This is a genomic window from Mesorhizobium sp. M1399, from assembly GCF_040317735.1.
In the GTDB taxonomy this organism is placed as follows: Bacteria; Pseudomonadota; Alphaproteobacteria; order Rhizobiales; family Rhizobiaceae; genus Mesorhizobium.
Genome location: NZ_JAMYKZ010000028.1, coordinates 1 through 57,671 on the forward strand (window position 1 = coordinate 1; position 57,671 = coordinate 57,671).

Genomic DNA, 57,671 nt, shown 5'->3' on the forward strand with positions numbered 1-57,671 from the left:
CCAATTCGCGGGCAACCCGCATGCCCGAGAGAGATGTATCAACGATGAGTGCCAGGCACTCTCTCGTGCAGTCGTCGACGACGGCCATGATGCGGAAGCGGCGCCCGTCGGTGAGCTGGTCCGATACGAAGTCGAGCGACCAGCGCTCGTCGGGCCTCAGCGGCACCAGCATCGGCGCCCTGGTCCCGATCGCCCGCTTGCGGCCGCCACGGCGGCGAACGGCGAGCTTCTCCTCCCGATAAAGCCGGAACAGCTTCTTGTGGTTCACGACCAGGCCCTCCCGCCTCAGCATCACGAGAAGACGCCGGTAGCCGAACCGACGACGCTCCTGCGCGATCGCCTTCATCCGTTCGCGAACCTCGCGGTCGTCCGGCCTGCTGGTCTCGTAGCGAACCGTCATGCGGCAACAGCCGATGGCTTTACACGCCCGCCGTTCGCTCATCCCGAAGCCTTCCTTCAGGCGAGCGACAGCTTTCCGCTTCGCCGCGGGCGTCACCATTTCTTTCCCACAAGATCCTTCAACGCGGCATTGTCGAGCATGGCGTCGGCCAGAAGCCGCTTCAGCCGCGTGTTCTCGTCCTCCAGCGCCTTCAGCCGCCGAGCCTCGGACACATCCATCCCGCCGAAGCGGGCCTTCCAGTTGTAGATCGAGGCGTCGCTGACCCCGTGCTTGCGGCACAGATCGGCAACCGATACCCCGGCCTCGTGTTCCTTCAAAATTCCGATGATCTGCTCTTCAGAGAAGCGGCTGAGTTTCATGTCCTGGTCCTCTCGATGGGCCAGAACGAACTTCAAACCGGATTAGATCAGAGGGGCAAGGTCAACCGCCTTCTGCTTCCATGGTCGTCCTGGGCGCTTCGCTGTGGGTTCGGTTGTCGGCGCCGCCACAACCGCCGGCACAAAGGCAGGAGAATCTTGCTGCACCGAAGCGGCCTGTTTGCGCGCTTCCCGACGCCAGGCGAATACCTGCTGCGGACTCAGGCCATAACGGCGGGCGACCTCGGAAATGATTGCGTTCGGCTCCAGCGTCTCCGCGATGATCAGCGCTTTGTCATCCACCGACCACTGACGCCGGCCGCCAGCACCGTTGATCACCTCGAAACGTCGAGGCTGCCGCTCCGGGTCAAGCGTAAGGTCAAGTCCAGACACAAGTCGATCTCCGATCCCATTACAGAACCGGCAACCTCACAGATCCAGACCACTCCTGAAAGGTGGTCCGGAAACACCGCTTACCCTCGAGCTGCAATTCCATCTAGTCAAGAAGCCTGGCCTTGCGCTCCGAGCGACTGCCATGGGTGTCGCGCTTCAACTTCTCGATCTCCAATCGCCGTCGCGCGATCAGCGCAGGCGTGATCACCAACGTGCCGTCAGCCGCAGGGGCTAAATAAAGCGCGCGCTCGAGCTTCTTCGTTGGCACCTTGGCCCCCATGCCAGATCACCTTGATCGGCTCCCTCCCTGGCGCCCGCAGAACAGGGCAAGTGACCGCTATGTGGATCGTGCTTCAAGATCTCCTGCACCATCAATGCGAGGGCGGGAAGCCCTTGCGCTCATCGGGCATGACCTGGACGAAAGCGACACGCGAAGCATCGCCGATGAAGACATGGACGAACTCTCAGCCAATGCCGAGGTGCGATGCGGTGTCCCACCGAGCAAATCCGGCCGAGCTGCTTGATATCGAAATGGATGAGTTCGCCCGGATGCTCCCGTTCATAGCGGCGCAGGGGTTCCGGCTCCAAGGCCCGCAGCTTGTTCAAGCGCAACCGGCGCAGAACACAAGCTGACAGACTCTGGCGAGACACCGGGTTCGCCGGCGACCTGTTTGCCCGTCCAGCGCTGACGGCGCACCGTTCGATCGTCTCGATAACCGCCGCAGGCGTCGGTCGGCCGATGCGGGCTGGATGAGCGATTTCGCAATCCGCTGATTCTTCGTGGCGATATCGGTCGACCCACTGCAGACCGTCCGCGGGCAGACGGCTTCGGCGACGGCCTCCGGCGTTTCCCCGCTCTCTCTTACCGGCCTTACAATTCGCTCTCGACCGCGCGGCGTCAGTCGGGCATTCCTGCGGACGTTCATCCGTTCCTCCGAGAACCACTGAAGCATCGACAACCTCAGCTTTTCCCGGTCCGGATCGGATGGACAACCGGCTGAAAGCTCCCAGCTAGGAGATGCCTCTTTCGCTTGGAGATAACCGAATGTGGTAAACTTGTCATTGCCGATGCCCGCCTGGCTGTTTTTGATGAATACAATTTGATAGAGCGTAGCTGCCTACTGCCGAGCTGGGCAATCTTAGTCGCGGAGGGAATTTTGTCAGTCAGGAGATTGGGCCTGCTTACGACGATCGCATTGGCATTCGCCGTAGCGTTTCTTAGTATTATCATCGCACAGCGGGGCAATCCAAACGTGCCAACACCTAACCCACCCTCAGCACTTCAATCGGTTGAGGGCAAGCTTTCAATACAATCGATCGACGATCTCATAGTCGGAGCTCATAGAATTATACTGTGCGGCGTGGCGTTTGAAAAACCGCAATCTATGCGTGCTATGGTCACAGAAGCAGCACGTCGAGATTATCAAGGGCTCGCGCTGATATGCAAGCGCGTAGGGACGGGAACGCCTTGTGATGGTAATGTGGCGTCGAAATTCGGCGCGGCTATTGTAGTTCAATGTTTCATGCCCGGTGGCTTAGATCTTGCGACCAAGCTTGTGCAGGACGGAATTTTGTGCGGAAAACCGGCGCAGGCAGGTACAACCTACAAGCCTTGCCAACTCTCAGATTGAAGCTGGTCGATGTCGTTGCGGCACGAAAGAACGATCCACCGCCAAGGCATGGGCTGGGATCGGTGGCGCTAGTGGCACGAAGCGAACTTCGGCACTCCCTACTCTGCTCCGATCATCCTAGCAGACTGTTGAAGAAGTCCTTTTTCAGGACAGGACTTGAGCTAACTCTATCCTTCGAAAGGAAGATTCTGAGATTCTGAGGATTAAAGGCGCGGGATAAACGAACGGCAAGGTTGGTTGCCCTCGCATGTAGACTTTGAGGCGCGGGTTCCGCGACAGATCATCCGCTGAGGGCAATTCGGGCGATCGCCAACACGCTGCTGAACCGCAGCAACACTGATCCCAAGGCACCGCTTTACAACAGAAGCGCGACGACAGCTGGCCAAGCTCTGCTAAATGGGCCACGCGCTCATGTCATGGCTCGGTGCTGGGTGATGCGGTCACGCTGGGAACCGGCTCGTCCGAGCGAGTGACGGCGCCCTGCTCTGTCAGCCCGCCAGTCCGGTCGCCGGCAAATCACGGCCGACGCCTTAGAAGCCCGCGATATAGGCCAGCTCGAGTAAGTGCCCCGCGCCGTCGCTGCACCATTGCGCTGATCGCCATCGACGGACATGTGGCCAAATCCGGCAAGCGGCATACGATCGAAGTCCATGGCCAGTATCCGCCATAGCGGCTATCAGGTCAAGCAGCGCTGTCGCAAGCGTGTTGAGTAGGATGTTCGGCTCGGTCAAGAGCACTAAGCGGCCTACAATCTGATCCGCCTGCGATGTTGCTGGCGCAGCCGGGCGTGAGTCCCCCGGAGAGGGCGCGCCAGGCAGGCCACCTTGAGGTGTAGTCGTCGAGGACAACGTGGATGCCTTTAAAGGCCGATGGTGGCATTCCATGTGCCGCTTGCGATGGTGTCGTCGAGCACGTTGAAGGCGGCAAACAGGGCGGTCGTGCCATTCCGCTTGAACTTCGTGGGTCATGTCAGTTGAAGCCGCAACTGAAAACCTGTACTTTCAAGCCTGCCAAAGGTGTGTTCAACCAACCACACCGAAATCAAAAATTATCTCGCATTTGCGAAATGGGTTGGAATCGGCGCAAAAAGCTGTTACGCGCTCTTTTCAATGCGTTAGTGGCTGGGGCGCCTCAGGTGACGTAGGACAGAAGGATTGATGCGGATGAACCTAGTGTTGAAAAGTGCGTTGGCCGGAGTTGTTGTGTTGGCCGGCTTCGCCCCGGTGTCCTCTTTCGCACAGGATGGATCGTGCACCTGTGCAACCGCTTATAACGGCGTAAATCCGATTGGATCGATCGGGAGCGTCAATGGCGATGTGATGATCTCGCAGGCAGCTGGCTATGGCCCGGCACAAGCGGGGGGCGCGCTTGATTTCGGCAGCCGCGTCGTGGTTGGCGGCAAGGGATCGGCTTCGGTTAATGTTGGCAGCTGCAATTTGAGCGTGCCGGCCAATTCGACCCTCGATATCTCCCGTGTCGAAAATAAGATTTGCCTCAATGTCTTGGGTTCCGAAAAGACCGCCCAAACGGATAATTCAAACAACGAAAATAAGACGCCGCTCATCATTTTTGGCGGTATGGCTGCCGGCGCTCTTGTTCTGGGACTAACGCAGGACGATGACCACGGCCGACCCGTTAGCGACTAAGTTCACTGTAAATAAGGATAGCGGCAGCAGGGGCGCGTGGCGCTTCTGCTGCTCGTCTGTTGGCGACAGAGTGGCTTTGGTCTATGTGCTGGTCTTGTACCGGTATGTTAGTCGGATGGCTTAAGCCAAGGCGACGTGCGGATGTCTGAGGCTTGCGGCCGGGAGGGGAAGGGCGGGGTGCCGGTCTATCTAGGCATCGTGGTCGAATCGCCATCCTTCGCTTCGTCGCTGCGTGTCGGTGCAAGTTTCGAATACGACGTCCGACAAGCGCGGCGATCAAAGTCAATCCTGTGGAGGGCGGCATGTGTGTAGCGCTCGATACATGAGGCGCAGCTATTGCCGCCGATGCGGCGCTGATCATCGGCCTGCATGATGACAACTCCATCCGCCAGTAGCCGGGGCCTGGCATCCATCGTATCGCATGAACTCGACAAATGCGTCATTCGCTGTCCTGCGTGTGGCGCATTTATAGTTTTTGGGGATGACGTCCCTACGTTGCTTCGTTGCAGTGACAAACGCCCATGATCGATCTGCATTCCCATATCTTGCCCGGCCTCGACGACGGCTCGCCTAGTCTTGCCGAATCGCTGGAAATGGCTCGACTGGCGGTGGCCGACGGAACGACCCACATGGCGTGCACGCCGCACGTGACCCCGGGCGTATACGAAAACGGAACATCGAACATAGTCCGGGCGGTTCAAGAATTGCAACAGGCGCTGCGGAGCGCCGCCATACCGCTTGCTCTCTACGTCGGCGCCGATGTTCACATAGCGCCGGATCTTCCGGACCAATTGGCGGCCGGCAGTGTGCCGACCTTAAACAGGTCCCGCTATTTTCTGTTCGAGCCGCCGCGTCATGTTCTACCTCCACGAATGGAGGATCTTGCTCTACGCCTGATAAATGCCGGCTTTATTCCGATTCTTACTCATCCTGAGCGTTTGACCTGGATCAAAACGAATTATGACGTTATCGAGAGGTTGAATGCGGTGGGTTGTCTTATCCAGCTTACCGCAGACTCGATTGTTGGTGCTTTTGGACGCACGGCGCTTTATTATTCGGAAAAGCTGATTGACGAGGGCAGGGTGGACATCATCGCATCGGACACGCATAGCGCTACACGCCGGCGTCCTGGGCTTTCACAGGCGGTTGCTGCTGCTGCGAAGCGATGTGGGGAAGACGAGGCCCGCAACATGGTGTTGAAACGTCCAGGCGAAATATTAGCGAACAGGCCCATCGAGCCGGTCGGGAAAGCACGTCCGAAAAGACCAAACGGCGGCAACGCCGGCCGTTTTGGAGGATTGGGCCGCCTATTCAAGGGCGGGACAGCATGATGGGCATTTTTCATTTCGCAAAAAGCCACATAGGCACGACACTCGTCTTGCTAGCTTCGCTTGCAATGTCGGCATGCACGAGCACATCGTCGACGACACCGTCATCGGCGAGTTCGGTCGATGCTTTGCAATTGACGTCATCGTCGACTCCACTTGCGGGCGGTGGCGCTCTGCAAGTGGTAAAAGACCTGCCTGCGCCTCAAAACACCCAGAACGGCAGCGAGCAGCCTTTGTCTCCGAACGATGTACTCGAGGTGAATGTGTTCCAGGTCGATAATTTGAACAGAACCGTTCAAGTCGACGCCGGCGGGCAAATTTCGCTTCCGCTTATCGGGACGGTCACCGCGGCAGGAAAAACCGTGCGCCAGCTGGAGCAGGAAATCGAAACTGCCTACGGCTCCAATTATCTGCAGTCGCCTGATGTGACGGTTTTCGTAAAGGAATCGGTCGGACAACGCATTACCGTTGACGGAGAGGTCAACAAGGCCGGCATATATCCGGTGTCGAGCAATTCCTCGCTTCTGGACGCAATCGCTCTGGCGGGAAATTTCAGTCCGATAGGGGACGCAAGGAAGGTCTTCATCTACCGCAACATTGGCACGAATACGTTGGTCGCCAATTACAATGTGGAGGCAATTCGAGCCGGCAAGGCCCGCAATCCACGCATTTACGGAGGCGACAAGATTGTCGTCTTTGCCTCAAGCTCGAAAATAGCGGTGAACAATCTCAAGGATGCGCTCGGCATAGCCTCCAGTGCCGCCCGAATTGCCGTGATCCCAGGGATATAGCTCGCAGCCGGTCAGAATGTAGTCGAATCTAGGATCACCTCGCACCATGCTTGATCGCAACAGACAGCACCAGATTGCAGGTCCAGGACATGGCCAGGCCTTGTCCGCCGACCTCTATTATGACGGTGGGCAAAACTATACCCCTTATGGTCGCGACTATTCGGAGCAGGAACAGGGCTTCAACCCGCTCAAGCTGCTCTTCTACGTCGTCCACTATCGTTGGCTGTTCGTCATGATGGTGGCAGCCGGGCTTGTCGCCGGCGTCGTCATTACGATGATGCAGACCCCCAAATATCAAGCGACAACACAGTTGGAAGTGCTGGTTCCTTCGGCAAAGGTCTTTCAGGACATTGAGGTAGTTTCTGAAAATAGTGACGTGCGCGCCTTTTTGACGGCTCGTGAAAAGCTCAAAAGCCGTGCATTGGCCCAACGCGTTGTGTTTCAATTAGGGCTCAGTGAAAAGCCTGACTTCCTGTTTCCAACGCCAGACTTCTCCGTCGGCAATCTCTTTTACCGGGCATTCGGCATTTCTAATACGCCTTCTATTGGAGAGAAAACCCCAGAGCAACGAGAGGCGATTGCGATCGATCGCGTTCTTAAGGATCTTACCGTCAATCTGGTGACCAACACGAGCCTGCTATCGATTACGTTTTCAGATCAGAATCCGAAATATGCAAGCGATATTGCAAATCAAATTGCACAGAGTTTCATTGACCAACGTCTCGACCAAACCAGCGAAACTTCCGACCTGGCACGGCAATTCATCCAAGAGCAAGTCTTGCAGGTGAAGCAAAAGCTTCAGAAATCGGAAGAGGAATTGGTCGCCTATGCGAAAGATGCAGGCATCACGATAACCGGTGACGACAAGTCGCTGATAGGATCAAACATCGAGGCGCTAAACACCGCGCTTGCGACGTCTATCCAGGACCGTCTCGATGCAGGGCGGGTGGTGGACCAGATCGACAAAGGCCGCGGTTCGAGCCTCGCGCCGGTCCTGGAAAGCGAAGGTCTGCAGAAGCTTAGCGAAAAGTTGGCGGATCTGACGAGCCAGTACCAACAAAAGCTGGGTGTTTTGAAGCCCGGTTTTCCGGAAATGCAGCAACTTCAGTCGCAGATTAAGGAGTTGCAGCGGCTCTACAACAACGGCGTCCTGGCCATTACAGATTCACTGCGTTTGAAATATCAGGAGGCGCAAAATAAGGAAGCTGATCTCAGGAGCAAACTTTCTGAGATGGAAAAGCAGCAGGTCGTGTTCAATGATAAGAACATAAAATACACGATCTTGAAACGAGAGGTTGATTCGAATCGGTCGCAATATGATAGTCTCATTGCTAAACTGAACGAGGTCGGTGTCAGCTCGGAATTGAAGACGCAGAGCGCAGCTATTGTTGATTTTGCAGCGCTGCCTGATCGCCCTTATTCTCCACGTCTCACCATCAACCTTGCTGTCGCGCTGTCTCTTTTCCTCATGCTGACTGCATCGATTATTTACATCATAGAGTTGTTGAACAACACCTTCACCAATCCTGAGCAGATCGAAAAGGAACTCGGGCTGCCGATGCTCGGCATCTTGCCGCTCGTCGATGATCGAGAACTCATAGCCAGCATCACCGATCAAAAATCCGGGCTCTCGGAAGCCTACCGCTCGCTTCGAACATCGTTGCAATTCTCGGGCGCCGAAGGAGCACCGCGGTCACTACTGGTTACGAGTTCTGAACCCTCGGAGGGCAAGTCGACAACGTCGTTCAAGCTTGGGCAGGACTTTGCAGCACTTGGTGCAAGAGTCCTCATTGTCGACGGGGATCTCCGGAAACCCAATCTTCATCGCCTGTTTGGTCTCGACAACACGATCGGCCTGAGTAATCTCTTGACGAACACAGTCCGCAAAGAGGACCTGGCGAGCATTTTCAGGGGGACGAAATATCCCAACGTCACTGTTTTGACTTCCGGAACGATTCCTCCAAATCCGGCGGATCTGCTCTCGTCACCGAAGATGGCTCTGATCATAACCAATCTCGGCAAGCGCTTCGATCTTGTTATCATCGACGCGCCGCCGATCGTCGGCCTCTCGGACGCGCCCATCCTCAGCCGGCTTGCCGAAGGTACATTGATGGTCATCTCTACCAATCAGGTGACGCGCAAGTCGGCGAAGGCGGCGTTGAAGCGCATGCGAGCTGCTGGTGCCAATGTTGTTGGAGCCGCGATGTCCAAATTTGCGGTGAACAAATTCGATTACAATTACGCCTACAAGTATATGAACTACCAATACTATAACTACGGAACGGCCGCGAGTACTCCGAAGATTGAAGGTAAGGTCGATGATGGAGCAAGCCAGCCCGCTCATGCAAAATCTCCGGCGTTCAGTCGTTTGGTCCATCGCGTCCGTTCTAGTGTTTCTGGCTTCCTCGATCGGGCTAAGTCGATTTCTTGAAACAGAAAAGCCAGCCGTTTCTGTTGCGTTGGATCCGTTCAACGTGGATGCGGTGATAAGTGAAATCACTAGCGACCTGAACGATGCGAACAATGCTCCCGATCTTGATGCATTGCTTGCCAGGGCCAGAGGCGCGCTCGCCTTCAATCTGGCGGATGCGCGTCTCTACAGTCTGATAGGTGAGATCAAATACCGGCAAGGCGAAAAAGTCCAAGCTTACCAACTCTTCGATCAAGCCCGAAAGCTGTCCAAAACAGAAATCCACGCACTGCAAAGGTCCATCGGCCGCGATGCCGAATCGGGCGATCTGTCAAAGGCAGTTAGCGAGATCGACATATTGCTACGGCGTTGGCCAGACCAATTTTCGGCAATCGCCGAGGGCATGCCGAGAATTCTCTCAAGTCCCGAAGGGTACCAGGCTGTGTTGACAGCCATCAGCGCAGAGGCGCCGTGGAGAGCAAGTCTGTTCGCCGCTCTTGGCAAAACCACCGAGGGACTCAAACTGGCAAATCGGCTGCTGCTCGACTTGACCGGATCCCCCGCACCGCCGAATTCGAGCGAACTGACCCGAGTGATCAATGACTATATTCGTCAGAGGCAATATGAACCGGCTTACCGGCTGTTTCTTTTCAGCTTGTCTGATCAAGAGCGGAGATTGAACGGATACATTTTCAACAGCACGTTCGAGCCGGTTTCCAGCGGCAAGCCGTTCGATTGGCAGATCCGCGATCAATCGGGTTTGGAAGTTGCATTTGCAACATCCCAGGATGGGGTGGAAGGTGAGGGTGGGGCGACGATCCGGTTCTTGAACACACCGGTCAAGAACACAGCTCTTCAGCAATACATTGCGCTGCCTCCAGGCTCGTACAAGATTTCCCTGACTGCGTCTGCGCGAAACCTGAAACTTCCAAAGGAATTGTTCTGGTCGATCAGGTGCGTGGATCCAGCCGGCGAGATTACACGGTTCAATATTCAGGAAGGCACATACAACCGTCAAAATCTTAGCCACGATTTTTCGATCGGACCAGATGCCTGCCCTGTGCAACTGTTAACTCTGCAGACCGCCGCCATTGCCGAGAGCTGGCGATTTCGGTATGTCGGTACGTTGGTAATGCACAAATTGAGCATTGAGAGACTTCCACATTGAGCGACCGCCCGTCGGAATGGGATAAATATCTCCTAGGGTCGGTTTTGTTTGTATCCCTGCTGATCGGCGGTGGTACTACGAGCGGCCTCTATACGGACACCCTGATCGAGGTCGCGGCAATTGTCTCGTCGGCGGCCATATTTTCGCAAACCTCTGGCCAAAGGATCTCCCATTCTGCTTTATGGCTGCTGATCTTCGCCGTGGCATTAGTGGTTTTGCAAATTGTTCCACTGCCAACGGCGATGTTCAATGGGTTGCGACCGGAACTGCTGCTCGGAAATCCTTGGGCGGACGAGACTCAATTTCGCTTCATCAGCGTTGGGGTCGGCCGCACGATTGAATGTCTGCTTTATCTGTTGGCCACGGCGGCGTTTTTTTTGGCCGTTTTGCGTTTGCGTGCTGAGCAGGTCAGCGCGCTTCTTCCATTCTTTTTTATGGGTGTTATCTGCAACGGCTTGGCAGGTGCGATTCAATATTCGCTCTCTGACAACATCGCTATCGTGGGTCTATTGCCTTTTACGATCAATGCCGGGCTTTTCGCCAACGTGAATCATTTTTCTGCGTTGCTTTTTGTGTCTATTCCGTTTGTCGTCTACTATGGTCTGTTCCGCGGGCATCTTTTGTCGGGATCGGTTGGCTTGATCGCGCTTTTGCTGCTGCTTTTGGCCGCCGGTTCACGCGCCGGTGTTTTGATTGGCTTGGCCACAACCATATTATCCGTCGTCTTTCTTTCCGCCCGTTCTAGGGCGAGTGGACTTACCATCCTGATGATTTTCATAGGGCTGTCGGTCTACACGATCGGCGCGTGGACGAAGATCGATGCGGACGTAATCGATCCGACTTTCGGACGGGGGGAGTTTGCCCGAACTACAATCGAAGGAATCAAGGAGAATTGGGCGACGGGCGTCGGATTCGGTAATTTTCAAAACGCTTATCAAATATATGAAAAGGAAAGCATGATTTTCAAGCAATACGTTAATCACACTCATAATGAATATCTTGAAATAGCTTTCGAAGGTGGCGTTCTTGCTATCCTGCTGATGGTAGGTTATTTTGTATTGCTTTTTGCTGCATTAGCCAGGGTTCGTCGCGACCCGCTTCAGAAAGCGGCATTTCTCTCCGTATCATTTCTTCTCATTCATTCGCTGGTTGATTATCCGCTGCGGACCGGGGCACTGGCAATGACCTTTGCCTATATGAACGCCATCATCTTCCACAAAGGATTTGCGGAACGCTTGAGCCGCAAGAGCGAGATGATCGAGGTCGACCACAACGGTGACAAGCTACTTGTTTCAATCGGAACTACGTCCTAGCGAGCTCGTCGCCACAGCTGGCCGTCGGCTGAATAGGCGGACGACTGTCAGACAAGAGCCTGACCGCCGGCGCCCAGGCAATATTTTTCTGCCCTCCCAAGCGCAATGGTCGCTGAGCAGAAATTTCCCGATTTCGCCGGCTGCATGGAAAATTCATTCCCGAACCATTCGGCCGCTGGCTTGTCTTGCATTGTTCTGGGCAGGAACGATCTGCTAGAACGCCCCCACGAGAAATAGATTGTCCAGAAGTGCAGCTTGAACCGGGCGGCTGAAGATCGCGCCCGTTGATGATACAGGCCCTTCTATGGATGGGTACGAAAGAACGCTCACAGTCCATGAACATCGCGCTTACCCACCTTCAGCGGCTTGAGGCTGAATCCATCCATATTTTTCGCGAGGTGGCCGCGGCTTTCGCCAAGCCGGTGATGCTCTATTCGGTCGGCAAGGATTCATCCGTGCTCATGCACCTGGCGATGAAGGCGTTTTATCCGGCCAAGCCGCCCTTTCCCTTTCTTCATGTCGATACGACCTGGAAATTCCGCGAAATGATCGCCTTTCGCGACCAGATGCAGCAAAAGCTCGGCTTCGATCTCCTGGTCCATGTCAATGAAGACGGCGTGCGCGACAACATCAATCCGTTCGACCACGGCTCCAACACCCACACGCATGTGATGAAGACGGTTGCCCTGCGGCAGGCGCTCGACAAATATGGGTTTGACGCAGCCTTCGGCGGCGCCCGTCGCGACGAGGAGAAGTCGCGCGCCAAGGAGCGGATCTTTTCGTTCCGCAACGCTCAGCACGTCTGGGATCCGAAGAACCAGCGGCCGGAGATGTGGAAGATTTTCAACACCCGTATCGCTGCCGGCGAATCGATCAGGGTGTTTCCACTGTCGAACTGGACCGAGCTCGACATCTGGCAATACATTCTCCAGGAGGACATCCCGATCGTGCCGCTGTATCTGGCCAAGGAGCGGCCGGTCGTCGAGCGCGACGGCATGCTCATCCTGAGGGACGACGAGCGCATGCAGCTGCGGCCCGGCGAGACGGTGGAGAACCGGATGGTGCGGTTCCGCACGCTGGGCTGCTATCCGCTGACCGGCGCGATCGACTCGGAAGCCGACACTCTGGAGGCGATAGTCGGCGAAATGCTCACGGCGCGCACTTCCGAGCGGCAAGGTCGCCTGATCGACCGTGATGAAGCCGGCTCGATGGAAAAGAAGAAGCGCGAGGGGTATTTCTAAGCATGCGCCACATCATGGCCAAGAGCCTCGCCCCGACCGATGGCGTCCGCGACTATCTGGCGGCGCAGGAACGAAAGTCGCTGCTGCGCTTCCTGACCTGCGGCTCGGTCGACGACGGCAAGTCGACGCTGATCGGGCGTCTCCTTTCCGATACCAAGCAGATTTTCGAGGACCAGCTGGCCGCGCTCGAGCGCGATTCACGCAAGCACGGCACCACCGGGGACGACGTCGACTTCGCGCTGCTGGTCGACGGCCTCGAGGCCGAACGCGAGCAGGGCATCACCATCGATGTCGCCTATCGCTTCTTCGCAACGCCAAAGCGCAAGTTCATCGTCGCCGACACGCCCGGCCACGAACAATACACGCGCAACATGGCGACAGGTGCATCGACCGCCGATCTCGCCATCGTGCTGATCGATGCTCGCCAGGGCGTACTGCGCCAGACAAGGCGGCATTCGATCATTGCCTCGCTTCTGGGCATTCGCCACATCGTGCTCGCCGTCAACAAGATCGATCTTGTCGGCTTCGACGAGGCGGTTTTTAATCGGATCGTCGCGGACTACGCGCAGTTCTCACGTGAGCTCGGCTTCCAGACGATCGTGCCCATTCCAATGTCGGCCCGTTACGGCGACAACGTTACTGGCCGTTCCGATAGGATGGACTGGTATTCCGGCCCGACGCTGATCGAACATCTCGAAACCGTCTCGGTCGACGAGGCCGCGGTCGAATTGCCGTTCCGGTTTCCCGTCCAGTATGTGAACCGTCCCAACCTCGATTTTCGCGGTTTCGCCGGCACCATCGCCTCTGGCTCGGTTGCGCCGGGCGACGAGGTGGTCGTGGCGAAATCGGGCAAGTCCTCCCGTGTCAGGCGCATCGTTTCGCATGGCGGAGACCTTCAGCGGGCTGTCGCCGGCCAGGCCATCACCCTCGTCCTCGACGACGAGGTCGAGGTCTCGCGCGGCAACATGCTGGTGTCGCCGGCAGCGCGGCCGCAGGTCGCCGACCAGTTCGCCGCCAACATCGTGTGGTTCGACGAACATGCATTGCTGCCCGGCCGCTCCTACATCCTGCGCACCGAGACCGACCAGACCAGCGCCACCGTCACCGACCTGAAATACCGGGTCAACGTCAACGACTTTGCCCATGAGGCGGCCAAGTCGCTTGAAATGAACGAAGTCGGTATCTGCAACATCTCGACGCGGTCGCCGATCGCCTTCGATCCGTTTGCCGAGAACCGCACCACCGGCGCCTTCATCCTGATCGACCGCATCACCAATGCGACGGTCGGCGCCGGCATGATCCTGCATTCGCTGCGCCGCGCCGAAAACATCCACTGGCAGTCGCTTGATGTCGGCAAACGCGCCCGCGCCGATATGAAAAACCAGCGGCCGGCCGTGTTCTGGTTCACCGGGCTTTCGGGGTCGGGCAAGTCGACCATCGCCAATCTGTTTGAAAAGAAGCTCTTTGCCACCGGGCGCCATACCTACATTCTGGATGGCGACAACGTCCGTCACGGCCTCAACCGCGATCTCGGCTTCACCGACGCTGATCGTGTCGAAAACATTCGCCGCGTCGCCGAAGTGGCGCGCCTGATGGCCGACGCCGGGCTGATCGTCATCGTGTCGTTCATTTCGCCGTTCAGCGCCGAGCGGCGCATGGCGCGCGAATTGATGGCCGACGGCGAATTCGTCGAGGTGTTTGTCGACACACCCTTCGAGGAATGCGCCAGGCGCGATCCGAAGGGGCTTTATGCGCGGGCCTTGAATGGCGAAATCAAGAATTTCACCGGCGTCGATTCACCGTATGAGGTGCCTGAAAAACCCGAAATCCATCTCAAGACCCTCGGCAAATCGGCCGAGGAGATGGTGGACGCCCTGGAACACTGGCTGAACGAGCGGGACATTGCCGAAGACCAATATGATAGCGGCGGCGGTATCTGACGACGAGGCGATGCTCGCCGTCTTCGAGCACCTTGCCTTGGCGGCAGGGCGCGAGGTGATGCGTGTCTTTCGTGTCGGCTGTGCGGTCGACAGCAAGTCGGACAATTCGCCGGTGACCGAAGCCGATCGCGAGAGCGAGAAGATCATCCTTGCCGGGCTGCGCGCCGCTTTTCCAGAGATTCCATGCGTGGCAGAGGAGGAAGCCTCTGCCGGCATCATGGCGCCGGATCTCGGCGACGCCTTCTTCCTGATCGATCCGCTCGACGGCACCAAGGAGTTCGTCAATCGGCGGACCGATTTCACTGTCAACATCGCGCTGGTTCGCCATGGCGTGCCCGAGATCGGCGTCGTCTTCGCGCCTTGCACCGGCCGCTTCTTTTCCGGCCGGCCGGGCAAAGCGGAAACGATCGAGATCAATGACGACTACGAGATCGTCGATCGCCAGCCGATTTCGGCAAGGGCCGGCATGGTGCCGCTGACCGTCGTTGCCAGCCGCTCCCACAACACGCCGGAAACCGACGCCTATATCCGCGCGCTGGGCGCTGCCGAGATCGTCTCGGTCGGCTCGTCGCTGAAATTCTGTCTCGTCGCCGGCGCCGAGGCAGACGTATACCCACGCTTCGGCCGCACTATGGAATGGGACACTGCCGCGGGTGACGCGGTGCTACGCGCTGCCGGCGGCATGACGCGCACGCTGGATGGTGCGCCGCTCGCCTACGGCAAGCGCAACCAGAGCGATGACGAGGATTTCGCCAATCCGCATTTCATCGCCAGCGGCAAGGCTGCTGGATCTGGCTAGGCGATGATTGCGCAGTTCCAGACCCGTACGAAAGTGCGGGTGTTGCAAGTGACTTACGGAAGCGACCTCAGATACTGCTCGAGATCTGTAAACACAACGGTACGATCCCCATCCGGCCTACAGTAGGGTCGGCGTGGCGATTCTCTTCGTGTCCGGCCGATGCTGCGGGGCCTTCACACGGTGTATCCAAATTGCTGTATACCGATACACTTGAACGGCTATACGAGCGAGTGATGGCGTTCCACATCAAAAATCCCGAGACCGACGCACTGGCCCGCCGGGTCGCCGCACTTAAGAGAACTGGTCTGACAGAGGCCGTCCATGCCGCGCTCAAGCATGAGCTTGAGCGCGAACAGGCTAGACCGTCCCTCGTAGAGATCGGCGTCAGGTTCTGCCGTGATCTGCGAGCCCGGGGCAAGCCTGATCACGGCAGGCCCGCCGACAAGGCGTTTCGCGACAGCCTGTACGAGAATGATGATGTTCATCGACGCCTCGGCCCTGACGGCGCTGATGACCAACGAGGATGATGCGCGCGAACTCCTGGTCGGGACCCGGCGCGGCTGAACGGTGTTGAACCGGACTTTACTTGGCTGGCCACGGTCCAGATTGGATCACGTTCAAGAACCTAAAATGCGGCGGGCTTGCTTCGGATGGTTAAGGCCAGGAGCGCCTCCGAAAGTCGTTTCTTCGCCCGCTCCACCCCGTTCTCGTCGATTGCCTCAACATCGAGGAACAAGTCGAGACCAGTCGTATGCTCGCTGATGACCTGAGGGCGCTGGGCGAGTTCACCCAAGAGGCCCTCGACTTCGTAGGGGACAACCTCCCGGCTGATCCCCTTCATGGCAATCGGTGCTAATGGACGCGCCCGGACAAGGTCGCGCACGAGCGCGTAAGTCTCATAGCTGAGGCAGATGCCGCCGGGCTCGGCAATCGACTGCAGCCGGGCCGCCAAGTTCGCCTCGGCTCCAATGATCGTGTAGTCCATCCGATCATCGGAACCGAAGTTCCCAACATTGCAATAGCCCGTGTTGATGCCCATGCGAGCTCGGAAGGGCCGTTCAACTCCGCGGTCATGCCACACCCTGTTCAACTGCTCCAGCCGACGCTGCATGTCGACAGCCATGCGCAAGCAGGCTCTCGCGTCTTCCTCGACGCCCTGCGTCTCGGGGTCTCCGAAGAACACAAGAAGCGCGTCGCCGATGAACTTGTCGACGGTGCCGCCGTGTTTGAGCGCGATCGTCGACATCTCGGTGAAGTACTCGTTGAGGAGAAGCGTCAGGTCCTCGGGCTGGAGCCGTTCCACGATCGCGGTGAAATCCTTGACGTCGGAGAAAAAGATCGTGAGCTTCTTGCGCTCGGTTGCGATGGTGACGTCCTTCTGGCCGCTGAAGATGCTTTTGTAGATTTGAGGCGAAAGGTATTTGGCGATCTTCAATGAAATCGCGGCCAGAAAGTCGTTTGCCTCGGAAAGCTCCTTGTTGATGCCCTGAATCAACGCGGACTGCCGACGCTGCAGGAGAATGAACGTCAGGCCCGCCGCCGCCGCGAAACCGAAATATAGGAGCAGATACTTGAAGGTCAGCACGTTCGCAGCAATAGGCTGATTGACTGATATCTCCTGGATCCCTCGGACATCCCCTACCTTCCAGTCCGTCTTGGGGCTGTCCGGGTGTGAGTTATGGCAGGTCACGCACACTTGTCCCATTATGACAGGGGCCGCGGCGCGGACCTGCCGGTCAAACAGTGAGCCCGAGACTTCGATGATCGGCTCCTTCGGGTTGGCGCGCAAAGCCAAGATTGCATTCCGCTCGAAAACATCGAGCTGGTGGGGCGCGCGACCTTTGAAAGGCAGATCCGAGACGAACCGATATTTGACCGACCCGTCATGAGCGCTGATGCGCTTGCCGAGTTCGATCGAGAGGGTTGCTGGAATAGGGATCGCACCTGGCACGTCCCGATAGTTGTGCGTCGCGGTCACGGCGCCGTTAGCTTGCAGCACGCGTCCCACGACGTCGCTGCCGTAGAATCCGCGCATTTCGTCGATGATCCGGCTGATTTCGCTGGCTTGCCCGCGCAGCATCCGTTCCGATAGGTCTCGGAGGTCGAGCCAGGCTGCGACGGGCAGACCGACAAGGCCGATGACCACTGCCGTCACCAGGAGCGGTCCCATGGTGCGCTGCTGACGCGCAATCTGTTCACCCAGTCCAGCCATTGTGCAAGCCCCCGGCCGTCACAGTATCTGAACTATAGCTCATTCCCGGCACGGTACTAGAGTCAGTCTTGGCTCGATGAAAACACGTCAGCCCTGCAACGTCGGACCGACCTTGAACGGTTGTTGCTACCCGACCCTCACAGCGGATTTCGCATGGTGCGGCTTGGCAATGTCGATCCCGTGGATCGAGCTGGGTTTCAGCTTGGATATCTCATAGGCGACAACACCCATATTGCAGCCAACATCGAGAATGGATTTCCCGGCGTAGTCGACCTTTGCGGAGAATAGCCCGTCCAGTCTGTCGTCCCACGTTCCGGCAAAACCGCTTTTGAATCTTGACCACCACAAATCATCAGCTTCTTTGGGAAGAGCCCCCTTGAGCGCCTCCTACCACGAGAGAATTAATGGTCGATACCCATTCAACTGGAATCGATCACATTGACGAACCAAGGCAGGGACGTGTGCGGCCGCGTCACAACCCCATCACCCTGAGTGCCGCGGGAACCGAATAGCGGCTGCCGTCATAGCGCAGCCGGTAGGTCCGCTTCACAGGCTTGCCGGGATGGGACTGGCACTCGCCATCCTTGTCGGGGGAGGGATTGTCGGTGTCCGTCCGCTCGACCGCAATGATGTCATGATAGCCGTGATGGCTCGCCGGGCTCATCGCCAGGCTGACCTGGCTGGAATGAAACGATCCGGCGCAACTGGCATCGCCTTCGCCGCCATGGCCGGCAACCACGAGGCCGTCGAGCACCAAGCGCAGCGCATCGCTGGCGACGGCATAGAGCCGCAGGTCGGTTTCAGTGAAGGGAGTAGCCTGCGAATGGTTTGCCATTTCGACGCGCAGGCCGAAGGCGGTGACCTCAGGGGCCAGTGCATAGCGGCCGGTGTCGAATTCCACCTTACGGATCGCGATGGCATCATCGGTCATCAGTCCAGGCTGGAGCAGGCGCTGGCGCACCCGCAGGCTCTTTCTATCGACGACCAGTAGCTCGATGTCGCCGACATGCAGGTGGTCGCTGTTAGCGCTGTCGATCAGCGGTACCGCGACCAAAAGCAGGTCGTCATGAGCCGGCCAGATCTTGCAGGCCAGGCCGAATGGCGCATCGCTCTCCGGGAGCGTTGAGGCGATGCTCGTATGGGGTACAAGCGTGAACGAGGCGCCGTCGGCGCTCTTTCGGGCCGTGGGATAGGCCTGCTGCACCAGGGCGGCGGCATCGCCGCAATCGCCGGCCGCTGCCCGGGCGGGCGACAGGCTGGCGAGGGCCGCGCCGAGCAACAGGACAGGCAACACTATTCGCATGGAGTTCTCGCGTCGCAGTGCCGGGTTCGGCCAGGGCCCTTCTACGCGAGATTGGTGGCGGCGCACAGGGTGTAGGGAAGTGACGGCTAGCTCCACCCGCTGCGTCAGGACCATAGGTATCCTGGAAAGTCGTAAAGTCCGAGCTCGCTTAGGAACGGTGATCATGAGAACGCCGCCCGAGCGGCCAATTTTTGCCAATGCTGTTCGAGCTACCTGAAACAGATACTGACAATGTGATCTCGGTTGCCTTGTCGCGCTCCGATTAGATAAAGAAGCGCCTGGACAAGAAACCTCTACAAAACCGGACCTCGCCGATCCGTCGGGCGCACCTTCTAGGGTGTACATTCCAAAATTAGTGCGCCGGGAGACCGGCAAGGAGTAGGTGGTGGAAGTCCACTGCGATGAAGGAATAGCGATCCACATCGGCCCCGAGCCGTGCGCAGACATCCGCGAGGATGCCGGCGAAGCGTCGGTAGGGGAGTGCATAGGCCAGCCATTGAGCCACGAAAGGGAATTTGTTCCGGATGCCGACGCCGTTAATTTAGCGGAAGGCGAAATGGACGGGCGCGTTTTCGCGAGCGCCTGTTCGATCCGGCGTGGTCTGAGACCCTGGCATGTGCGGAAGCTCCTTGTGCGGGAACCGGGAGATCTCTGGATTGGCCATACGCCCCAGGAGTACGGGGGGATGGTCCGCAACGGGAAGGCGAGGAGCCGTAGCCGTTGATGCACGATCCAGAGAAGTCTGACTCCGGCATAGTAGCTGCGAAGCCGACGAACAAAGCCGGACAACCGGCGGCGGAGCTGGTGGAGCCAAGGCCGGGGACCAAGGGGAACGCGGAACAGCAACACATGCACCGGACACAGAGCCGGGCTCGCATGTCCCAGTCGCTGGATCGCGTACGGCAAGCCGCAAGGCTGAGGAAGAAGGAGAAGTTCACCGCGCTCTTCCACCACATCAATGTCGATACACTGCGGACGGCGTTCTACGTGCTCAAGCGCAAGGCCGCTCCCGGGGTGGATGGCATGACGTGGCAGGATTACGAGACAGACCTTGAGCCTCGGCTCAGGGACCTGCACGAACGGGTTCATCGGGGAGCGTACCGCCCGCAACCGTCTCGCCGGACGTTTATACCGAAGGCAGATGGAAAGCAGCGGCCGCTGGCGATTGCCGCTCTGGAAGACAAAATCGTCCAAGGGGCAACCGTCATGGTGCTCAATGCCATCTATGAAGGCGACTTCTGCGGCTTCTCATACGGGTTTCGGCCCGGTAGAGGGTCGCACGATGCATTGGATGCACTGTGCGTAGCGATCAACACGCGGAGGGTGAACTGGATTGTAGACGCCGATATCCAGAACTTTTTCGGGAGCGTCAGCCAGGATTGGCTCGTTCGCTTCGTGGAACACAGGATCAGCGACAAGCGCATCATCCGCCTGATCCGGAAATGGCTGAAGGCGGGCATTCTCGAAGACGGGATCGTGACGGTAGATGACAGGGGCACGGGTCAAGGCTCGGTGATTTCGCCGCTTCTGGCCAATATTTACCTGCACTATGTCTTCGACCTGTGGGTCAACCGCTGGCGACGGCGCGAGGCCACCGGCGACATGATCATCGTGCGCTATGCCGATGATGTAATCGTCGGCTTCGAGCGCGAGGGCGACGCCCGTCGTTTCCTCGATGCGATGCGCGCGAGGCTTGAGGAGTTCATGCTGTCGCTGCATCCGGAAAAGACCCGCCTGATTGAGTTCGGCCGCTTCGCGGCGGTCGACCGCAAGCAGCGCGGGCTCGGCAAATCGGAGACCTTCGCATTCCTGGGCTTTACCTTCATCTGCGGTAAATCGCGAAAGGGGCGCTTCCTGCTTAAGCGGAAGACCCGAGGCGACCGCATGCGGGTGAAGCTCAAGGACATCAAGGCGGAGCTGCGGCGTCGGATGCATTGGCCCATCCCCGAACAGGGGAAGTGGCTGAGGCAGGTCGTGACAGGTCATTTCGCCTATTATGCGGTCCCGACGAATGGCGGGGCGCTCGCGGCGTTCCGGCACCATGTGACCGATCTCTGGCGGCGGACGCTTCGGCGGCGCAGCCAACGAGACGGCTTCACCTGGGCCCGCATGACGAAGCTGACCGACGACTGGCTCCCCAAACCACGCATCCTTCACCCGTGGCCCAATGCGCGCTTCGCCGTCAGCCACCCAAGGTAGGAGCCGAGTGCTCGAATCGGGCTCGCTCGGATCTGAGCGGGGGGCGCCCAGTAATGGGCGTCCCTACCGCGATACTCGGCATGACCTCCGATTCTGACCCCCTGAGCCGGGCGCGTTCGCTGTCGGCGCGGTATCGAAGCAGAACCAATGCGGCGCCTGCTTCGGCTTTCCGAGACCCCGCCTTGTCTTTCCTTGAGACTTGGCAGCACGGCGCGTTCAATCGGAACCCTGCTCCCTTCAATGTACAGCCAGTCCCATCAGCCGGCGAGCTTGTAAACGCCGGCAGCCTTTTGGCAGCTGCAAGCACCGCCTTCATGTCGAGTTCTTCGAGGACAACGAGGTCGTTTACCCAGCCGCTTGCCCGCACCGCCAGTGCTAGGTCCATCCCATCGGCCTGGTCCGGAACCTCAGCATTGACGACAATATCATAGGCGCCGCGAGTAAACATCATACCGGACACCTTGCCACCAACGCTTTCCAAAATCGCCTTGATTGCAGCTTCTCGGTCTGAGCCTTGTATCAATCCCTTATAGGCATGGGGCGGATAGTTTCCCAGGATTGTCACTTTCATGGGGTATTCCTCCCTATCTTGTCCTAGTTTCGTTATTGATCGTTTGACCAACACGGAGCTACGCGGACAGTTGGGTCAGCCGTAACCCTGCATCGCAACGCTCTTGCTCGTATCCAAAGCTGGCAGCGGGAAAGGTTCGACCTGCCCTCCGGTCTTGTCCAAATACTGCATCAAGGCCGTCACGAGGTGGTAGAAAATGCTCGCGGGGACCTCCGTTGCCAGTGACCTTCCGCGCTCGTCAATCCTGTCGATCCACAACCCAAGCGGTGCGGGATCGATGTGCCATTTGAAGAGGCGGGCGACACGAGCTTCGATCTCAGGTTTCAGATCAGGCCCGCCGATGCCGTCCAGGGCGACGGCGGCCTTGACGGCTTCGCATTGCGGCCAGCTGCGGGAGAGCCGGTCGAAGGGAATTCCCTGCCGCGACACGGCTGCATAAGCCAGGCCCGTGGCCCGGTTCAATCCGCTGGCGATCGCCGACGAATAGAGCTTCCTGGCGTAGGCTGCCAAGTCTTTCTGCCCGCTTGCCCGCGCGAACTCGACAAGGAGCGAAGCCCATTCGAAATGGTGCCCTGGTTCGGTCCACTGTCCCTCGTCTCCCGGCAACGGTAGCCAATCGACGTCGAAATGTTCCCCAAGCGTCCAACTCTCCTGGTCGAAGAAATGGCACCGGAAGAGATCGACGACGCGTGCCGCCCGACGGAGATATGCACGCTCGCCGGTGACGCCATGCCAGGCAAGGAAGGATTCCAGCATGTGCATGTGCGGGTTCGAGAACCGCACCCCCTTCCAGCCGGGGGTCTCGAGGAAGCCGTTCAAGCTGACGTCCTCGAGATGGGTGTCGATGAAATGGAACGTCTCTTGTGCCAGCTGCATGGCATCCTGATGGCCGCATCGGTGAGCATGGGCAAGCGCCAGGAGCACGCAGGAATGGTCGTAGGCGTCCTCCGTCGGGTCAGCCACGCTGCCGTCGCAATTGAGGGTGCGCACCCAGCCACCGCGATCGGTGCGGCCGTGTCTGGCGATGAACTCGATGCCGTGGTCGATGAGCTTGTCGGCCGGTCCAGCCCAGCCGCGTTCTTTGGCCACCGCGAAGGCGTAAATCTGGCGAGCCATCGTCCGCATGCGCTTGGGTTTGCCCAACGGCCTTGCATCGAAACCGAGCGCCTCGTGGAAGCCGCCATACGCATCGTCGACACCTGCAGTGGACCACAGCGGCAGGGTTTCGTTGAAGAGCCAGTGCTCGACGCGCTTGCGCCATGACCCGCTGATGATAACCCGGTCGTCCGACCCCGTGAACTTCGTTTCAAGGCGTCCGCTCTTCTCGAGTTGTTCGACGACTTTCTTCACGTTCTGGCTGTGGCTGACAGGAGCGACGAATACCGCGTCCGGTGTCGTCACCACCGCCACATGCTTCATCCCAATGACTGTCAGCAGTCTGCCCTGGCTTCTGAGATAGGAGTTGCCGCAATTCATGGCGACAACGTCGCCCATTACGACATTGCCGTCGCGGTCCGTCGGGCTGGCTTCCAGCAGCGATTGCCACGATCCAAGGTCGTTCCAGCGGAAGGAAGCCGTAACCATCGCAATACCGCGTGCATGCTCCATGACTGCGTAGTCGATCGACGTCGACGGGACAGCCGAATAGAAGCCCTGGGGCAGGTAGATGCCCAAGACGTCGGTCCGTGCAGCCTTATAGGCCCGTTCCGCGGTGTCCCAGATGTCTGGCCGGAACTGGAGAAATGCCTTCCGCATCGTGTCGGCACGAAACAGGAAGATGCCGGCGTTCCAGTAGAATCTTCCCGAAGCCACATATTTGCGAGCCGTCTCGGCATTGGGCTTTTCGACAAAGTGCGAAACGGCGGCCACTCCGTCACCAGTTGCCGCAACCTCGATGTAACCGTACCCGGTTTCGGGATGCGTCGGCTTGATGCCGAGCACGACAATGCTGCCTGATTCGGCGGCAGGCATGCCCGCCTCGACGGTTTCCCAGAATTGCGTTTCGGTCGATATCTGATGGTCGGAGGGGACCACGAGCACAAGCGCGTCCCCGCCATATTCGGAGATCGTGTGCAAGGTGGCTATGGCCACCGCAGCGGCGGTATTGCGGCCGACGGGTTCGAAAATCGGGCTGCCACCGTTAAGGCCGAGCGGACCGATGTCCGAGATAACGCGGTCGGCATGCCGTTCGGAGGCTATCAGATAGATCGGCGTCTCGCCGTCCGACCGCGCCTTGAGGCGTCGGACAGTTTTGGCGAGCATGGAGCCGTCGCCCGAAAGGTCGTGGAATTGCTTGGGATTGTCCTCGCGCGACAGCGGCCATAGCCGTGACCCGACGCCCCCGCTCATCACAAAACTGACGATCCGCTCCGACATGGTCCAGTTCCTCTCAGAATGTCTGGTTGTAGGCTCCGACCTCTGGCTCCGGCGCAGCACGGCGAGCGAGAGCCTCGAACATCTCGCTACGCCGCTCCGGCGAGACAAAGGTTGAGTTCGGGCACTTCTCCGTGTCTGGATGGCCGAACCACCAGCGCGCCTCGCATTCCCGAAAGCCAGTGGCTTTGATGAGAGCACTGTTTCCGAAAAGGAATGTGTTCGGCTGGCCTGGTCGACTATACCCAAAGTACCGGTTCTTCGATCCGCTATTCGCAACAGTTCTAGCACGCTGCCCGACGCAGGCCCCTTCAGCAATTGGAGTAGTCCTAACACGCTGGGTCGCGCCGCCTCCTCCAATAGGAGTATGCCCGCCGATGGCCGAAAGGAGGGCTCGTCCAAGCATGGCCGTCCCGAGAATGTCGAAGAAAGGTGTTTCGGACGCTTGGCTAGGCTTCTCAAAGGCATTCTGGTGGAAATCGAGAGCTATCAGCCGGCCTCCGAAAAGGATGATGGACTGTGCCGCGTTCGCCTTGTAGGCGATGGGAACTCGGCCAAACCCCGACCGCATGTACACGACGATCGATACCCTCACACGGAACGGTCAACCGCGAACGGCAGGTCTCTCTGGAACGGCAGATGTCATCCGTCGACAGGAAGAGAGAACGTTTTCGGGCCGATATCGACGACCATGATCTCCGGCGACACGCCGAAGCGCACCGGCAGCCACGATACGCCCAAACCCCCGGATACGATCATGTGCCGCCCACCCTCGACGACATGCCCATAGGCGAAGCGCTGTCCGTAGGCTGAATTGCTGATGGGGGGCCGATGAACGGCAAGCGCACCTGTCCACCATGTGTATGGCCGCATAACGTCAGGCTGACACGGTCAGGGACAGTAATGAAGATGTCCGGTTCATGCGCAAGGAGCAATATCGGATTGCCGTCGTCGGGTATTGGGGCCAATGTTCCAGGCAGATCGTCGACGCCCTTGTAAACGCCGCGAGAAAACTGCATGGCCCACTGGTCGCCACGACCCGCAAGCCAGAATGCTGGGCCATCCAGCTGCCGGATAAGCGTGGCGGTGTTCTCGAGGACCGGAATGCCATTGTCGACGAGGGCTGCGCGGACGCTGTCGACACCGTGCCACCAGTCGTGGTTGCCGAGAATGGCGTGGCAGCCGAGTGGCGCAGAAAGTTTCGAAAGTGAATTGCCCCAAACAGTGTCGGGCACGATCCCGGTGGCATAGCGCGGCGACACACCCATCACATAGTCGCCAAGGAGAAGGATGATGTCGGGCTGCAGGCTATTCGAAACACCAACGATCTCGTCGATCCTGGAAGCCGGCATCCAAGGCTCGCAGGCGTGGATGTCAGCGACCACGACGATGCGCAGGGGCTTGGCAGTGGTCGGCCAGCGCGGCGGAAGGAGCTTGTAGTGAGTGACACGCAGTCGAAACCGAGGCTCAATCGCGATGACATAACTCGCCAGACCGAATGCCGCCAGCGACACGGCGCCAAAGAGCTGCAGGAATGACCGCCGCGACGTCAGCACTTGTATTTCCCAGCAGAACGAGGTCTGTTTTAGAGATCGCCACGAATTCAGCTGCGGCAGCCAGATCTCATATGCGCGGCGCCGGATGCGTTCGTGTTTGTCCTCTGACATGGTCGTTCCTCCTGTCGGTTTACCCAACGCGAAGGAGCGTCGGAACGATCCGATGCTACACGCCGATTTCGGACAAAAAAGGAAAAAACCCCGGCAGCCTGGCTTCCGGAGGACCTGCGCAGCGGCCGGCCAATGATCCCGAGTATTTCGTTCTGTGGACCTGCTTCTTGCGCAATCCGACTTTCCCCCATACGAAAGCGGAATAGCAATAGGAGTTTGATGAATGACCGAAGAGAACAATCGCCAGAATGCAGAATTGATGGAATTGACCGCGGATATTGTTGCGGCGTTTGTCCAAAATAACGCAGTGCCAGTAGCAGACCTGCCCGATCTTATTTCTTCGGTGAACTCTGCTCTCGTTAGCTTAGTCAAGCCATCTGTGGTTGAGCAGCCAAAACAGACCCCGGCGGTCAATCCCAAATAATCTGTGTTTCCCGACCACATCATTTCTTTAGAAGACGGGCGCAAGTTCAAGTCGATGAAACGGCACTTGGGCTTGCTTGGGATGACGCCTGACGAGTATCGAGCCAAGTGGGGGTTGGCGCGGGACTATCCTATGGTAGCACCAAGCTACGTAGCACAGCGATCGGAGCTAGCAAAAGCTAGTGGGTTGGGTCGTAAGGTGAGTGCAAAAATGCCCACCAACAAGAAGGCGCCAACCAAGAAGGCACCAGCCAAGCGGGTGAGTGCCTAAGAACACCCCGCTCAGGCAAGCGGACTAATGCGATGACACGCCAATCCATTGCCGAAGAGCTTGAAAGCGCTGCTGGTCGCATCGCAGACATTTCGCGTGCGGATTTGCAGATCATTCTGCGTCGCGCCGCATTGATGCTATAGGAACGTCGCCGGCGTTGCCGCTGGAGCCAGCAACCGAGGACGCTCTCAACTCCATTGCTGCCGAAATGAAAATCGGCCGGGCGGACCTCATTCAGATCGTGCTGCGGGAATGGCTGGAAACGAACGCCTATTTGCCCGTGCGCGAAATCGATGAGGAGAGTGAAACGGACGGAAGCGCGTAAATGCAAACTTCCGCGATCGCGCTGTGCACGGCGAAGCTGCGACTCAACTATCGCTAAGGCGCGGCGGACCTGATGGCTCGTCCGGGCCGGCGCCTTTCAGGCAACCTCCCACTGAAAGGCGCCGGCCTGTCGTATTCGTCGACGGCCATGGTACGAGCGATAGGAACCATTGGCAGTTCCAGCTTCTTGGCCGTCTGTCGCACTTTGAGGTCGACGATCTCGTCATCCCGCCTGGCGATGCGGCTTTCGAGATTGGCGATGCGCTCCGTCAAAAAGTAGCGCCCGACCAGGAAGCCTCCGCCTCCAAAAAGGACCGCGAACGAAGCAAAGGGGCCTGGGTTGGCTAGCACCAGGGCCGAGTTGGTTTGTAGAAATCGATCAAGTCCTGCATCTTTCCAGCTTCCTCGGCAGCCTGTGAATCTCCAGCCGAACCGGCCCGCCCCTGTCGCAACTCGTACAGAGCAGCGCCCTCTCGACCGTGCCGAACAGCGCGCCTTTGCCATACCTGCGGATGAGTGCGGCCGATTTTACCTCGGCATGATGTGAGCAATTTCTGCACCATGCCCGCAGCGTATGCCACTCCCGCTGTCGCTTGGCAGTTGAACGTAAGAATGCGCCGGTTTTGCTAAGGGTTGGCATTTAAACGTAAGAATCTTGGGCGGTGGATTCTCAAATTAAGTGCATCCGGCTGCTTCAGCGCCTTCGCCAGCGGCATGCGGAATACCCTCCCACGGAACCACCGCATTCAGCGTTTCCAGCGGCGAACCTTCTCCGTAAGTAGTAGACGTATACGCAATTCGGCTGCGAACGAATCAATTGACAAGCAGACAATGTTAACCAACAATAACCATGAAATGTAATACGTTTTTTACGTTCGGGAAATTAAGATGTTATTTTTTTAATAGCTTGACGCCATGTGAGTCAGTTTGTTCGGCCGTACGTACAAAAGACCTTGTTTATTCCAAGATCGACCAAAGAAATCTTTAAGAAGCGGATATCCGCTCGCGCAGGCACGGGCTTATCATTGGAATTGCGTCGGATGACAGAGATTATCCAAACCATTCCCAAGAAGTCGGTAGTTTATGGGCGGGCCGCATTTCATTTTCCGCAAGCCCTTCTAGTGGGGGTCTGCATGGTCGCTGATTTCGTTATTGTTGGGCTGAGTGTGCATGCGGTCATTCTTTTTTATCAGCCGCATATCCTTTACGATTTGCGCGACCCCCACGTCCTGATGGTGACCTCCCTTGCTGCAACGTTCTTTGTGGTTTTCGAGAGCCTTTCTGGCGCATACACAACCGGGTTATATCTTGAGCCGATGGCCAGCGCCCGAAACGCGCTATTGAGCTGGCTCATGGTGGCCTTCGTGTTTGCCTGGATCGGCCTCCTGGTCGAAACGATAGGTGAGCTGTCGCACGAGCTGCTAATCACCTCGTTTGCAGTCGGTGCGGCAGCGATTGTGCTTGTCCGGGTGGGGACGGTGAAGGCCTTGCGCGTCTGGCTTGGACGCGGTGCCATTGCGATTCGGAGAGCCCACCTCATCTGCTTTGGAGACCAAGCATCAGCCGAAGTGCTCAGCGAAGCGCAGAACCGCGGCATACAGATTGTTGGCGTGTCGATCCTTCCGGCGGACAAGGTGACCGGTCGGGCGTTCGCTAGAATGTGTGAGGACCTAGTGCGGGAGCTCCGTGACGCCCTCCAAAGGGTACCGTTTGACGAGATTTACCTGTTTTTCCCTTGGGACAAGCGCAGGCAGCTCCGCAACCTAGCGACCGCACTGGGACGCCTTCCGCTGCCCGTGTTTCTGTTTGCGGATGCAGCAATGGAACGGCTGCTGCAGACATCGGCGCTACGTTTCGGCCCCTTCAAGGGCTTCGAGCTCCAGCGGGCCCCGCTGTCGTGGGCCGAACGCGCAATGAAGCGATCCCTCGACGTGAGCATCGCGCTCGCGGGACTCGTCTTGCTGGCGCCTTTGCTGATCGCCGTCAGCATCGCCATCCGCGCTACGTCCGGCAGCCCGGTTATCTTTCGCCAGGAGCGCCAGGGCCTCTGTGGCAGGCGTTTCCAGATCTACAAATTCCGTACGATGCGGGTATGCGAAGACGGCCCGACGATCGCGCAGGCCACGGCTGACGATCCGCGCGTTACGCCCTTCGGGTCGCTGCTAAGGCGCACGAGCACAGACGAGTTACCGCAACTGTTGAACGTGTTAAGGGGCGAGATGTCGATTGTAGGACCTCGTCCGCATGCAGTCGCGCATGACGAATATTACTCCGCACTTATTGCTTTTTACGCGCGTCGTCAGAATGTAAAGCCCGGGCTCACGGGATGGGCGCAGATAAATGGTTTTCGTGGCGAAACACGAGAATTGAACGCGATGGCCGCACGCGTTAATCATGATTTATGGTACATTAATAACTGGAGCATTTGGCTTGATATCTATCTTATATGCCGAACTGCAGTGAAAATACTTACTGACAGAAAGGCTCATTGAACTATGGTGGGGCACGTGTCGGAATCATCTGTTCCTTTGACGTCCCGGCTGGGCATGGACGCGGCCCGACATAATCCGATGCGGGCCGGTTGCAGCCAGGCACCAGAAGGCACTACTGCGGCCGCCGAGTCGAGAACGGCACGCTGGTTCGCCGTCTTCTGCCTTCCCAATCAAGAGGCAAGGGCGGAACGCGAACTTGGGAATCAGTCGTTCTCCACGTTCCTGCCAAGGTTGCAAAGAACCATACGACACGCCCGCCAGATGAAAGTCGTAATGGGGCCGCTGTTCCCGTGCTACCTGTTCGTGAGACTCGATCTGCGCCGGGACCGCTGGCTCAGCATCGATGGAACATATGGCGTGGCCCACCTTGTTCGGTTCGGAGAAATGCCAGCGCAGGTTCCTGAAGGTGTTGTTGAAGCGCTCATCGAGGCGACTGACAGGCACGGCGTAATACATCTCGACAATCTGCTTCGGCCTGGTCAGGTCGTGCGTCTAGTGTCGGGGCCATTTGCAGAACAACTTGGCAGGTTAGATCGGCTGGACGGTACCCAGTCTGTTCGCATCCTGCTCGAGATCATGGGTCGATGCGTCGAGGTGAAGACGCATCGGAGGAGCGTGCTGCCGGCCTAGGCGTCGCAGCACCGTCGAGCCGGTTCACTGGGTTTGATTTCACCCAGACTGCGGTAGCGTGGGCGAATTCCTGCTCCATGCGATTGCACCGCAGTCGCACAAGCATGGGAACAAACATGACACGACAAAAAACCGCTCTGATAACCGGGGTGACCGGACAGGATGGCGCGTACCTTGCTAAGTTTTTGATCGGCCAAGGATATCTGGTCCACGGCATAAAGCGGCGCTCATCGTCTTTCAATACCGGCCGCATTGAGCATCTGTACCAGGATCCCCACGAGGACAACCCCAAACTCATCCTGCACTATGGCGACGTGAGCGACTCTACCAACCTCATCCGCGTCGTTTCGGAGGTTCAACCCGACGAGATATACAATCTCGCTGCGCAAAGCCACGTGCAGGTAAGTTTCGAGACACCGGAATACACCGCCAATACGGATGGCTTGGGGACGCTCCGCTTGCTGGAGGCGATCCGACTGCTGGGGCTTACTGAAAAGACGCGCTTCTACCAAGCATCCACGTCCGAACTTTACGGCCTAGTACAAGAAGTCCCGCAGCGCGAGACCACCCCGTTTTATCCCAGGAGCCCATACGCGGCAGCGAAGCTGTATGCATATTGGATCACCGTAAACTACCGCCAAGCGTATGGCATTCATGCTTCAAACGGCATCCTTTTCAATCACGAGAGCCCCATCCGCGGCGAGACGTTCGTGACTCGCAAGGTGACCCGAGCTGTTGCGGCTATTCATCATGGGCTGCAGGACAGGCTCTACCTAGGTAACCTCGATGCAGGGCGTGATTGGGGCCACGCGCGCGACTACGTCCGAGGCATGTGGATGATCGTCCAGCACCCGGAACCGGACGATTTCGTGCTTGCCACGGGCGAGGTTCGGACGGTGCGCGAGTTCGTTGAGAAGGCATTTTCCTGCGTGGAGATGCAAATCGAGTGGCATGGAAAGGGGTTGGAAGAGAAGGGTCGGGATGCGCGTTCGGGTCGAATCCTGGTAGAGATTGACAACCGGTATTTCCGGCCGACCGAGGTCGAACTCTTGGTCGGCGACCCGAGCAAGGCTCGGGTGCGCCTGGGGTGGCAGCATGAGACGAGCTTCGATTCCCTGGTTGAGGAAATGGTGCTTGGGGATCTGAAGGCGATCCCGATGGAGCCGCATTGGCAGAACGCTCGCGCGGCGATCTGGTAGCGGCGAACGGCACAGACGGACATGGCGGTTATCACGACAAGGTGGTCTCAGGCGGCAGCACAAGGCCCGGTCGGTCTTGCGCAGAGCGCCCGAGGCAGTGCCCTAGCCATGCCGAGCAAGATGTCATCATCTCAAGAGGCGGCATCTTGGAAAGCTACCAGTTCGATCTGACGGACCGGGGAATTGACGCATGTCCCAGACGATACGGCGCACGTTGTACCATCCGGTCCGGCTACCGCTTGAACCGATCGAGGTTCAGGCCACGAGCTGTCGCCCGGAAGCGATACGACCAAGCACATACAACCGCTCAACCGCTTGATAGGGCACCCTTACCGGAGGGACATTCATGGGACGGGAAATCTTTTCTCTCGACGGCAAGCGGGTTTGGGTCGCCGGTCATCGAGGTATGGTGGGCCAAGCACTGACGCAATGCCTTAGGCAGGAGGGCTGTCACCTCGTATCGACCGGCACCCAGAGGGTGGACCTGCGTCGCCAACAGGATGTAGAGCAATGCTGGAGCAGATGCGCCCGCACGTTATCTTCCTCGCGGCGGCCCGCGTGGGCGGGATTCTTGCCAACGCTTCCTTTCCGGCGACCTTCCTCTATGACAATCTGATTATCGCGGCGAACGTCATGGAGGCGGCCCGCGTTCAGAGTGTTGAGAAGCTCCTGTTTCTCGGTTCAAGCTGCATCTATCCCAGGATGGCACCACAGCCCATCCCGGAGGAGGCACTTCTGTCGGGCCCGCTCGAGCCGACGAACGAATGGTACGTACTCGCCAAGATTGCCGGAATCAAGATGGCACAGGCCTTCCGCCGACAGTACCGCGCGGATTTCATCTCCGTTCAGCCCGCCAACCTCTACGGCCCCGGAGATAATTTCCATCCCCTGCACTCGCATGTTCCGGCCGCGCTTGTTCGGCGTTTCCATGAGGCAAAGGTGGAAGGAAGGACCTCGGTGACGGTGTGGGGGACCGGCGCGGCGAAGCGCGAGTTCCTCTACCTCGACGACTTGGCGGATGCATGTGTTTTCCTGATGAAGAGGTACTCGGACGACCTGCCGATCAACGTTGGCACCGGTGAGGACATAACAATCGCGGATTTTGCCGAAGCGGTGGCACAGACCGTCGGGTTCAAGGGCCGCATCTGCTTCGACTCTTCAAAACCGGACGGGGCGCCGCGCAAGCTCGTCGATGTCGGCAGGATGGCAGCCCTGGGCTGGCGGGCCCGCACCGGGCTGCGTCAGGGGCTGAAGCGCTTCTACGAGGCCCCCACCTTGCCGCAGAGGGAGGCTCGGGTGCGCGCTCGGCGCCCGTCGGCGTGGAGATCGCCACGACGGCTGAGTGACTTCTGGTTCCGACCGTCGCACAGATGTATTCGGCAGGGCTGACGCTTAATGTCTTCGACGACGAATGAACGCGACTGGCACGGAAGATGGCTGACGGGACCAACTGCTCTTCTCCATCCGCGGCGGCAGCGTCCCGCAGCCGGGAGCTGGGCGTTCACCATATTGCTTCTCGCCATCTGCCTGCTGGGCGGTGCGGGACTGAAGGCGCTCGGTGCACCTCTTCTTGCCTTCATCCTTCTACTTTCGCTTGCCTACGCCGGACGGACTCTCCTATCGCCGCAGAACATTCCCGCTCTGCTTCTTACATGCTGGGGGCTACTTTACGTCGGCCTGTCCTATCTGGAACTTCTTCCCGATGGCTGGACCCGATATCACCAAGCCGGCATCATCGTCCAGCAGTCCTCCTTTGTGTTCCTTCTGCTTCCCGTCATAGCCGCATCGCAAAAGTGGTGGGAAGACAAGGGCATCGATCGGCACCGTGACGCGATCCTCGTCGGCACCATCATTCTGGTGTTCATTGTCAGCATTCCCGCGCGCTTGTACGTCTTTGGCGACATGGAGACGCCTCTGGACCCGCCGAAGGCCTTTGTCACCTTGCAGAACGATGTGATGATCGCTCTGGTGGGAATAACCTACCTCGCCATGGTTCGAATGAATCCAATCGTGGGCGGCTTTCTTTTGATGCTCGTATTTATCCTATCCGCTACGATAGAGTTCAGACTTCAGAACGTCCTGGCCTATTTCGTGGCCATGGCTGCTTCTTTTCTTTGCATGATCGGTTTGCATTTGGAACGAACGCTGGCCAACATCCTTATGCTAGGTTTGGTGGGTTTGGCGATCTTCGGAATACTCGACCCGATCAGCTTGTTTGTTTTAGATCCTAACACCGGATGGCGCGTCACATTCTGGGGGGATGCCTTGGAGGCGCTGGCAGAGACCTGGGGGATCGGCGTCGGCTTCGGCACCGAGGCGCTGCGGAATGAATATACCATGGTCATTGGCCGCCTCTTCTTCTTGCCGGAGGAGGACACATCCTTCCTGCTGATCGGCACCCACAATGCTTTTTTCGACATCATCCTTCGTTTGGGAATGGTCGGGCTCGTGCTTTGGAGCGCCGTTATCATTGGCTGTTATCCGAGCTCCAAAATGCCCGTACGCGTGCGGGCGCATGCGGCGGTGGCGTTCTTCACCCTCTTCATCTGCGTCTTCTCGAACGTGGCGCTGCAGAGTCCGCTCTATGTGATCGGCGTCGCCTTCACGATTGGTTATCTGCAGTCGCTACGGGGCGCTGCGAATCTCGCCTACCTCCGGAAGTCAAGGCCCGCCAGCCGCCATGCGACTGCCTTGGGCGAAATAGCCGCTGCAGAATGAACCGGAGCGACCAGGCCGCGTCAGCAAAACGTTGCCGGAAGGAGCAGGAGATCATGCCGAAACATGCCGTCCTAATGATGGTGCAGCTACCACCGCCAGCACATGGCGCGGCCATTACCAACCAGCGGCTTGCCTCCTCCCGGCGAATCCGCGACGAGTTCGACCTGAACGTACTGCCTGTTCAACTTGCGCGGTCCATCGACGATACAAACAGGTTCGCACTAAGCAAGATCATTCGACTTTCCGGTCATGTTGTACGCCTGCTGTTTGCTCTCGCCTTCCGCCCCCCCGGCGTCGTCCTCTACACGTTGCCGTCGACGGGGTACGCGTTTCTGGGAGGCATCGTGCTGCTCGGCCTGGTCAAGGGGCTCGGCTTTCCGCATATTCTGCAGATGCGCTGCCGCGGCATCCGCCGCACTGCCGAGCGAAGCGCCCTCCACCGGGCCCTGTGCCGTTGGGCCTTCTCCAAGGCCTGGGTGATACTGCTGTCCCCCCACGTCTTCGACGACGTATCGGAGTTCGTGCGGGACGAGCAGGTCTACTATCTTCCGGATGCGCTCCCCGACCCTTGTCGGGAAATCCGGCTACCTGACCGCCCGGCTCGCCGAATCCCACACATACTGTTCCTGTCTCACCTGTTTGAGACCAAAGGTCCGCTGGTGTTGCTGAGTGCGCTCGAAATACTGAAACGCCGGGGTGTGCCTTTCCGGGCCACCTTCGTCGGAGAACCGGGCGACATCGCCTTGCAAGTGTTTCGGGAGCGGATCGACGCTCTCGGCCTGTCGGAGGAAGTGCGCTACGTCGGCCCCGCTTACGGAGCCCGAAAAGCAGAGTTCATGCTGGATGCCGATATCTTCGCGTTCCCGACCTTTTATCCTCAGGAAGTCTTTCCCGGTGTCCTCCTCGAAGCGATGGCATACAGCCTGCCGCTCGTGACGACCGGCGAAGCGGCGATTCCGGAGATCGTGGATGAGGGCTCGAGCGGGTACATGGTCGCGGCCCGCGATGCCGGTGCGTTGGCCGACGCGCTGGAGAAGCTCGCGCGCAACCCGGATTTGCGCCAACGGCTCGGGCGGGCGGCCCGTGCGCGTTTCCTGGCGAGGTTCCAGTTCGATCGGTGCGAAAGCTGCCTGGCGGAAATTCTCCGCGACGTGCTGCTACGCGCCGCGACCGCCCCTGTCGAGCGAACAACGCTGAATCAGGCCGGCGGCATCTCCATCACGCGGCACAAGGCCGATACATGAGCATCGCCCACACACTTCGAGACATCACCGGGCTACTGGAGCCGTCAGAACGCATCCGAGCGGCGCGGCTGGTCGGTCTGTTGGCCGTTCTGGCAGCCGTGGAGGTGGCTGGCGTCGCTTCCATCGCTCCCCTGCTGCTGATATTGGGCGATCCCCAAATAATTACGACAAACAAAATCATTAATAAACTATTTGTCGATCTAGGATTCAGTTCTTATAATTCCTTTATCATATTCTTTGCCATAGGGACGCTTGTTTTTATATGCTTGATTTCCGTATTCAGAGCTGTCCTACACTATGTAAAGTTTCTATATGCAAATGAGCACCGCCACCGAATCGCGACACGACTTCTGAACGCCAGCCTGGATCGCGACTACCGGTATTTTCTAGACAAGAATGTGGCCGAACTGACAAAAACAATACTGGTCGAGGTCGATGAGCTTGTTGAGAATGCCGTCGTACCTGCCTTAGTATTGGTCGCGCAGGGCCTGATGGCCCTGGCGGTTGTATTGTTTCTGTTGGCCATAGACCCGCTTCTGGCGCTGCTGCTCACGGCGAGTGCGGGCGGTATGTTCGCGCTGATTTATGTCTTCACGCGCGAGGTGCTGGGACGCATCGGTCGTGAGCGGCTGAAAGCCAATGGAGAGCGTTTCAAGGCTTCGACGGACGTGTTGGGCGGGATCAAGGAACTGAAGGTGCTAGGACGGGAGGGGACGTTCCTGGCGGCTTACTCTCGCCCATCGAAGCGGTATTGTGCTTATCGGACCCTGAGCGGCGTGTTGGCGGAAACGCCAAAATACGTGATCGAGGCTGTTGGGTTCGCCTCAATTCTCCTGATTTCCATCTACTTGGTGGTGCAGCAGGAGCACCTTGCGAGCGCACTGCCTGTGATAGGGCTATATGCCTTTGCGGGGTTCCGGCTGCTGCCGGCGTTCCACAAGGTCTATTCCTCGGTGGCGCTGCTGCGCTTTGCCGCGCCTGCGGTGGGCGCGATCGCAGAGGAACTGCGGCAGGCCCCTGGAGGCGGGGGACGGCACGGGATCGGTACGCGTGGCGAGGAGCGCCTGTGCCTGCGCCGGTCGATCGAGCTTGAACATGTCAGCTTCCGTTATGATGGCGCCAGGCCCGCGGCCATATGCGATCTCAGTCTGACCATCGCCGCCGGCAGCGTGACCGGCATCGTCGGTCCGAGTGGGGTCGGCAAGAGCACCCTGGTCGATCTGCTGCTGGGCCTGCTGCGCCCCGACGAGGGGCGCATCCTGATCGACGGGACGCCCCTCACGGAGGCCAATGTCCGGGCCTGGCAGAACAATATCGGCTACGTGCCGCAACACATCTTCCTCGCCGACGACACGGTGGCGCGCAACATCGCCTTCGGCATCGAGGCCGAGGCAATCGACCGGCAGGCGGTGGAGCGGGCGGCAAGGCTGGCGCAGATCCACGACTTCATCGTGCAGCTGCCGGACGGCTACGCCACCTGCGTCGGCGAGCGTGGGGCGCGCCTGTCGGGCGGCCAGCGCCAGCGCCTCGGCATCGCCCGCGCGCTCTATCATGAACCCGACATCGTGATCTTCGACGAGGCCACCAACGCGCTCGACCATGAAACCGAAGCCAACCTCCTCGCCGCCGTCGAGGGCCTGGCCGGGCAGAAGACAATCATCATGATCACCCACCGCCTGGCCACTCTCCACAAGCGAGCTCGCATCGTCGAGCTCCACCGCGGACGGCTGCGCAAAGCGGATACCGTCCCGGTTGAGCATGCGGAGGCGGTGCTGGCAGTGCGCGAGGCTCCTCAAGCTGCCGCGGTGGGCGCTGTGTACTCTGTCGCCCCTGGCCGCTAGGACTTTCGACGGCTAACCAGGCTCGTGCTGGTCCGCAACCTAATCACTTGATCCCGGCAAGCTGCTTACACAGCGGGGACTCGCATCATCCGCATACACAGCCACGCACCACATGTAACGGCGCTAGGCAGCGGGTGTCGAACTCGCCAAGCTTCGAGGTTCATGAGGGTGCTTCTGTTTCGTACGGGCGGCTTCTCCAAGAATGCTCCGGACTAGCTCGCCCGTCCAGTCGGACCGCCAAGCGTACTGTTGAACACGCGAAAGCACAGGAATATGCTCAACAAGACTCTCCGCGCGCTGATCGCAATCCTCACTCCGTCTGACCTCGTCCGCGGAGGCCTGCTGATCATCTTGCTGGCGGCCACGGCCGCTGTCGAGGCGGCGGGAGTAGCTTCGGTGGCGCCGTTTCTGGCCGTGCTCGCTAACCCCGACGTCGTCCATAGCAATGCCTACCTCAGGGCCGCCTACGACGAGCTCGGGTTTGTCGACAGTTGGAGCTTCCTGCTTGCGCTCGCCATCTTCACGCTCGTCATCCTCCTCTTGGTCTCCGCCCTGCGAGCGGTGGTGCTCTATGTAGAGCTCAAGTTCATAAACACACGGCGACATCAGATTGGCGTCGAACTGGTGTCGCATTACCTGTCGCAGCCTTATCGGTTCTTCCTCGACCGGAATACATCGGAAATGTCCAAGACGGTGGTGTCAGAGGTCGACGAGGTCATACGGTGCGGCGTCGCTCCAGCTTTGGCCTTGGCGGCGAGCCTCAGTCTGGTGGCAGCCATATTCGCTCTGTTGCTGGCGATAGATCCCATTGTTACCTTGAGCGTACTTTCTGCGGTGGCTGCACTTTATTCCGTCGTCTACGTCAGCGTGAGCGGGTTCCTTGGACGCAGCGGCGAAGGTCGCCTTCAGGCAAATCGCGAAAGATATCAGGCGATGTCCGAGGTTCTCGGCGGGATCAAGGAACTGAAGGTGCTCGGGAAGTCGAGCGCCTATCTTGCCGCCTTCGAGAGCCCGTCCAGACGATTCTCTCTTCACAGCGCAGCCGGCGAGGTCGTCTCGCAGCTGCCGAAGTTCCTGGCCGAAGCGGTAGGTTTCGCGGCCGTCTGCCTGATCTCGGTCTACATCCTGATGAGAAGCGGCAGCATCGGCAGCGCACTGCCTGTGATAGGGCTATATGCCTTTGCGGGGTTCCGGCTGCTGCCGGCGTTCCACAAGGTCTATTCCTCGGTGGCGCTGCTGCGCTTTGCCGCGCCTGCGGTGGGCGCGATCGCAGAGGAACTGCGGCAGGCCCCTGGAGGCGGGGGACGGCACGGGATCGGTACGCGTGGCGAGGAGCGCCTGTGCCTGCGCCGGTCGATCGAGCTTGAACATGTCAGCTTCCGTTATGATGGCGCCAGGCCCGCGGCCATATGCGATCTCAGTCTGACCATCGCCGCCGGCAGCGTGACCGGCATCGTCGGTCCGAGTGGGGTCGGCAAGAGCACCCTGGTCGATCTGCTGCTGGGCCTGCTGCGCCCCGACGAGGGGCGCATCCTGATCGACGGGACGCCCCTCACGGAGGCCAATGTCCGGGCCTGGCAGAACAATATCGGCTACGTGCCGCAACACATCTTCCTCGCCGACGACACGGTGGCGCGCAACATCGCCTTCGGCATCGAGGCCGAGGCAATCGACCGGCAGGCGGTGGAGCGGGCGGCAAGGCTGGCGCAGATCCACGACTTCATCGTGCAGCTGCCGGACGGCTACGCCACCTGCGTCGGCGAGCGTGGGGCGCGCCTGTCGGGCGGCCAGCGCCAGCGCCTCGGCATCGCCCGCGCGCTCTATCATGAACCCGACATCGTGATCTTCGACGAGGCCACCAACGCGCTCGACCATGAAACCGAAGCCAACCTCCTCGCCGCCGTCGAGGGCCTGGCCGGGCAGAAGACAATCATCATGATCACCCACCGCCTGGCCACTCTCCACAAGCGAGCTCGCATCGTCGAGCTCCACCGCGGACGGCTGCGCAAAGCGGATACCGTCCCGGTTGAGCATGCGGAGGCGGTGCTGGCAGTGCGCGAGGCTCCTCAAGCTGCCGCGGTGGGCGCTGTGTACTCTGTCGCCCCTGGCCGCTAGGACTTTCGACGGCTAACCAGGCTCGTGCTGGTCCGCAACCTAATCACTTGATCCCGGCAAGCTGCTTACACAGCGGGGACTCGCATCATCCGCATACACAGCCACGCACCACATGTAACGGCGCTAGGCAGCGGGTGGATCACGCACCCTGTCTTGAGCCGATACGTCAATCATGCACCAAAGGAGAAGGCGCCGTGAATATATCAGTTGAAGTCATTGATAAGTCATTTCCGCCTCAAGAGGCCACCGACGAGCTTACCGTCGGAGTGATCATAACGACTTTCAATCATGCTCATTTCCTCGATGACGCCATCGGCAGCGTTCTCGCACAGACTCGCCTGGCGGACGAAGTGATCGTCGTCGATGACGGTTCGACCGACGATCCCTCGCAAGTCGTCCAGCGCTACCCGTCCGTGCGGCTTATCCGGCAGGACAACAAGGGGCTCGCAGCAGCCCGCAACTTCGGGTGGAAGAACTGCAGGACGACACATGTGGTCTTCCTTGATGCGGACGACCTTCTCCTGCCACACGCCCTAGAATGCGGCGTGAATTTCTGGAAGAGGCAGCCACACTGCGCTCTGGTCTACGGAGGGCATCAATACGTAACGGAAAGCTTGGCACCAATGGGCGGTGACATCTTCATCAAGATAGGCGAAGACGCCCATCATGACTTCATCCTCAGCAACTGCATCGGGATGCACGCTACCGTCCTCTATCAGCGCAAGTGCCTGGAGGAGATCGGTGGCTTCGATGAGGCGCTTCAGCGCTGTGAGGATTACGACCTCTACCTACGTGTCGCAAGCAGGTTCCCTGTTGCCGGATATCCCGTCACAGTCGCCCAATACCGCCGGCATGCAAACAGCATGACAGCAGACCGGGACCGGATGCTTCGGGCCGTGCTTTCAGTGCTGGATCGGCACGAGGAGCGCCTCGGAAACGATCCGTCCAGGCGCGCCGCCATGAGGGAGGGCAGAGCGAAATGGCGCGCGCTGTATGCAAAGGAAATGCTCGTCGCCGCGCGCGCGGACTGGCAGTCCGGCAGGCGTCTCGCTCCGGTTATGGGTCAAGTCGCGCGGGCAGTCGCATGGTCGCCTGGAGGCACGACGAGAGCGGTGACGCGCGAGTTCGGGCGGCATCTGCGGGAGGGGATGGTTTGGATGCGAAGGGAGAACAAGTCGAGCGCGCCTCGGTCCACCCGCGGCGGGTGGGGGTTTGATCGCGGAACGCCGATTGATCGCTACTACATTGAAGGCTTCCTCGCCAGGAATTCCGGGGACATCGGCGGCCGTGTACTGGAAGTTGGAGACAACCACTACACGTTACGCTTCGGCGGACCCGCCGTGGAGAAAAGCGACATCCTCTTCGTCGACGACAGCAACCCCAATGCCACGATAATCGGTGATCTGGCCGATCCCGAAACCCTCCGGGAACTGCAGTTCGACTGCATTGTCCTGACACAGACACTGCACCTGCTGTTCGACATGCGAGCCGCCCTTGCAACCCTGCACCGGGCACTGAAGCCCGGCGGTATCCTGTTACTTACCGTACCCGGGATCAGTCCAGTGGGTCGGGAAAGCGACTGGGGCCATACTTGGTGCTGGTCGCTTACGGCTGTGTCCGTCCGGCGCCTTGTCCAAGAGCAGTTCGAGCCGGGCAGTATCCATGTGGAAGCACATGGCAATCTCGAAGCCGCCATTGCATTTCTTCAGCAACGCGTGCTCGACGACGTCACTCGAGATGCGCTCGACCAGCATGACCCCTCCTATCCCGTCGTCGTCGCCGCGCGGGCGAAAAAGTCTGCGGTTAAATGACTGCGGAATGATCTACCAACGGGGTCTAAGACTCATGGACGATACTGCCTCTTCGCTGCTGAAGAAATCCGCGCGCAGCCCGCAGCAGGCGCCTGCGCCTGCGCCCGGCCCAACCCTGCGTGCGTCCGGAGAGATCTCTCCCTCGAAGGAGGAGCTGAGGGTCGTTATCTTCTCTCCATTATTTCCGGAGTATGCGGCGCGTCTGGCTGCGTCCCTCGCCAATCATGGCTCCGTCCGACTGATTACGGATAGGACGGGTTACGAGAAGGAATGCGGACTGCATCTTGGCAGCCCAGAGCCTTCCAAACTGCAGACCCGCTTGTACCAGCTCTTTCTGCGAAGGTCCGGGATGTTCGCCTATATCCGCGACCTTCTGCGCGCGTTGATCGACATGTGGGCATTCAAGCCGCACATCGTGCATTTCCAGGAGTGCCCGAACTTCGCCCACTATATTATGGTCCTTCTGATGAAAGGCTCCGCAAGGATAGTCGTCACTGTGCACGACCCACTGCCGCATTCAGGAAGCGATTCCAAGGTCGATCGTCCCAGGATCCGCAGCCGGATAAGAGCCGCAGCAAACCTTCTCCTTGGTCATGGTCACCACTGCTGCACGGAGCTTGCCCGACTCACCCGCGCGAATGGAACCGAAGTCCGCGAGACGACGCATGGCGTGCTGTTGTGCCCACCTGCAGCACTGCAGCGTGAGCCCATACCAGGACGTGTGCTTCTGTTCGGACGAATGGAACAATACAAGGGGCTGGCCGTCCTGCTCGATGCAGTGGAGCTCCTGGGTCGACGCGGCCTCCCGTTGTCGCTGCATCTGGCTGGGCGGGGCTCTGAACTGGATCGCCTGGCCGGACGCTGCCGGGGTGCTACCAATATTACGGTCAGGGACAGCTTTCTCACGTCGCTGGAAGCCGTTCAGGAGTTTCAGGAGGCGTGCATCGTCGCCTTGCCCTATCTGGACGCCTCGCAAAGCGGGGTGGCTTCTGCGGCGTTCGCAAACGGGCGGCCGGTCGTGGCCAGTCGGGTCGGCGGACTGACGGACGTGGTGATCGATGGCGTGAACGGGCTGTTATGCGAGCCGGGGCAACCGGAGTCTCTGGCCGACGCACTGGGGATGGCATTGAGCTCGCCGCGCCTTGTGAGGCGCCTGCGGCAAGGCGCCATGAACACTGCCGCCACCAGTATGGATTGGGGCACAATCGCTTCGCGAACGGCCCAATACTACGGAGAACTACTCAAGAGACCGCGCGTCAGCTTGCCTAAAGCTTAGCTCGAACAACAGGAGAGCCTGGGCCGCGCCGGCGCAGGCACCCGCGCGCCGGCCGAAAGTCTCCTTTGCCGGACGAGGTCCGGTGGACGGTGTCCCGAAATGTTCAAGCCCGTGATCCACGAACCAGGACGCTTGCAACATGCTCTCGGGAACCGTTTCAACAAAGGAGGGCGGTTTGGAACACGGCAAGCCCGTTCTCTATCTTCCCATTGGACAGGCACGGGAGTCCAATGAGCATCCCTCCCGGATCGACAAGCTTGGCGCCCTTAATCGCGCTTCGATCCAGCATCTGCTGGACAGCGGAAAGCAGGTCCTCCTCTTCTATATGATTCCCCGATTTCGGCTGGGACGTGCCGCGGCATTTGCAAAGGAGTGGCACTTCGGGATCCAACGGGAAGAGTGGCTGTCGACGAGCTACAGCGTCTTCGAAGAGAGGGTTGAAGGCATACACCGCCAACTGGAGGCGATGCCCGACCATCCGAACTTGGTGCGAATCAGGCCGGAAAGGATTTTCTGCAGCTCCTTCACCCCGGCCCGCTGCGTAGCCCTGCTTGGGCAGGATCCGCTCTATTTCGATGACAATCACCTCAACAGTATCGGTGCAGCCATGCTGGCGGAAGCAATCGTCAACGCAATGGCTGTGCAAGGCCGCTGATCTGGTCCCCGACGCACATCGTCTGCCGGTTTGACTCTTTTGGGCGCGGGGAGTCCGCGATCGCACAAGCGCTAAGTGGAGTGTGAATGATATGTCGAAGAGCTTGGGAGTTTTTCTGACGAGGTGCCTGAAGCCAACAGTAGCTGGGCTGGCCCTTCTGATCTGCTACGGCAACACGGCAGTGGCAGAGGAGTACCTGTTGGCAAAGGGTGACGTGCTTGAGTTTCAGGTGCTTGGAATTCCCGATCTGCGCCAGCGGTCGCCTATTGGCATGGACGGGACGGTTCTTTTACCGCTCGTCGGCGCGGTGCAGGCTGCCGGACGAACCGTCAGCGCGGTTCGGGACGCGGTCGTGGCCCAGGCGACGCAGAAGGGTTACCCGGTCCAAGGCGTCGGGGGAGACGTCTGGCACTTCGTGCATCCCGAGGCGGTGGTGCTGCAGGTGGTGGAGTATCGTCCCATCTACCTGACCGGCGATGTTGCAAATCCTGGCGAACAGCCCTTCCGCAGCGGAATGACGGTACGCCAGGCAATCGCCGTCGCGGGCGGCTACGATTTGGTCAGGCTACGGATCGACAATCCCATCTTGGAGCTGACGGACCTCAAAACTCAGTACAACACGACCTGGCCTCGTTTGGCGGCGGCGCAGATCCGCGTGGCAAGGCTCAGAGCCGAACTCGAGGGCCGCGATGAAACCGGCCCGGCCGTTTTCGCTGAGGGGGGCCTTTCGGCGGGCCTGCTGCCGGAAATCGAGCAGGTCCAGGGCGAGCTCCTCGCCAACAGGGTCGATGACCACAGCAAGGAGAAGCAGGCCGTCCGCGTTTCTCTCCAGCACACCGAGCGACGGCTTGATCTATTGAGCCGGCGTCAACAGAACGAGCAGACCGCCAAGGAAGAAGACACCATTGAGCTTGAGCGGGTCAGACGACTCCATGAGAAAGGACTGGCCTCGGTAGCCCTTCTGAACGACGCGCGCAGGGCCGTGCTTCTGTGGTCAACGCGGGCATTGGAATCATTCGCGGAGGCTTCCCGGATGGAGCGAGAGCGCAATGATCTGCAACGCAATCTCGTCAGGATTGAAGATTCCCGTCGCATCGAGCTTCTTGGCGAGCTGACGGCTGCGATGTTGGACGTGGCTGACCTGAACGCGCAGCTGCAAGGCAATGCGGAGAAGCTCGTCTATGTCGGAGGACTGCGCTCGGAACTCGCACGCGGCGGCCGGCAGTCGCCGCCGGAGATCACCGTCGTCAGAAAATCTGCCGACGCCGTCGACCGGATCAGCGCCAATGAAGAAACCGACTTGTGGCCCGGAGATGTCGTGGAGATCACCCTCAACGTCGACTGGATACTCGCTCCCTCTCTCCGCTCCTCGATTGCTGCGGAATAGAGCCGCTGAACGAAACCTCGACGACGGCCTTTGCAGCCGCATCACCTGCGGAGATCCATATGCTGCAGCGCAATTCCCAATCTCCCGCTACCTATACGGACGAACGGTGGCCTACTTCGGTCGAAGACAGCACGCTTGACCTGGACAAGTTGCTGGCGGCCGCGGGCAGACAGTTCCGCGTAATCATTGCCGTCGGGGCCGCTGCACTGGCCTTGGGCACGGCGTTCGCGCTGACGGAAACCCCGCAGTACAAGGCCTCGGCTGAACTGCTCATCGAATATCGTCAAATCAGCTTTCTCGGGGACAGTTATCTTCCCAATCCTCTTGCTGCTTTCGACGGAATCGTCAGCAGCGAGATGGAGGTATTGAGGTCGGAATCGGTTGCCCGTCATGTGATCGACGCACTGCAGCTGATGGATGACCCGCGCTTTCTTTCTGAGGCGACGTCACCAACTTGGAAGCTGGTGTCGTTCGTTCGTGAGCAACTTGCCCGTCCTCCGGCTCCGCAGGAGACGGAGGACGGAAGGATCAAGGCGGGCATTGCGAAGTTGAAGTCCAAGGTGCGGGTATCGCGGGTCGGCCCGGCCTTCATTCTCCGCATCGAATACACCGCGCCCGATCCCTCCCTTGCTGCAGACATCGCCAATGCGTTTGCAGAAGGCTACCTGCATGACCAACGGGAAAGAACGCACGAGTCGATGCGCCAGGCGGGCGAATGGCTCCGGGTTCGGGTTGTCGACCTGAGGCAGAAGCTGGCCGACGCGGAACTCGCTGTCATCAGGTCCAGAAGGACTGCGGCGGATCCGTCGGCCCTGGTCGCGCTGAATGCTCTGGAACGAGAAGCCGAGACCTACCGGAACCTGCACGCCTCCTCCCTGCAACGTTATCAAGAGGCGCTCCATCAGCAGACCACGCCATCTGCCGACGCCCGCATCATCAACCGGGCGGATACCCCGTCCTGGACGAGCTATCCTCCCAAGACCATAATCTTGGCGTTGTCGCTCTTGGCTGGCGGCGTTCTGGGGGTCGGTCTAGGGGCGCTGTTCGAGTTCAGAGACCAAGGTTTCCGAAGAGGTGCTCAGGTTCGAGATTTGCTTCATCTGGATTTCCTCGGCATGCTTCCGAAGGTTCGGCGCAGCAGCTGGTCTCCGCGGCCGTGGCCGAGACAAGTTGCTAAGGCGGAGGGAAACACCTTGGCGGGGCCGCTGGCCAAGGGGGCGGATGACCTCCTACGTGACGTGATCGATAAGCCGACCTCGAGGTTCGCCGAATGTCTGCGCAGCGCGACGGTCGCAGCCGACCTCAAACTTCCGGACCAGAAGATGAGGGTTATCGGGGTTACTTCGGTGCTGAACGGAGAGGGGAGATCAACTGCAGCGAAGAACTTGGCCTCCCTTCTTGCCGCGCGCGGATCGAAGACCCTGCTGATTGACGCCGATCTCACCAATCCGGGCTTGAGCGAAGCCCTGGCTCCTGCCGCCGAAGTGACACTTGCCGACGTTGTGATGAATGGCCGCAGCCTTCGAGACGCGCTTTTCTTCTTTGAAGGCGAGACGGGGCTGGCATTTCTTCCAGCATCCAAGCGTGGCTCTCTTCCGCAAACCAGCGATATGGTGGCATCGCCTGGCTTCACCACCTTGCTTCGGGAAGCGGAGGTTACGTTCAAATACGTCATCGTCGACTTGCCGCCTATGGCGGAAGGCATGGACGCCCGTGCGGCGGCCATCCGCATCGACGCCTTCATCTGCATAATCGAGTGGGCGCGTACCTCCCGCAAACTGGTGCAGAAGGCCATGTCCTTGGATCACGGCATTAGGGAGAAATGCCTAGGTGTCATCTACAGCAAGGTCAACCTTAGGCGGTTGCGCAAGTATGAACGCTACAGTTCCAAGCGTCGCTTCGGGCAGCGGCAGAAGACCGGTTTCCGCGTCTAATGGCAGCGACTACCGTGCTCGGTGAATGGTGGCCGTTGCCGAAATCAGAACACAGGGCCCCGGAGTTGGGCATCGCGATCCGGTCCCAGTCAAACCATGTTTGCAGGACGTGCGCTGCCATACGTCCAATCGCCTTCAGGCGCGGTTGCATGAGCAGTGATGTCAATGCCGGGCCGCCGCAGTGCCTCTGCTTCGTCGATTAAGCCGCGGCATAAACTGTCCATGATGACATATGGCTGGGTCAATGCGTCACGAAAGCGGAAGCGGTGGCTTCCGGGCTGTCCGCGCCTGACCAACAGGCGCCCCCGCTCGTCAGAGGCAAGGTCGGCCAGATGGCGCTGGAAGCTTGCTGGTTTCATCTGGCGGCGAAGCATGCGCGACAGGGGCGCCGCCACCGATTCCGCGCTGAAATAGCCATCGTCGTCCGCGTCCGCCAGCGCGCTTGCAAGGACGACCTCGGGAAAGATGCTGCCGCGGCTTCCAGCCAACATATTCGTGACGCCGTCACAGAAGGTTTGCCGCAGTTCGTCAGTGACCTGTTCGATCGCCGCATTCACCTGCGCCACGCCAATGCGTCGGGACGCGCTGCGCGCAGCAGCGAGGCAACCAAGCTTGGCGATCGTGTGAACGTAGAAGGGCAGTCCCCGAGACTAGCGCAGTATCTTGAGCTTTGCTGGTCCCTCAATCTCCAGAGAGGCGCGGTCAAGCCGAGACTCAATGAGTTCCGAGAACTCGTCATCGCGCATCCGTCGCAAGGGTATGCAGGTAAGTAAACGGCGCAGCGATTCGTGGTTCCTGACCAGGTCGCCCAGAGATTCGGCAACGCCGACAATGATCACTGTGCAGTTTATGTTGTAGTCGGAAAGGTATTTGATGGTGTCAAGCTCGGCATCGCGAGTGCTCTGCAGCCGGTCGAACTCGTCAATTATCAAAGCGGTATTTCTGACGCAGCAACGCTGGAGATGCCGCCTGACAGATCTGGTTTAAGCGGTCGGTCAGTAGGGAGCGGCGTTGCCGCAAAAGCGTGACCCGAGGCTGGGTCGATGCTGCTAAGCTCACTCAGCGCCTTATGCCATAGAGAGGAATAGTCGTCAGAGGGATCCGCCTGCACCCGAGCGACGACGGTGAACTGAGGAAGCCCCCGTCGCCTCTGCCACAAGAACATATTGACGAGTGAAGTCTTGCCGACGCCCCGCTCACCATAAACTGTGGCATGCTTGGATGGCTCCGAGAGCGTCTCAACAAGGCGGTCGACCTCTTGTCGCCTCCCGGCGAACAGCGACTCCTCCTGAACGGGGCCGGACGGCGTGAAAAGCTGCGAAACGTCCATTTCGGTTGCATTGGCTGGTGCCACAGGATCAACGTTCGTCTGCGGCTTTGGGGACGTTCTAAAAATGGACATCTATACCCCTCCTTTTCCCGCACTTTCGCTACGACTGCGAGACGATAACAGGATCCAGCAGAGCGCGCGAATTATCAAGCCGGGGACTGGACTATCCCTGAACTTCCCAAATGGCGTGTTGGAATCCGACACATGCGCTCACTTCAATGCTTCAGGGGAAATGGGACTGCTATTTCGTTTCCCAACAGGGGCTTTGGCCAAGCACCGCGGAACGCGCTTTCCTGCAACCCGGAGACGACCATGCTGAAACCGATCACTCTGCTGGCAACTGTTTTACTGTTCGGCATAGGCGGGGCAGTGTCGCCCCCTGTGCCGCGCCTTCCGTTGTTGCTTGGCAACAAGGCCACCAGCCCCGTCCCCATGCAGGCAAACCTCGATCATGCGGGGAGCTTGATCATTACCGCTGGAGGCACCTACAGCGGCCGCTGGCATTCGGACGATCCGGACGTCCCGGCGGTCACTATTCGAACGACCGAGCCGGTTACAATTGAGAACTGTGTCGTCAGCGGGGTCGGAACCCTGATCAGCACTCGCTACGGCGAGGCCGAGCACCGAAGCGACGGGGTAAACCCCAGGAACACCCATTATGCCGACGTGACAGTTCGGAATTGCAGGGCGATTGGGCAACAGCCTGAGCTGCGCGATAGAGCCCCGCCACGGTTCATTGTGGCTCTGAATCCTCGGCGCATCGATGTACAGCACAACTCGGTCGAGGGAAGCCGCGGAATCTGGGTCTATGCGGATCCCGCGAGAATGCCGGCACGTGAGATCACAGTTCGGTTCAACCACGCATTGAACATTGCCGGGCTTTGTCGCGACCAATGCTCTACGGAGAATGTGGGCGCCTGGGTTGGCAGGACGGGGATTGCCGTTGCCAATTTCGTGCAGCTTGCAGACATCCGTGAAGCGGGCACTGTCGACATCTCCTGGAATTATGTGCGCAACGAGCCCGGCAAGAGCGCCGTCGAGGACGTGATCAGCCTGTTCCGCGTCAGGGGTAGGAAGGATCGACCGGTGACGATAGCCAACAACCTGTTGATCGGAGCTTTTCCGGGCCGCCAGCCGTTCACAGGGCGCTACTCGGGGTCCGGCATCATGATCGACGGAGTTAACACGGATGCGTCGACCGGCTCAGCTTGGATAAAAATCTTTGCCAACCGTATCCTCTACGCCTCCAATGCTGGGATTGGGCTAGCGGCAGGAAATAACAACGAAGTATTCGAGAACTTTGTCGTGCGGCCCGCCCGGTATATCGACGGCAACGAGATAACAACGAAGACAGTCGGGATTTACGTCTGGAAATGCTGCGGCGAAGGCGGGATCGACGAACCCTACTTCGCCAATGTCGCTCATTCGAATTCAATATTCGTCGAGTCGTATCGGAAGGGCCTATTTGAGGCCAACAATCTTTGGATACCTGATTGCGCCGACGATGCAGCCGGGGCGACGCTGTGCACCGGAAACGAGAGCTTGGCACCGTTACCAGTGGATCAGTTCGAGCAGCAGCTTCTCTCTGATTGGTCCCGCACCTATCAGGCGAGCTTCGGTAGAACGTCTCCGGTTCAATATCCGAACGAGGGTCCGGACCCATAAAAGGGGTTCCCCTGACGGCGGGATTGTGATTCTGGGGTCTCTGAGGGGGACCACTCATGAATCGCGAATATTTCTGGCTCAGTGATGAGCAGTTTGGGCTGCTTGAACCGCATCTGCCGACCGACACCCGAGGCAAGCCGCGCGTTGATGATCGCCGCGTGATCAGCGGCATCATCCATGTGGTGAAGAGCGGCGGACGCTGGTCGACGCTAGAGCACGTCCTGTTTAATCTGGGTCATATCCGGCCGCTTTGAAGTAGTTTGCGCATTCGGCTGGGGTGAAGAGGTCGAGGACCGAACCGACCGTGTTCCACAGTGCGGTGATGGTTCTTTCGGCCTTTGCTCGCAGCAGCGCCTTTAGCTTGGCGAAGGCGTTCTCGATCGGATTGAAGTCGGGACTGTAGGGCGGCAGGTAGAGCAGGCTCGCGCCTGCGGCCTCAATCGCGTCGCGCACGCCGCCGGCCTTGTGGGCGGGCAGGTTGTCCATCACGACGATGTCGTCCTTCGACAGGGTCGGGACCAGCACCTGCTCGACATAGGCCAGGAACACGTTGCCGTTCATGGCGCCATCGTAGACGAAGGGCGCTGTCATGCCCGTCAGCCGCAAGGCGCCGGTGAAGGTCGTGGTTTTCCAATGGCCATGCGGCACGCCGGCCCGGCAGCGCTCGCCGCGTGGCGCTCTTCCACGCAGGCGCGCCATCTTCGTCGACAAACCCGTCTCGTCGATGAACACGAGCTTCGCAGGGTCGAGATCGAGCTGGCCTTCGAACCAGGCCCGCCGCCGCTTCAGGATGTCGGGGCGATCCTGCTCCAGTGCATGTGCGGACTTTTTTGAAAGTCCAGCCTCGGCCGCGAAGCCAGGCACTCAAGGCGCTGCGGCTGATCCGCACCGACTGTTCGGCCAAGAGCCGCTCCACCATCTCGTTCAGCGTGACGTCCTTGCGCTCCTCGATCAGCCCGCCGATGAAGGCTTCATGCGCATCGAGGCTGGAGGCGCGGCGACGGCCCTGCGGGCGGGGCGCCAACTCGCCGATCTTCGCCCGCGCAATCCAGCGGATCGCGCTGGATACTCCCACGCCGAACCGCGCCGCCGCCTGCCGTGCCGACATGCCTTCCGCCGAAGCCTTCAAGACCCGCAACCGAAGATCCCCGCTCAGTGCTCTTCCCATAATCCACCTCCATCGAGGTGGATGTTGAATCACTTCCGAACGCCATCGTCACATCACAATCGATTCATCCATCATGGGACGTGCTCTAGTCGGTCTATGGACCGCGCAAGACCCTCTACAACCGTTTCCAGCGCTGGTCGGCCAAGGGCGTTTGGAGCGCCATTTTCCATGCTCTCGCCATCGCAGGCGGGCCTCCGGCCGAGCTTCTCATCGACCCATCGGCGGTAAGGGCGCATCGCTGTGCGGCCGGCGGCAAAGGGGGGAGCAAAATCAGGCCATCGGTCGCTCGAGAGGCGGATGGACCACCAAAATCCATGCCCTGACGGATGGATTCTGCCGGCCGGTCGCCTTTCTCCTGACCGGCGGCCAGGTCGCCGATTGCACTGCCGGGGCGCTGCTGATGGAGCAGATGCCGGCGGCGCCAATCCTGCATGCCGACAAAGGCTATGACAGCGATGCCATCCGGGAGCAGGTTCGCGGACGGCGCGTTCGCCAATATCCCGCCCAAGGCGAACCGGAAATGGAAGAACTGCTTCTCGCCCTTCCTCTACAGAGACCGCAATGCGATTGAGCGCATGTTCTGCCGCATCAAGGACTTCCGCCGCATCGCAACCCGCTACGATCGACTCGCCCGGAACTTCCTCGCCGCCGTCTGCATCGCCGCAACCGTCAGCTACTGGTTATGAGTCTTGGCCCTGGGATTCACGAGACCTCGGACGCTGCCGCCTATACCAGTCGCTTCGAAGTTTCGTGAAGTACGTCAACTTGAGGATAATATTATGACTAAACCGCTTAAAGATGTGACCACGCAACACCGCCAAGCGCGCCTGTCAATCGCTCATGCGCGCGAGCCTGCGGAAAGGCTGCCGCCTGTTGAAGCTGTTGAGATCCTGACGACTTCAGTTGCCGTGGTCGAAGAGCAGTCTTTCCTGCTGAGGGTGGACGAGTGGCTTGCCCGGCGCACGGCCAACACCGCTGGTGTCTACGTCGTGTTTCGCGATGTACATGGGGTGGTGCGCGCGCTCGACGAGCCGGCCTTGGCCGATGCGCATCGAGGCGCATTCATGAACGTGCCCGACGGGGCGCCCCTGGTGTGGGTTTGTCGGTTCAGGGGCCGTCGCGCAGGCCGGGTGACAGGTACCGACACACTCGAAGCGGTTTGCCGGGCGGGGCTGGCCAAAGGCTGGCGGCATGCCTTCTACGGAGCAACACCGGAGGTCCTAAGGTCCTTGGTGGCTGCGCTCGAGGCATCCTATCCCGGCATCGAAATAGCAGACGCGGTCTCGCCGCCCTTTCGCCCGCTGACCGACGTCGAGATGGAGGAGCAGATTCGCCGCCTTGCAGTCGCCAAGCCCGACATCATCTGGGTCGGCCTGGGCTGCCCGAAGCAGGAGATTTGGATGGCGCGGTATGCACGGCACATCCCCGGCGCAATCTCGATGGGGGTCGGTGCCGCCTTTGATTTTCGCGCCGGGGCAATAAAGCGCGCCCCTCCCTTTATCCGCCAGTTCGGACTGGAATTCCTCTACCGCATATCACAGGAGCCGGGGCGGCTTGCGGGGCGCTATTTCCGCGTCATCCCCAGATTCATGCTGGGAATCTTTCGGCAGGAAGCGAGGCGTCTCTTCCGATCCCAAGGGTGAAGATGGTGAACCTACTGATCTGCCCAGAATGCATCAAATGCGCAGACGCTGCCGCTACTACTAGGATTGCTGGCCGCCTGTTGATGCGGTGAGCAGATGGATGCGCTCGTCACTCTCCTTGTTTGCGGGCCGCAACGACGAGGGGTTACTGATCGCCTGGCAGTTGTGGAGGCCAAGTAGAGGAAATGAAGGAGAATTTGAGTCCACCCGAAACGTGTCCATCCACTAGCCGTCGGCGCCTCCGTTGTGACGCCAGCAAAGCGGCTTTGTCTGCTCGCGACGGTGGACAAGGATGCTCCGCACCAAGAGTGCGATAAAGTATCCGAGCTGTAGCAAACTCAGTGCGGCCGCAGCGAGAAGAGTGCTACGCACGGTGCCCTGTCCCGCGCCGATCACCAGCGCGCACAGCGCTACCGCCACAAGCGCCAGCTGTTTGGAATTGATCCAAAACCCAAGCAGCATTCCGAGAGCCAAGTACAAAGATCCCGCGATCAACATGTGCCACCGCCTCTGCCATTAAGCCGAGATTGCCGGCCTCTAATTTCTATAAATCAATTCGGTATGAATTCTATGTTAAGTTCCGCAGCTTGTGCTGTTTCATGGGGGGGTGTCTGTTCTGCGCATTCTTCCGATACCAACTCTTCGCGTGCACGGCGTCTGCCAGGAACCGCGCGAGATCAAAGGTGACGTGCCCCAGTAATGTCCTCGCATTGAGATTGTTCCGGTCTTTGAGAGGAGACTGGCAATGAAGTGAACGAAACGCGCGCCTGAGGAAGCTTGTCGCTGGCAAGAAACTTCTGACGCCCGGTTAGGAGAGGTTGGACTTGGCCGTGCTGCGCATGCACCTCAAAGCTCTGCCCGCCCGAAAATCATTGGGGCATTGATGACGCCTGGATTTCCGTCGTATCGCCACGACGTCACGCCAAGCTCTCGCGAGGTGGTATCCCTCCGCGGTCACCCTCGAATTCTTGTAGTATTGCGGTCCTGCATGGTCTCAACACCGCGGACCCGCTAAACCCTTGCCGAATTGCGACTTCGAAAGTTAACTTGACGGCAATACTTGCTTCCTAGGAGATCGCCTATGTATTCTTGGTCGCGGGAATATACAAGTTCGTTGATTGACAGAGCGCTATGGATCGCGGGCCTTTATTTGGTACGCGTCGCGGATTTTGATACGGTCTTAGGCTCGCAATTCAGAGTGCCGATCAATAAATGTCTTAACGGTTATGCCATCGATTTTGATGCCAATGGCTCCAATCCGCAGGTTGCATTCCTTAGGCAATACATCAGCGATCCAAGTGTGAGATATGAGGAATCCTTGATAAGGAGGTTCATGGCAGATTTTCGCCCCCGGAACTTGCAGGAAGTGCTATTTGGGCAGCAAACGGACTATGAGGATGACTGCAAGGCTTCTCAGCTCCAACACTATGTCTCCTCCCTGGACATCACCAGGCCGTTCCTGCCCATGCCGTGGAGTACGCCTTCCGAGATTTCAAGATACAGACAAGGTTTGAATGCTCTTAATGGTAGCTTGGCGCCGGACCTAAGCCCGAGCATCGTGGAGCAGGAAAGCAGGAAGGAATACGAGCGCTTAATAGCAACCTACGAAAGTATAAAGAAAATCGGCTATAAGCCGAATATTGCCTCAGACGGCGCGCTTGACAGCAGATTCATACAGGTCGTCATGCTGCGAGATCACGAAGATGAAAGGTTCATCGTGATGAGCGGCCACCATCGGCTGGCGGCCCTGTCCGCACTGGGCTGGACGCAAGTCCCGGCGATCCTCGTCGCGAACGGTTTGCCTATAGTGGATTTGGCCAATGTGGAGAACTGGCCCGTGGTTAGCGAGGGCGTCTACGATCTCCATGTGGCGCGACGTGTCTTCAAGCGTTACTTCGCAAGACAGACATCCATTCCAAGACCTGCACCCATTCCGAGTTAGGCTTTGCCAGCAATTGCCTGGTGGTATCCAATTATTGGAGCAGGAACCCTCTCGCAATGATGGTTGAGGTGGTGCCCGGTTTCTGAGACAGGGGCATAAGGTGGATCGCCCGATGAGAAGGACGATCCAGCATGAAGACACGCAGACGGTTCTCGGCCGAGTTCAAGGCCAAGGTCGCGCTTGAGGCGACCAGGCTGGACCACCTCAGGTGGTGGACTTGTCGTGCAATTTTGCAAAGTGTTGACATGCGGTCGATAGTGACGACAATATGCACTTGACCTGGTCGCTCCTCACCTTGGCAATATTGATGTGGAACCAAGTGTCTGGCAGCTCTTCTTTCGCCGATCTCTTCCACAAGCCGGGTAGCCGTCAGACGATATTGCCCTGCAAGCGGAATCGGTGGAGCGCATAGGATGCGTGTCCAGCGGCAGTAGTGTGCCGGAAGAAGAGGAGCCGCCTCTCGTCCTCGGCGCAAGCGCCGCCCATCTCGGCTTGCTTGCACGGTCGGCACCCCGGCTACCAAGGTCCGTTCCTCCGCTTCACGCGGTATTCTGACTCATCCCAAACCAAAGCGCTTGGCCAGTTTCCTCAGGCTCTGTTGACCCTGGCGCATCGCTCGATTGATAGCCTTTATAGCGCGACACGTATGGACGCCCGGTGCAAGAAGAATCTTTTGATTGGGCAGCGCGTGGTCGGGTGCAGTCATGTATCCGGCCTCTGAAGCGGCTGTTCACGTGCCGCCGGCCCGTATGGAGTTTGCGGACCGGGTTTCCAAATCAATCTGACGGGCTGGTAGCCCTTGTCGCGCTTCTGGTTTTCCCGATCCCGTCTCTATGACCGTTGCGCCATGAACCGCGCCGGGTTTTCCGGAGGCCGTTTCGTTTGAGTCACGCTGCCATGAGCGCCCAGACGATGCGGCCATCTTGTTGGCAAGAGCAACGACCACAAGCATGCGCGGTTTGCGGGTGAGCATGCGCCCAAGCCACGATCCTTCCGGCACGCCACGCCGAGCCGCGTGGCGAACCACGGCGCTCGCTCTGATGATAAGCAAGCGCCGCAGGGTTCGCTCGCCCATCTTCGTCGTTGCGCCGAGCTTCTGCTTTCCGCCGGTGGGGCGTTGGAGTGGTGCCAGCCCCAGCCAGGCGGAGAAGTCGCGACCCTTTTCGAAGGTTGTGGCGGAAGGTGCCAACCCGACCATGGCGGTTGCTGTTACCGGCCCGACCCCGGGGATTGTTGCCAAGCGCCGAGCATCCTCACCCTTTCGAGCACGAATTGCAATCGGAGCATCCAGGTGCTCGAACCTTTCCTCCAGCGAGCGCAACGTATCGACCACCATGGCGAGTGCCAGGCGGGCCGCTCCGACAGATCGCTCGTAGGATCCTCCACCAGTTCCAATGAGCTTGGCGGTGTGAGCGGGGCTTGGGCGGCAACCATACCATATTCCGCCAGATGGCCCCGCAAGGCGTTGATCGTCTGTGTTCGCTGCCGTACCAGGAGATCTCGAGCCCGAAAGACGACCGCGCGCCTGCTGTTCCTCACGCTTTACGGCGACAAAGCGCATGGTCGGCGCTCTCACCTTGATTGCCGCGCCGCACGCCTTGGCGTTCCAATGACGCGCATCCCTTCATGACAGGGATGCCACCCTCAAAGCCTGGCATCGAAGAACCAACGCACTTCGGCGCAAAACACGGGAGAAGGAGATGTATCAATCCAACTGGAGCAGCTTTGGCGCGCCGGCGCGCTCGCGGTTCCTTGCAATCGCTGCATTTGCAGGCCTCTCGGCCTTACAAGTCCATAGCGTTTTTGCCCAAGATGCGAGGGAGTATCCGGCCGGACCGGGCGATCAGCTTCAAGTGGTCGTATTTGGCGAGGAAAATACGTCGTCTGTACTTTCTGGTCGCTTTCGTATTGAGCAGGATGGCTCGATTTACTATCCCTTGCTTGGGAAGATCACCGTGGCTGGATTGAGCGCGGTTGAAGTTGCAAAGCTCCTGGGAGATTCACTGTCAACACAGGTGAGCGTGAACCCCCCAACGGTATCGGTCGTCGAATTCGCGCCGGTCTATCTCGTTGGAGATGTGATGAGGAGCGGACCTTTTCAGTTTCAGCCGAATATGACTGTCTTCCAACTGGTGCTGCAGGCGGGTGGCATCTCACGGGAGGGAGGCTCGGAAGCCGCCAGACTTTCGCTGCTGCAGGAAGTTTTTACGCGTGAGCTAAGCGACTTCTCTTTCAGATTGCAGAGAGCGCGCCTTGTGGCCGAACTGGATGGCGCCGATTTCGACGATGGCGCGCTTGCCCCTCCCCCCGCCGCGGAAGTAGCCAGTATCGTATCTGCCGAGGCATCAATATTCGCGCTCCGTCAGCGAGCGAAAGAATCGCGCAGACGTACCTACGCCGCACAACGAGAGGGTTATGAGCAGGAGATCTCATCGATAGAGAAGAGCATCATTCTGCATGACGAGGAGGTCCGCCTGATGGAAGAACAGGTCGGCGTTCAACAAGGTCTTGCCGACAGGGGACTGACCGCGCATTCTGCTCGAAGGGATGCCCAGCGCCAGCTTGCCGCGACGCGACGCGAGGCACTTGAGTTTCGGACTGCACTCTTTCGCGCAAAGCAGAATAGAATTGCTGTCGACCAAGCGTTAGCCGAAGCGGAAACGCGCATCGAAGAAGAAAATGTCAAGGGATTGCGCGATGTCGAGCTGGCGCTCGTTCAGAACGAAAATTCACTTGCCATGGCGAAATCCAAACTCGCCCAATTTGAGGCAGACCAGACCGCTGCCCAGAATGCCCTGGGACGGGTTCCACAATATCACCTGATACGCTTTATCGATGACCAATACGTTTCCAGTGTCGCCGCCGAGCTTACGCAGCTGGAGCGCGGGGATATTGTGCGGGTCGACCTTGCACCGAAGGAATTGAAGGCCACATTCACCGAATAGAATACCTCGACTGGGACGACTCGCCTCCGATCGGCTGTCATGTCTACAGCGGAATCCGATCACGTTGCAGGCGGCGGCGAAATAATTTCAGCATTCGGCTGGTCTGAAGCGATTGATGAGGCGGCCGAATGCCTGTTGAGTGTTTTCTGGCCCGATCACCGCAACGAAGACTTGATACGCGTATGGTGTGCATCGCTGCCGCCCTGGAAGGAGTGATGAAGTCGGCGAGCCTCAGATGGCGTTTCAAGCACCTGCAAAAGCAGCGGGTATATTGCCCACCATAACTCGATCATGCAGTGGACAAAGTTGTTACCCCAGGCTACGCTCGTTCGAGCCTTTGACTGCGTGAAGGCCCCAACGTCCCGTTGTTCGAAATCCGGAACTGCAGCGGGAATCCAACGTTCGACGACCTATGGAACCGGAGCTTTTCCCTTGGCCGGTGCTGGTCAGATCGCGCATTTCGCTGATTTTGAGCAGCCATTTCACGCGGTGAGCGCTCATTTCATTTGATCGTGAGTAGGTATTTCACGCGATCATGAGCGGCCGCTTCGCCCGACCTGTTCATTGATTCAGGTGTTTGCGGCTGCGTCAAGAGCATGGGCGCGAGCGTTGTGTTTTCGCATCTTTCTCCGGTGAGTTGAAGGCGGTGAGCGTTCACATGGGGAGTAGGTGTCAAGTCGATTGAAGCAAAGTCGATCTCCCTCATTGCATACGGTTCCAGGCTTGGGCCCAAACTACCTGACACGGCTCGCTTTGCCGAGCCTGATCCAACTCACATTCGGTCGCCGTTTATTCCGGTCGCACCAATATTCCGCGTTCGGCGGGCTGAGCCCAGGATGACGGGACCATTTTGCCAATGCCGAGTCCGGTTGGTGCCGCAACCATAGCCAGGCCAGTTGGATCAGCGTTGTTCGGAA

Annotated in this window: 41 protein-coding genes and 9 pseudogenes (1 of these 50 running past the window's edge); 35 read left to right on the forward strand and 15 right to left on the reverse strand. The window is 59.0% G+C overall.

Annotated features, from left to right (window positions below; all coding sequences use genetic code 11):
* The 3 genes and pseudogenes from NKH05_RS30310 to NKH05_RS30320 all read right to left on the reverse strand — a co-directional run.
* A pseudogene (locus NKH05_RS30310) lies at positions 1–759 on the reverse strand (IS3 family transposase); the annotation flags it as partial.
* Positions 760–801: 42 nt separating this feature from the next.
* The gene (gene tnpA, locus NKH05_RS30315) at positions 802–1,095 is read right to left on the reverse strand and encodes an IS66-like element accessory protein TnpA (protein ID WP_353026795.1); all 294 of its coding nucleotides are present in this window, start codon (positions 1,093–1,095) and stop codon (positions 802–804) included.
* Between the two features lie 157 nt (positions 1,096–1,252).
* The gene (locus tag NKH05_RS30320; RefSeq protein WP_353026861.1) at positions 1,253–1,429 is read right to left on the reverse strand and encodes a hypothetical protein; all 177 of its coding nucleotides are present in this window, start codon (positions 1,427–1,429) and stop codon (positions 1,253–1,255) included.
* A 751-nt stretch (positions 1,430–2,180) separates the two neighbouring features.
* Between NKH05_RS30320 and NKH05_RS30325 the strand changes: the two genes are divergently transcribed.
* The 12 genes and pseudogenes from NKH05_RS30325 to NKH05_RS30380 form a co-directional block, all read left to right on the forward strand.
* Positions 2,181–2,780, forward strand: coding sequence for a hypothetical protein (locus tag NKH05_RS30325; protein ID WP_353026797.1), 600 nt, complete (start codon positions 2,181–2,183; stop codon positions 2,778–2,780).
* Between the two features lie 853 nt (positions 2,781–3,633).
* Positions 3,634–3,924: a hypothetical protein gene (locus NKH05_RS30330; RefSeq protein WP_353026799.1), complete on the forward strand. Its 291-nt coding sequence runs from the start codon at positions 3,634–3,636 to the stop codon at positions 3,922–3,924.
* Positions 3,925–3,943: 19 nt separating this feature from the next.
* Positions 3,944–4,426 (forward strand): hypothetical protein, encoded by a 483-nt coding sequence (locus NKH05_RS30335; protein WP_353026801.1) that lies wholly within the window; start codon positions 3,944–3,946, stop codon positions 4,424–4,426.
* 521 nt (positions 4,427–4,947) lie between these two features.
* The gene (locus tag NKH05_RS30340; protein WP_353026803.1) at positions 4,948–5,757 is read left to right on the forward strand and encodes a tyrosine-protein phosphatase; all 810 of its coding nucleotides are present in this window, start codon (positions 4,948–4,950) and stop codon (positions 5,755–5,757) included.
* The gene (locus NKH05_RS30345) at positions 5,754–6,545 is read left to right on the forward strand and encodes a polysaccharide biosynthesis/export family protein (protein ID WP_353026805.1); all 792 of its coding nucleotides are present in this window, start codon (positions 5,754–5,756) and stop codon (positions 6,543–6,545) included. Before NKH05_RS30340 ends, NKH05_RS30345 begins: the two co-directional genes overlap by 4 nt.
* A 46-nt stretch (positions 6,546–6,591) precedes the next feature.
* The gene (locus NKH05_RS30350) at positions 6,592–8,976 is read left to right on the forward strand and encodes a GumC family protein (protein ID WP_353026807.1); all 2,385 of its coding nucleotides are present in this window, start codon (positions 6,592–6,594) and stop codon (positions 8,974–8,976) included.
* Positions 8,864–10,123, forward strand: coding sequence for a tetratricopeptide repeat protein (locus tag NKH05_RS30355; protein WP_353026809.1), 1,260 nt, complete (start codon positions 8,864–8,866; stop codon positions 10,121–10,123). The genes NKH05_RS30350 and NKH05_RS30355 overlap by 113 nt, the downstream gene beginning before the upstream one ends.
* Positions 10,120–11,436: an O-antigen ligase family protein gene (locus NKH05_RS30360; protein ID WP_353026811.1), complete on the forward strand. Its 1,317-nt coding sequence runs from the start codon at positions 10,120–10,122 to the stop codon at positions 11,434–11,436. Before NKH05_RS30355 ends, NKH05_RS30360 begins: the two co-directional genes overlap by 4 nt.
* Before the next feature lie 335 nt (positions 11,437–11,771).
* The gene (gene cysD / locus NKH05_RS30365) at positions 11,772–12,677 is read left to right on the forward strand and encodes a sulfate adenylyltransferase subunit CysD (protein ID WP_352464033.1); all 906 of its coding nucleotides are present in this window, start codon (positions 11,772–11,774) and stop codon (positions 12,675–12,677) included.
* 2 nt (positions 12,678–12,679) lie between these two features.
* A complete protein-coding gene (gene cysN, locus NKH05_RS30370) occupies positions 12,680–14,617 on the forward strand; it encodes a sulfate adenylyltransferase subunit CysN (RefSeq protein WP_353026813.1) in 1,938 nt (645 codons plus the stop codon).
* 10 nt (positions 14,618–14,627) lie between these two features.
* Positions 14,628–15,416 (forward strand): 3'(2'),5'-bisphosphate nucleotidase CysQ, encoded by a 789-nt coding sequence (gene cysQ, locus NKH05_RS30375; RefSeq protein WP_353026858.1) that lies wholly within the window; start codon positions 14,628–14,630, stop codon positions 15,414–15,416.
* A 233-nt stretch (positions 15,417–15,649) separates the two neighbouring features.
* Positions 15,650–15,817, forward strand: a pseudogene (locus NKH05_RS30380) (type II toxin-antitoxin system VapB family antitoxin); the annotation flags it as partial.
* A gap of 224 nt (positions 15,818–16,041) precedes the next feature.
* Here NKH05_RS30380 and NKH05_RS30385 read toward each other — a convergent pair.
* The gene (locus NKH05_RS30385) at positions 16,042–17,628 is read right to left on the reverse strand and encodes an adenylate/guanylate cyclase domain-containing protein (protein ID WP_352484459.1); all 1,587 of its coding nucleotides are present in this window, start codon (positions 17,626–17,628) and stop codon (positions 16,042–16,044) included.
* A 472-nt stretch (positions 17,629–18,100) separates the two neighbouring features.
* Positions 18,101–18,931 carry a PA3715 family protein gene (locus tag NKH05_RS30390; RefSeq protein WP_353026816.1) on the reverse strand — a complete coding sequence of 277 codons (831 nt, stop codon included), beginning with the start codon at positions 18,929–18,931 and terminating at the stop codon, positions 18,101–18,103.
* Positions 18,932–19,654: 723 nt separating this feature from the next.
* Here NKH05_RS30390 and ltrA point away from each other — a divergent pair.
* The gene (gene ltrA, locus NKH05_RS30395; protein WP_353026859.1) at positions 19,655–21,130 is read left to right on the forward strand and encodes a group II intron reverse transcriptase/maturase; all 1,476 of its coding nucleotides are present in this window, start codon (positions 19,655–19,657) and stop codon (positions 21,128–21,130) included.
* Here the strand turns inward: ltrA and NKH05_RS30400 are convergent.
* From NKH05_RS30400 to NKH05_RS30410, 3 genes and pseudogenes are all read right to left on the reverse strand, one after another.
* On the reverse strand, positions 21,114–21,701 hold the full coding sequence (locus tag NKH05_RS30400) for a GYD domain-containing protein (RefSeq protein ID WP_353026818.1): 588 nt from the start codon (positions 21,699–21,701) through the stop codon (positions 21,114–21,116). The two genes, ltrA and NKH05_RS30400, sit on opposite strands and share 17 nt — an antisense overlap.
* A 75-nt stretch (positions 21,702–21,776) precedes the next feature.
* The gene (locus tag NKH05_RS30405) at positions 21,777–24,077 is read right to left on the reverse strand and encodes an AGE family epimerase/isomerase (protein WP_353026820.1); all 2,301 of its coding nucleotides are present in this window, start codon (positions 24,075–24,077) and stop codon (positions 21,777–21,779) included.
* Positions 24,078–24,716: 639 nt separating this feature from the next.
* Positions 24,717–25,627, reverse strand: a pseudogene (locus tag NKH05_RS30410) (metallophosphoesterase).
* Between the two features lie 337 nt (positions 25,628–25,964).
* Here NKH05_RS30410 and NKH05_RS30415 point away from each other — a divergent pair.
* The 15 genes and pseudogenes from NKH05_RS30415 to NKH05_RS30485 all read left to right on the forward strand — a co-directional run bounded on the left by NKH05_RS30415 (position 25,965) and on the right by NKH05_RS30485 (position 46,061).
* Positions 25,965–26,435: pseudogene (locus NKH05_RS30415) on the forward strand (Ros/MucR family transcriptional regulator).
* Between the two features lie 157 nt (positions 26,436–26,592).
* Entirely contained in the window at positions 26,593–26,760 is a 168-nt protein-coding gene (locus NKH05_RS33230; RefSeq protein ID WP_023679940.1) for a hypothetical protein, read from the forward strand.
* A 1,039-nt stretch (positions 26,761–27,799) separates the two neighbouring features.
* A complete protein-coding gene (locus NKH05_RS30425; protein WP_353026824.1) occupies positions 27,800–29,251 on the forward strand; it encodes an exopolysaccharide biosynthesis polyprenyl glycosylphosphotransferase in 1,452 nt (483 codons plus the stop codon).
* A 78-nt stretch (positions 29,252–29,329) separates the two neighbouring features.
* On the forward strand, positions 29,330–29,881 hold the full coding sequence (locus tag NKH05_RS30430; protein ID WP_031212821.1) for a transcriptional activator RfaH: 552 nt from the start codon (positions 29,330–29,332) through the stop codon (positions 29,879–29,881).
* A gap of 104 nt (positions 29,882–29,985) precedes the next feature.
* On the forward strand, positions 29,986–31,080 hold the full coding sequence (gene gmd / locus NKH05_RS30435; RefSeq protein ID WP_353026826.1) for a GDP-mannose 4,6-dehydratase: 1,095 nt from the start codon (positions 29,986–29,988) through the stop codon (positions 31,078–31,080).
* Positions 31,081–31,426: 346 nt separating this feature from the next.
* A pseudogene (locus NKH05_RS30440) lies at positions 31,427–32,469 on the forward strand (GDP-L-fucose synthase family protein).
* 120 nt (positions 32,470–32,589) lie between these two features.
* The gene (locus tag NKH05_RS30445; protein ID WP_353026828.1) at positions 32,590–33,798 is read left to right on the forward strand and encodes an O-antigen ligase family protein; all 1,209 of its coding nucleotides are present in this window, start codon (positions 32,590–32,592) and stop codon (positions 33,796–33,798) included.
* 53 nt (positions 33,799–33,851) lie between these two features.
* Positions 33,852–35,042 (forward strand): glycosyltransferase family 4 protein, encoded by a 1,191-nt coding sequence (locus tag NKH05_RS30450; protein WP_353026830.1) that lies wholly within the window; start codon positions 33,852–33,854, stop codon positions 35,040–35,042.
* Entirely contained in the window at positions 35,039–36,883 is a 1,845-nt protein-coding gene (locus NKH05_RS30455; RefSeq protein ID WP_353026832.1) for an ABC transporter ATP-binding protein, read from the forward strand. Before NKH05_RS30450 ends, NKH05_RS30455 begins: the two co-directional genes overlap by 4 nt.
* A 273-nt stretch (positions 36,884–37,156) precedes the next feature.
* Positions 37,157–38,998: an ABC transporter ATP-binding protein gene (locus NKH05_RS30460; RefSeq protein WP_353026834.1), complete on the forward strand. Its 1,842-nt coding sequence runs from the start codon at positions 37,157–37,159 to the stop codon at positions 38,996–38,998.
* A 194-nt stretch (positions 38,999–39,192) separates the two neighbouring features.
* Positions 39,193–40,809, forward strand: coding sequence for a glycosyltransferase (locus NKH05_RS30465; RefSeq protein WP_353026836.1), 1,617 nt, complete (start codon positions 39,193–39,195; stop codon positions 40,807–40,809).
* A gap of 7 nt (positions 40,810–40,816) precedes the next feature.
* On the forward strand, positions 40,817–42,085 hold the full coding sequence (locus NKH05_RS30470; protein ID WP_023678666.1) for a glycosyltransferase family 4 protein: 1,269 nt from the start codon (positions 40,817–40,819) through the stop codon (positions 42,083–42,085).
* A gap of 139 nt (positions 42,086–42,224) precedes the next feature.
* Positions 42,225–42,740: an SGNH hydrolase domain-containing protein gene (locus NKH05_RS30475; RefSeq protein ID WP_353026838.1), complete on the forward strand. Its 516-nt coding sequence runs from the start codon at positions 42,225–42,227 to the stop codon at positions 42,738–42,740.
* 91 nt (positions 42,741–42,831) lie between these two features.
* Positions 42,832–44,127: a polysaccharide biosynthesis/export family protein gene (locus NKH05_RS30480; protein WP_353026840.1), complete on the forward strand. Its 1,296-nt coding sequence runs from the start codon at positions 42,832–42,834 to the stop codon at positions 44,125–44,127.
* A gap of 59 nt (positions 44,128–44,186) precedes the next feature.
* A complete protein-coding gene (locus NKH05_RS30485) occupies positions 44,187–46,061 on the forward strand; it encodes a Wzz/FepE/Etk N-terminal domain-containing protein (RefSeq protein ID WP_353026842.1) in 1,875 nt (624 codons plus the stop codon).
* Between the two features lie 89 nt (positions 46,062–46,150).
* Here NKH05_RS30485 and NKH05_RS30490 read toward each other — a convergent pair whose 3' ends face one another.
* From NKH05_RS30490 to NKH05_RS30500, 3 genes are all read right to left on the reverse strand, one after another.
* Complete coding sequence (locus tag NKH05_RS30490) at positions 46,151–46,627, reverse strand: hypothetical protein (RefSeq protein WP_353026844.1); 477 nt, start codon at positions 46,625–46,627, stop codon at positions 46,151–46,153.
* Between the two features lie 84 nt (positions 46,628–46,711).
* On the reverse strand, positions 46,712–46,993 hold the full coding sequence (locus NKH05_RS30495) for a TniB family NTP-binding protein (RefSeq protein WP_353026846.1): 282 nt from the start codon (positions 46,991–46,993) through the stop codon (positions 46,712–46,714).
* Positions 46,990–47,463 (reverse strand): ATP-binding protein, encoded by a 474-nt coding sequence (locus NKH05_RS30500; RefSeq protein ID WP_353026848.1) that lies wholly within the window; start codon positions 47,461–47,463, stop codon positions 46,990–46,992. Before NKH05_RS30500 ends, NKH05_RS30495 begins: the two co-directional genes overlap by 4 nt.
* Before the next feature lie 240 nt (positions 47,464–47,703).
* Here NKH05_RS30500 and NKH05_RS30505 point away from each other — a divergent pair, with 240 nt between their 5' ends.
* Together NKH05_RS30505 and NKH05_RS30510 are read left to right on the forward strand one after the other, a co-directional pair.
* Complete coding sequence (locus NKH05_RS30505) at positions 47,704–49,056, forward strand: hypothetical protein (protein WP_353026850.1); 1,353 nt, start codon at positions 47,704–47,706, stop codon at positions 49,054–49,056.
* Between the two features lie 56 nt (positions 49,057–49,112).
* Positions 49,113–49,262: pseudogene (locus tag NKH05_RS30510) on the forward strand (transposase); the annotation flags it as partial.
* 19 nt (positions 49,263–49,281) lie between these two features.
* Here NKH05_RS30510 and NKH05_RS30515 read toward each other — a convergent pair.
* Positions 49,282–50,224 (reverse strand): IS630 family transposase gene (locus NKH05_RS30515; RefSeq protein ID WP_353026851.1). Its coding sequence is split into 2 segments (ribosomal slippage): positions 49,282–49,888 and positions 49,887–50,224, totalling 945 coding nucleotides; the frame shifts between segments, so codons are not numbered across the junction.
* A gap of 92 nt (positions 50,225–50,316) precedes the next feature.
* On the opposite strand from NKH05_RS30515, the pseudogene NKH05_RS30520 reads away from it, so the two are divergent.
* Together NKH05_RS30520 and NKH05_RS30525 are read left to right on the forward strand one after the other, a co-directional pair.
* Positions 50,317–50,910 (forward strand): annotated as a pseudogene (locus NKH05_RS30520) (IS5 family transposase); the annotation flags it as partial.
* A 93-nt stretch (positions 50,911–51,003) separates the two neighbouring features.
* Positions 51,004–51,867, forward strand: coding sequence for a WecB/TagA/CpsF family glycosyltransferase (locus NKH05_RS30525; protein ID WP_023678654.1), 864 nt, complete (start codon positions 51,004–51,006; stop codon positions 51,865–51,867).
* 225 nt (positions 51,868–52,092) lie between these two features.
* Here NKH05_RS30525 and NKH05_RS30530 read toward each other — a convergent pair whose 3' ends face one another.
* On the reverse strand, positions 52,093–52,365 hold the full coding sequence (locus NKH05_RS30530) for a hypothetical protein (RefSeq protein WP_353026852.1): 273 nt from the start codon (positions 52,363–52,365) through the stop codon (positions 52,093–52,095).
* Positions 52,366–52,948: 583 nt separating this feature from the next.
* On the opposite strand from NKH05_RS30530, the gene NKH05_RS30535 reads away from it, so the two are divergent.
* Positions 52,949–53,809: a ParB N-terminal domain-containing protein gene (locus tag NKH05_RS30535; protein WP_353026854.1), complete on the forward strand. Its 861-nt coding sequence runs from the start codon at positions 52,949–52,951 to the stop codon at positions 53,807–53,809.
* Between the two features lie 887 nt (positions 53,810–54,696).
* Here the strand turns inward: NKH05_RS30535 and NKH05_RS33235 are convergent.
* A pseudogene (locus tag NKH05_RS33235) lies at positions 54,697–55,403 on the reverse strand (IS110 family RNA-guided transposase); the annotation flags it as partial.
* Positions 55,404–55,509: 106 nt separating this feature from the next.
* Between NKH05_RS33235 and NKH05_RS30545 the strand changes: the two are divergent.
* Together NKH05_RS30545 and NKH05_RS30550 are read left to right on the forward strand one after the other, a co-directional pair.
* Complete coding sequence (locus NKH05_RS30545) at positions 55,510–56,754, forward strand: polysaccharide biosynthesis/export family protein (RefSeq protein WP_353026856.1); 1,245 nt, start codon at positions 55,510–55,512, stop codon at positions 56,752–56,754.
* Positions 56,755–56,793: 39 nt separating this feature from the next.
* Complete coding sequence (locus NKH05_RS30550; RefSeq protein ID WP_353026857.1) at positions 56,794–56,970, forward strand: hypothetical protein; 177 nt, start codon at positions 56,794–56,796, stop codon at positions 56,968–56,970.
* 623 nt (positions 56,971–57,593) lie between these two features.
* On the opposite strand, the pseudogene NKH05_RS30555 reads toward NKH05_RS30550, so the two are convergent.
* Positions 57,594–57,671: pseudogene (locus NKH05_RS30555) on the reverse strand (IS110 family RNA-guided transposase); its annotated part runs 959 nt beyond the window's last position; the annotation flags it as partial.

What these genes read in the sequence shown, in the direction of transcription:
- NKH05_RS30320 (WP_353026861.1), bottom strand. Translation starts at nt 1,429, where the DNA reads ATGGGGGCCAAGGTGCCAACGAAGAAGCTCGAGCGCGCGCTTTATTTA.
- NKH05_RS30330 (WP_353026799.1), top strand. Translation starts at nt 3,634, where the DNA reads ATGCCTTTAAAGGCCGATGGTGGCATTCCATGTGCCGCTTGCGATGGT.
- NKH05_RS30335 (WP_353026801.1), top strand. Translation starts at nt 3,944, where the DNA reads ATGAACCTAGTGTTGAAAAGTGCGTTGGCCGGAGTTGTTGTGTTGGCC.
- NKH05_RS30340 (WP_353026803.1), top strand. Translation starts at nt 4,948, where the DNA reads ATGATCGATCTGCATTCCCATATCTTGCCCGGCCTCGACGACGGCTCG.
- NKH05_RS30345 (WP_353026805.1), top strand. Translation starts at nt 5,754, where the DNA reads ATGATGGGCATTTTTCATTTCGCAAAAAGCCACATAGGCACGACACTC.
- NKH05_RS30350 (WP_353026807.1), top strand. Translation starts at nt 6,592, where the DNA reads ATGCTTGATCGCAACAGACAGCACCAGATTGCAGGTCCAGGACATGGC.
- NKH05_RS30355 (WP_353026809.1), top strand. Translation starts at nt 8,864, where the DNA reads ATGATGGAGCAAGCCAGCCCGCTCATGCAAAATCTCCGGCGTTCAGTC.
- cysD (WP_352464033.1), top strand. Translation starts at nt 11,772, where the DNA reads ATGAACATCGCGCTTACCCACCTTCAGCGGCTTGAGGCTGAATCCATC.
- cysN (WP_353026813.1), top strand. Translation starts at nt 12,680, where the DNA reads ATGCGCCACATCATGGCCAAGAGCCTCGCCCCGACCGATGGCGTCCGC.
- cysQ (WP_353026858.1), top strand. Translation starts at nt 14,628, where the DNA reads ATGCTCGCCGTCTTCGAGCACCTTGCCTTGGCGGCAGGGCGCGAGGTG.
- NKH05_RS30385 (WP_352484459.1), bottom strand. Translation starts at nt 17,628, where the DNA reads ATGGCTGGACTGGGTGAACAGATTGCGCGTCAGCAGCGCACCATGGGA.
- NKH05_RS30390 (WP_353026816.1), bottom strand. Translation starts at nt 18,931, where the DNA reads ATGCGAATAGTGTTGCCTGTCCTGTTGCTCGGCGCGGCCCTCGCCAGC.
- ltrA (WP_353026859.1), top strand. Translation starts at nt 19,655, where the DNA reads ATGCACGATCCAGAGAAGTCTGACTCCGGCATAGTAGCTGCGAAGCCG.
- NKH05_RS30400 (WP_353026818.1), bottom strand. Translation starts at nt 21,701, where the DNA reads ATGAAAGTGACAATCCTGGGAAACTATCCGCCCCATGCCTATAAGGGA.
- NKH05_RS30405 (WP_353026820.1), bottom strand. Translation starts at nt 24,077, where the DNA reads ATGTCGGAGCGGATCGTCAGTTTTGTGATGAGCGGGGGCGTCGGGTCA.
- NKH05_RS30425 (WP_353026824.1), top strand. Translation starts at nt 27,800, where the DNA reads ATGACAGAGATTATCCAAACCATTCCCAAGAAGTCGGTAGTTTATGGG.
- NKH05_RS30430 (WP_031212821.1), top strand. Translation starts at nt 29,330, where the DNA reads ATGCGGGCCGGTTGCAGCCAGGCACCAGAAGGCACTACTGCGGCCGCC.
- gmd (WP_353026826.1), top strand. Translation starts at nt 29,986, where the DNA reads ATGGGAACAAACATGACACGACAAAAAACCGCTCTGATAACCGGGGTG.
- NKH05_RS30450 (WP_353026830.1), top strand. Translation starts at nt 33,852, where the DNA reads ATGCCGAAACATGCCGTCCTAATGATGGTGCAGCTACCACCGCCAGCA.
- NKH05_RS30455 (WP_353026832.1), top strand. Translation starts at nt 35,039, where the DNA reads ATGAGCATCGCCCACACACTTCGAGACATCACCGGGCTACTGGAGCCG.
- NKH05_RS30460 (WP_353026834.1), top strand. Translation starts at nt 37,157, where the DNA reads ATGCTCAACAAGACTCTCCGCGCGCTGATCGCAATCCTCACTCCGTCT.
- NKH05_RS30470 (WP_023678666.1), top strand. Translation starts at nt 40,817, where the DNA reads ATGATCTACCAACGGGGTCTAAGACTCATGGACGATACTGCCTCTTCG.
- NKH05_RS30475 (WP_353026838.1), top strand. Translation starts at nt 42,225, where the DNA reads ATGCTCTCGGGAACCGTTTCAACAAAGGAGGGCGGTTTGGAACACGGC.
- NKH05_RS30480 (WP_353026840.1), top strand. Translation starts at nt 42,832, where the DNA reads ATGTCGAAGAGCTTGGGAGTTTTTCTGACGAGGTGCCTGAAGCCAACA.
- NKH05_RS30485 (WP_353026842.1), top strand. Translation starts at nt 44,187, where the DNA reads ATGCTGCAGCGCAATTCCCAATCTCCCGCTACCTATACGGACGAACGG.
- NKH05_RS30500 (WP_353026848.1), bottom strand. Translation starts at nt 47,463, where the DNA reads ATGTCCATTTTTAGAACGTCCCCAAAGCCGCAGACGAACGTTGATCCT.
- NKH05_RS30505 (WP_353026850.1), top strand. Translation starts at nt 47,704, where the DNA reads ATGCTGAAACCGATCACTCTGCTGGCAACTGTTTTACTGTTCGGCATA.
- NKH05_RS30525 (WP_023678654.1), top strand. Translation starts at nt 51,004, where the DNA reads ATGACTAAACCGCTTAAAGATGTGACCACGCAACACCGCCAAGCGCGC.
- NKH05_RS30530 (WP_353026852.1), bottom strand. Translation starts at nt 52,365, where the DNA reads ATGTTGATCGCGGGATCTTTGTACTTGGCTCTCGGAATGCTGCTTGGG.
- NKH05_RS30535 (WP_353026854.1), top strand. Translation starts at nt 52,949, where the DNA reads ATGTATTCTTGGTCGCGGGAATATACAAGTTCGTTGATTGACAGAGCG.
- NKH05_RS30545 (WP_353026856.1), top strand. Translation starts at nt 55,510, where the DNA reads ATGTATCAATCCAACTGGAGCAGCTTTGGCGCGCCGGCGCGCTCGCGG.
- NKH05_RS30550 (WP_353026857.1), top strand. Translation starts at nt 56,794, where the DNA reads ATGTCTACAGCGGAATCCGATCACGTTGCAGGCGGCGGCGAAATAATT.